57 protein-coding genes, 1 tRNA gene and 3 pseudogenes (1 of these 61 running past the window's edge) are annotated in these 55,184 nt (G+C 64.8%); 27 read left to right on the top strand and 34 right to left on the bottom strand.

Annotation, left to right across the window (positions count from 1 at the left end; all coding sequences use genetic code 11):
- Both ACLQI9_RS25135 and ACLQI9_RS25130 read right to left on the bottom strand, forming a co-directional pair.
- Window positions 1–245 carry the beginning of a glycosyltransferase gene (locus ACLQI9_RS25135; RefSeq protein ID WP_442377290.1) on the bottom strand. Its footprint begins 901 nt before the window's first position, so the window shows 245 of its 1,146 coding nt (coding positions 1–245); the start codon lies at window positions 243–245; its stop codon lies beyond the left edge, outside the window.
- 99 nt (window positions 246–344) lie between these two features.
- The gene (locus tag ACLQI9_RS25130; RefSeq protein WP_442392343.1) at window positions 345–857 is read right to left on the bottom strand and encodes a nitroreductase family deazaflavin-dependent oxidoreductase; all 513 of its coding nucleotides are present in this window, start codon (window positions 855–857) and stop codon (window positions 345–347) included.
- A gap of 223 nt (window positions 858–1,080) precedes the next feature.
- On the opposite strand from ACLQI9_RS25130, the gene ACLQI9_RS25125 reads away from it, so the two are divergent.
- The gene (locus ACLQI9_RS25125) at window positions 1,081–1,770 is read left to right on the top strand and encodes a sensor domain-containing protein (protein ID WP_442377294.1); all 690 of its coding nucleotides are present in this window, start codon (window positions 1,081–1,083) and stop codon (window positions 1,768–1,770) included.
- A 14-nt stretch (window positions 1,771–1,784) separates the two neighbouring features.
- Here the strand turns inward: ACLQI9_RS25125 and ACLQI9_RS25120 are convergent, their stop codons facing one another.
- Both ACLQI9_RS25120 and ACLQI9_RS25115 read right to left on the bottom strand, forming a co-directional pair.
- Complete coding sequence (locus ACLQI9_RS25120) at window positions 1,785–3,374, bottom strand: Na+/H+ antiporter (RefSeq protein ID WP_442377296.1); 1,590 nt, start codon at window positions 3,372–3,374, stop codon at window positions 1,785–1,787.
- A 57-nt stretch (window positions 3,375–3,431) separates the two neighbouring features.
- Window positions 3,432–4,013 carry an arsenate reductase ArsC gene (locus tag ACLQI9_RS25115; protein ID WP_442392342.1) on the bottom strand — a complete coding sequence of 194 codons (582 nt, stop codon included), beginning with the start codon at window positions 4,011–4,013 and terminating at the stop codon, window positions 3,432–3,434.
- Window positions 4,014–4,144: 131 nt separating this feature from the next.
- Here ACLQI9_RS25115 and ACLQI9_RS25110 point away from each other — a divergent pair, with 131 nt between their 5' ends.
- On the top strand, window positions 4,145–4,411 hold the full coding sequence (locus tag ACLQI9_RS25110) for an ANTAR domain-containing protein (RefSeq protein WP_442377298.1): 267 nt from the start codon (window positions 4,145–4,147) through the stop codon (window positions 4,409–4,411).
- Window positions 4,412–4,438: 27 nt separating this feature from the next.
- Here ACLQI9_RS25110 and ACLQI9_RS25105 read toward each other — a convergent pair whose 3' ends face one another.
- The 6 genes and pseudogenes from ACLQI9_RS25105 to ACLQI9_RS25080 form a co-directional block, all read right to left on the bottom strand.
- Complete coding sequence (locus ACLQI9_RS25105; RefSeq protein WP_442377300.1) at window positions 4,439–4,945, bottom strand: hypothetical protein; 507 nt, start codon at window positions 4,943–4,945, stop codon at window positions 4,439–4,441.
- A gap of 29 nt (window positions 4,946–4,974) precedes the next feature.
- Window positions 4,975–5,642, bottom strand: a pseudogene (locus ACLQI9_RS25100) (cutinase family protein).
- Between the two features lie 57 nt (window positions 5,643–5,699).
- Window positions 5,700–6,125 (bottom strand): hypothetical protein, encoded by a 426-nt coding sequence (locus ACLQI9_RS25095; RefSeq protein WP_442388886.1) that lies wholly within the window; start codon window positions 6,123–6,125, stop codon window positions 5,700–5,702.
- A gap of 100 nt (window positions 6,126–6,225) precedes the next feature.
- Window positions 6,226–7,509: a cytochrome P450 gene (locus tag ACLQI9_RS25090; RefSeq protein WP_442377304.1), complete on the bottom strand. Its 1,284-nt coding sequence runs from the start codon at window positions 7,507–7,509 to the stop codon at window positions 6,226–6,228.
- 40 nt (window positions 7,510–7,549) lie between these two features.
- Window positions 7,550–8,308, bottom strand: a complete 759-nt coding sequence (locus ACLQI9_RS25085; protein WP_442377306.1) for an SGNH/GDSL hydrolase family protein — start codon at window positions 8,306–8,308, stop codon at window positions 7,550–7,552.
- Window positions 8,305–9,927: an FAD-dependent monooxygenase gene (locus ACLQI9_RS25080; protein ID WP_442377308.1), complete on the bottom strand. Its 1,623-nt coding sequence runs from the start codon at window positions 9,925–9,927 to the stop codon at window positions 8,305–8,307. Before ACLQI9_RS25080 ends, ACLQI9_RS25085 begins: the two co-directional genes overlap by 4 nt.
- A 160-nt stretch (window positions 9,928–10,087) precedes the next feature.
- Here ACLQI9_RS25080 and ACLQI9_RS25075 point away from each other — a divergent pair, with 160 nt between their 5' ends.
- Both ACLQI9_RS25075 and ACLQI9_RS25070 read left to right on the top strand, forming a co-directional pair.
- Window positions 10,088–10,444: a PadR family transcriptional regulator gene (locus ACLQI9_RS25075; protein ID WP_442377310.1), complete on the top strand. Its 357-nt coding sequence runs from the start codon at window positions 10,088–10,090 to the stop codon at window positions 10,442–10,444.
- Window positions 10,441–10,830, top strand: a complete 390-nt coding sequence (locus ACLQI9_RS25070) for a hypothetical protein (RefSeq protein ID WP_442377312.1) — start codon at window positions 10,441–10,443, stop codon at window positions 10,828–10,830. Before ACLQI9_RS25075 ends, ACLQI9_RS25070 begins: the two co-directional genes overlap by 4 nt.
- 22 nt (window positions 10,831–10,852) lie before the next feature.
- On the opposite strand, the gene ACLQI9_RS25065 is transcribed toward ACLQI9_RS25070, so the two are convergent.
- A complete protein-coding gene (locus tag ACLQI9_RS25065; protein WP_442377314.1) occupies window positions 10,853–11,230 on the bottom strand; it encodes an MmpS family transport accessory protein in 378 nt (125 codons plus the stop codon).
- A gap of 130 nt (window positions 11,231–11,360) precedes the next feature.
- Between ACLQI9_RS25065 and ACLQI9_RS25060 the strand changes: the two genes are divergently transcribed.
- Together ACLQI9_RS25060 and ACLQI9_RS25055 are read left to right on the top strand one after the other, a co-directional pair.
- Window positions 11,361–12,449: a catalase family peroxidase gene (locus tag ACLQI9_RS25060; RefSeq protein ID WP_442377316.1), complete on the top strand. Its 1,089-nt coding sequence runs from the start codon at window positions 11,361–11,363 to the stop codon at window positions 12,447–12,449.
- A complete protein-coding gene (locus tag ACLQI9_RS25055; RefSeq protein WP_442377318.1) occupies window positions 12,446–12,997 on the top strand; it encodes a cytochrome b in 552 nt (183 codons plus the stop codon). The genes ACLQI9_RS25060 and ACLQI9_RS25055 overlap by 4 nt, the downstream gene beginning before the upstream one ends.
- A 26-nt stretch (window positions 12,998–13,023) precedes the next feature.
- Here ACLQI9_RS25055 and ACLQI9_RS25050 read toward each other — a convergent pair whose 3' ends face one another.
- Window positions 13,024–13,416: a hypothetical protein gene (locus ACLQI9_RS25050; RefSeq protein ID WP_442377320.1), complete on the bottom strand. Its 393-nt coding sequence runs from the start codon at window positions 13,414–13,416 to the stop codon at window positions 13,024–13,026.
- A 78-nt stretch (window positions 13,417–13,494) separates the two neighbouring features.
- The gene (locus ACLQI9_RS25045) at window positions 13,495–13,935 is read right to left on the bottom strand and encodes a hypothetical protein (protein WP_442392341.1); all 441 of its coding nucleotides are present in this window, start codon (window positions 13,933–13,935) and stop codon (window positions 13,495–13,497) included.
- A 163-nt stretch (window positions 13,936–14,098) separates the two neighbouring features.
- On the opposite strand from ACLQI9_RS25045, the gene ACLQI9_RS25040 reads away from it, so the two are divergent.
- From ACLQI9_RS25040 to ACLQI9_RS25030, 3 genes are all read left to right on the top strand, one after another.
- The gene (locus ACLQI9_RS25040; protein ID WP_442377323.1) at window positions 14,099–15,073 is read left to right on the top strand and encodes a nitrilase-related carbon-nitrogen hydrolase; all 975 of its coding nucleotides are present in this window, start codon (window positions 14,099–14,101) and stop codon (window positions 15,071–15,073) included.
- 81 nt (window positions 15,074–15,154) lie between these two features.
- The gene (locus ACLQI9_RS25035; protein WP_442377324.1) at window positions 15,155–16,228 is read left to right on the top strand and encodes an NAD(P)H-dependent amine dehydrogenase family protein; all 1,074 of its coding nucleotides are present in this window, start codon (window positions 15,155–15,157) and stop codon (window positions 16,226–16,228) included.
- Between the two features lie 189 nt (window positions 16,229–16,417).
- On the top strand, window positions 16,418–18,079 hold the full coding sequence (locus ACLQI9_RS25030) for an Hsp70 family protein (RefSeq protein ID WP_442377326.1): 1,662 nt from the start codon (window positions 16,418–16,420) through the stop codon (window positions 18,077–18,079).
- Here the strand turns inward: ACLQI9_RS25030 and ACLQI9_RS25025 are convergent.
- Window positions 18,076–18,294 (bottom strand): hypothetical protein, encoded by a 219-nt coding sequence (locus ACLQI9_RS25025; protein ID WP_442377327.1) that lies wholly within the window; start codon window positions 18,292–18,294, stop codon window positions 18,076–18,078. The genes ACLQI9_RS25030 and ACLQI9_RS25025 overlap by 4 nt on opposite strands.
- A gap of 117 nt (window positions 18,295–18,411) precedes the next feature.
- On the bottom strand, window positions 18,412–19,365 hold the full coding sequence (locus ACLQI9_RS25020) for an SDR family oxidoreductase (RefSeq protein ID WP_442377329.1): 954 nt from the start codon (window positions 19,363–19,365) through the stop codon (window positions 18,412–18,414).
- Between the two features lie 90 nt (window positions 19,366–19,455).
- On the opposite strand from ACLQI9_RS25020, the gene ACLQI9_RS25015 reads away from it, so the two are divergent.
- Window positions 19,456–20,229: an SHOCT domain-containing protein gene (locus tag ACLQI9_RS25015; RefSeq protein ID WP_442377331.1), complete on the top strand. Its 774-nt coding sequence runs from the start codon at window positions 19,456–19,458 to the stop codon at window positions 20,227–20,229.
- A 14-nt stretch (window positions 20,230–20,243) separates the two neighbouring features.
- On the opposite strand, the gene ACLQI9_RS25010 is transcribed toward ACLQI9_RS25015, so the two are convergent.
- Complete coding sequence (locus ACLQI9_RS25010; RefSeq protein ID WP_442377333.1) at window positions 20,244–20,867, bottom strand: MBL fold metallo-hydrolase; 624 nt, start codon at window positions 20,865–20,867, stop codon at window positions 20,244–20,246.
- Window positions 20,867–21,952: an S-(hydroxymethyl)mycothiol dehydrogenase gene (locus ACLQI9_RS25005; protein WP_442392340.1), complete on the bottom strand. Its 1,086-nt coding sequence runs from the start codon at window positions 21,950–21,952 to the stop codon at window positions 20,867–20,869. Before ACLQI9_RS25005 ends, ACLQI9_RS25010 begins: the two co-directional genes overlap by 1 nt.
- 39 nt (window positions 21,953–21,991) lie before the next feature.
- Here ACLQI9_RS25005 and ACLQI9_RS25000 point away from each other — a divergent pair, with 39 nt between their 5' ends.
- Together ACLQI9_RS25000 and ACLQI9_RS24995 are read left to right on the top strand one after the other, a co-directional pair.
- Complete coding sequence (locus tag ACLQI9_RS25000) at window positions 21,992–22,816, top strand: serine hydrolase domain-containing protein (RefSeq protein WP_442392339.1); 825 nt, start codon at window positions 21,992–21,994, stop codon at window positions 22,814–22,816.
- Between the two features lie 122 nt (window positions 22,817–22,938).
- A complete protein-coding gene (locus ACLQI9_RS24995) occupies window positions 22,939–23,451 on the top strand; it encodes a DUF3145 domain-containing protein (RefSeq protein WP_442377338.1) in 513 nt (170 codons plus the stop codon).
- 6 nt (window positions 23,452–23,457) lie between these two features.
- Here ACLQI9_RS24995 and ACLQI9_RS24990 read toward each other — a convergent pair whose 3' ends face one another.
- A complete protein-coding gene (locus ACLQI9_RS24990) occupies window positions 23,458–24,375 on the bottom strand; it encodes a diacylglycerol kinase (RefSeq protein ID WP_442377340.1) in 918 nt (305 codons plus the stop codon).
- On the bottom strand, window positions 24,375–25,964 hold the full coding sequence (locus ACLQI9_RS24985; protein WP_442377404.1) for an FAD-binding oxidoreductase: 1,590 nt from the start codon (window positions 25,962–25,964) through the stop codon (window positions 24,375–24,377). Before ACLQI9_RS24985 ends, ACLQI9_RS24990 begins: the two co-directional genes overlap by 1 nt.
- 41 nt (window positions 25,965–26,005) lie before the next feature.
- Here ACLQI9_RS24985 and ACLQI9_RS24980 point away from each other — a divergent pair, with 41 nt between their 5' ends.
- The 7 genes and pseudogenes from ACLQI9_RS24980 (at window position 26,006) to ACLQI9_RS24950 (ending at window position 33,247) form a co-directional block, all read left to right on the top strand.
- On the top strand, window positions 26,006–26,575 hold the full coding sequence (locus ACLQI9_RS24980) for a TetR/AcrR family transcriptional regulator (protein ID WP_442377342.1): 570 nt from the start codon (window positions 26,006–26,008) through the stop codon (window positions 26,573–26,575).
- Complete coding sequence (locus ACLQI9_RS24975; protein ID WP_442392338.1) at window positions 26,572–28,122, top strand: glycerol-3-phosphate dehydrogenase/oxidase; 1,551 nt, start codon at window positions 26,572–26,574, stop codon at window positions 28,120–28,122. The genes ACLQI9_RS24980 and ACLQI9_RS24975 overlap by 4 nt, the downstream gene beginning before the upstream one ends.
- 63 nt (window positions 28,123–28,185) lie before the next feature.
- The gene (locus ACLQI9_RS24970) at window positions 28,186–29,802 is read left to right on the top strand and encodes an FAD-dependent monooxygenase (protein WP_442377346.1); all 1,617 of its coding nucleotides are present in this window, start codon (window positions 28,186–28,188) and stop codon (window positions 29,800–29,802) included.
- A 103-nt stretch (window positions 29,803–29,905) separates the two neighbouring features.
- Window positions 29,906–30,622 carry a TetR/AcrR family transcriptional regulator gene (locus tag ACLQI9_RS24965; RefSeq protein WP_442377348.1) on the top strand — a complete coding sequence of 239 codons (717 nt, stop codon included), beginning with the start codon at window positions 29,906–29,908 and terminating at the stop codon, window positions 30,620–30,622.
- On the top strand, window positions 30,615–31,394 hold the full coding sequence (locus tag ACLQI9_RS24960; RefSeq protein WP_442377350.1) for a class I SAM-dependent methyltransferase: 780 nt from the start codon (window positions 30,615–30,617) through the stop codon (window positions 31,392–31,394). The genes ACLQI9_RS24965 and ACLQI9_RS24960 overlap by 8 nt, the downstream gene beginning before the upstream one ends.
- Window positions 31,391–32,422: an amidohydrolase family protein gene (locus ACLQI9_RS24955; RefSeq protein ID WP_442377352.1), complete on the top strand. Its 1,032-nt coding sequence runs from the start codon at window positions 31,391–31,393 to the stop codon at window positions 32,420–32,422. The genes ACLQI9_RS24960 and ACLQI9_RS24955 overlap by 4 nt, the downstream gene beginning before the upstream one ends.
- An 85-nt stretch (window positions 32,423–32,507) precedes the next feature.
- Window positions 32,508–33,247: pseudogene (locus ACLQI9_RS24950) on the top strand (SDR family oxidoreductase).
- A gap of 13 nt (window positions 33,248–33,260) precedes the next feature.
- On the opposite strand, the gene ACLQI9_RS24945 reads toward ACLQI9_RS24950, so the two are convergent.
- The 7 genes from ACLQI9_RS24945 to aceE form a co-directional block, all read right to left on the bottom strand.
- Window positions 33,261–34,682: an acyl-CoA carboxylase subunit beta gene (locus ACLQI9_RS24945; RefSeq protein ID WP_442392337.1), complete on the bottom strand. Its 1,422-nt coding sequence runs from the start codon at window positions 34,680–34,682 to the stop codon at window positions 33,261–33,263.
- A 30-nt stretch (window positions 34,683–34,712) separates the two neighbouring features.
- Window positions 34,713–35,981 carry a 3-oxoacyl-ACP synthase KasB gene (gene kasB, locus ACLQI9_RS24940; RefSeq protein WP_442377406.1) on the bottom strand — a complete coding sequence of 423 codons (1,269 nt, stop codon included), beginning with the start codon at window positions 35,979–35,981 and terminating at the stop codon, window positions 34,713–34,715.
- Between the two features lie 82 nt (window positions 35,982–36,063).
- Complete coding sequence (gene kasA, locus ACLQI9_RS24935) at window positions 36,064–37,314, bottom strand: 3-oxoacyl-ACP synthase KasA (protein ID WP_442377355.1); 1,251 nt, start codon at window positions 37,312–37,314, stop codon at window positions 36,064–36,066.
- A complete protein-coding gene (gene acpM / locus ACLQI9_RS24930) occupies window positions 37,311–37,658 on the bottom strand; it encodes a meromycolate extension acyl carrier protein AcpM (protein WP_442377357.1) in 348 nt (115 codons plus the stop codon). Before acpM ends, kasA begins: the two co-directional genes overlap by 4 nt.
- Before the next feature lie 111 nt (window positions 37,659–37,769).
- Complete coding sequence (locus tag ACLQI9_RS24925) at window positions 37,770–38,684, bottom strand: ACP S-malonyltransferase (RefSeq protein ID WP_442377359.1); 915 nt, start codon at window positions 38,682–38,684, stop codon at window positions 37,770–37,772.
- A gap of 128 nt (window positions 38,685–38,812) precedes the next feature.
- Window positions 38,813–40,111, bottom strand: a complete 1,299-nt coding sequence (locus ACLQI9_RS24920; RefSeq protein ID WP_442392336.1) for a PucR family transcriptional regulator — start codon at window positions 40,109–40,111, stop codon at window positions 38,813–38,815.
- A gap of 50 nt (window positions 40,112–40,161) precedes the next feature.
- The gene (aceE, locus tag ACLQI9_RS24915) at window positions 40,162–42,954 is read right to left on the bottom strand and encodes a pyruvate dehydrogenase (acetyl-transferring), homodimeric type (protein ID WP_442392335.1); all 2,793 of its coding nucleotides are present in this window, start codon (window positions 42,952–42,954) and stop codon (window positions 40,162–40,164) included.
- Window positions 42,955–43,184: 230 nt separating this feature from the next.
- On the opposite strand from aceE, the gene ACLQI9_RS24910 reads away from it, so the two are divergent.
- From ACLQI9_RS24910 to ACLQI9_RS24895, 4 genes are all read left to right on the top strand, one after another.
- Window positions 43,185–43,769, top strand: a complete 585-nt coding sequence (locus tag ACLQI9_RS24910; protein WP_442377364.1) for a hypothetical protein — start codon at window positions 43,185–43,187, stop codon at window positions 43,767–43,769.
- Between the two features lie 100 nt (window positions 43,770–43,869).
- On the top strand, window positions 43,870–44,292 hold the full coding sequence (locus ACLQI9_RS24905; RefSeq protein WP_442377366.1) for a DUF3052 domain-containing protein: 423 nt from the start codon (window positions 43,870–43,872) through the stop codon (window positions 44,290–44,292).
- A complete protein-coding gene (locus ACLQI9_RS24900; RefSeq protein WP_442377367.1) occupies window positions 44,292–44,753 on the top strand; it encodes a peroxiredoxin in 462 nt (153 codons plus the stop codon). The genes ACLQI9_RS24905 and ACLQI9_RS24900 overlap by 1 nt, the downstream gene beginning before the upstream one ends.
- 56 nt (window positions 44,754–44,809) lie before the next feature.
- Window positions 44,810–44,884 (top strand) — tRNA-Val (locus tag ACLQI9_RS24895).
- A 122-nt stretch (window positions 44,885–45,006) separates the two neighbouring features.
- Here ACLQI9_RS24895 and ACLQI9_RS24890 read toward each other — a convergent pair.
- The 6 genes and pseudogenes from ACLQI9_RS24890 to ACLQI9_RS24865 all read right to left on the bottom strand — a co-directional run bounded on the left by ACLQI9_RS24890 (window position 45,007) and on the right by ACLQI9_RS24865 (window position 47,970).
- Window positions 45,007–45,762: a tyrosine-type recombinase/integrase gene (locus ACLQI9_RS24890; protein ID WP_442377369.1), complete on the bottom strand. Its 756-nt coding sequence runs from the start codon at window positions 45,760–45,762 to the stop codon at window positions 45,007–45,009.
- A gap of 48 nt (window positions 45,763–45,810) precedes the next feature.
- On the bottom strand, window positions 45,811–46,425 hold the full coding sequence (locus ACLQI9_RS24885; RefSeq protein ID WP_442377371.1) for a hypothetical protein: 615 nt from the start codon (window positions 46,423–46,425) through the stop codon (window positions 45,811–45,813).
- Window positions 46,422–46,757, bottom strand: coding sequence for a hypothetical protein (locus tag ACLQI9_RS24880; protein ID WP_442377373.1), 336 nt, complete (start codon window positions 46,755–46,757; stop codon window positions 46,422–46,424). The genes ACLQI9_RS24885 and ACLQI9_RS24880 overlap by 4 nt, the downstream gene beginning before the upstream one ends.
- Window positions 46,758–47,153: 396 nt before the next feature.
- Window positions 47,154–47,333 (bottom strand): helix-turn-helix domain-containing protein, encoded by a 180-nt coding sequence (locus ACLQI9_RS24875; protein WP_442377375.1) that lies wholly within the window; start codon window positions 47,331–47,333, stop codon window positions 47,154–47,156.
- A gap of 181 nt (window positions 47,334–47,514) precedes the next feature.
- Window positions 47,515–47,709, bottom strand: a pseudogene (locus ACLQI9_RS24870) (Arm DNA-binding domain-containing protein); the annotation flags it as partial.
- 30 nt (window positions 47,710–47,739) lie between these two features.
- Window positions 47,740–47,970 carry a helix-turn-helix domain-containing protein gene (locus ACLQI9_RS24865; protein WP_442377376.1) on the bottom strand — a complete coding sequence of 77 codons (231 nt, stop codon included), beginning with the start codon at window positions 47,968–47,970 and terminating at the stop codon, window positions 47,740–47,742.
- Window positions 47,971–49,836: 1,866 nt separating this feature from the next.
- On the opposite strand from ACLQI9_RS24865, the gene ACLQI9_RS24860 reads away from it, so the two are divergent.
- Together ACLQI9_RS24860 and ACLQI9_RS24855 are read left to right on the top strand one after the other, a co-directional pair.
- Window positions 49,837–50,277, top strand: coding sequence for a hypothetical protein (locus ACLQI9_RS24860; protein WP_442377380.1), 441 nt, complete (start codon window positions 49,837–49,839; stop codon window positions 50,275–50,277).
- A 25-nt stretch (window positions 50,278–50,302) separates the two neighbouring features.
- A complete protein-coding gene (locus tag ACLQI9_RS24855) occupies window positions 50,303–50,884 on the top strand; it encodes a hypothetical protein (protein ID WP_442392334.1) in 582 nt (193 codons plus the stop codon).
- Window positions 50,885–51,211: 327 nt separating this feature from the next.
- On the opposite strand, the gene ACLQI9_RS24850 is transcribed toward ACLQI9_RS24855, so the two are convergent.
- Both ACLQI9_RS24850 and ACLQI9_RS24845 read right to left on the bottom strand, forming a co-directional pair.
- Window positions 51,212–51,424: a DUF932 domain-containing protein gene (locus tag ACLQI9_RS24850; protein WP_442391440.1), complete on the bottom strand. Its 213-nt coding sequence runs from the start codon at window positions 51,422–51,424 to the stop codon at window positions 51,212–51,214.
- On the bottom strand, window positions 51,358–51,726 hold the full coding sequence (locus ACLQI9_RS24845) for a DUF932 domain-containing protein (RefSeq protein ID WP_442392333.1): 369 nt from the start codon (window positions 51,724–51,726) through the stop codon (window positions 51,358–51,360). Before ACLQI9_RS24845 ends, ACLQI9_RS24850 begins: the two co-directional genes overlap by 67 nt.
- A 171-nt stretch (window positions 51,727–51,897) precedes the next feature.
- Here ACLQI9_RS24845 and ACLQI9_RS24840 point away from each other — a divergent pair, with 171 nt between their 5' ends.
- Together ACLQI9_RS24840 and ACLQI9_RS24835 are read left to right on the top strand one after the other, a co-directional pair.
- The gene (locus ACLQI9_RS24840) at window positions 51,898–52,263 is read left to right on the top strand and encodes a hypothetical protein (protein WP_442377386.1); all 366 of its coding nucleotides are present in this window, start codon (window positions 51,898–51,900) and stop codon (window positions 52,261–52,263) included.
- A 254-nt stretch (window positions 52,264–52,517) separates the two neighbouring features.
- Window positions 52,518–54,605, top strand: a complete 2,088-nt coding sequence (locus tag ACLQI9_RS24835; RefSeq protein ID WP_442392332.1) for an NACHT domain-containing protein — start codon at window positions 52,518–52,520, stop codon at window positions 54,603–54,605.
- Window positions 54,606–55,184 lie beyond the last annotated feature (579 nt).

The raw sequence follows: 55,184 nt of genomic DNA, 5'->3' as shown, positions 1-55,184 counted from the left end.
TCCAGGAGTGCCCGGACCGGTCCAGGCAACACCGCGCGGTAGCCGCCGGTGAAGGGAATCAACCTGGCGGGCACGGTAATTCGCACCACACCCGTGGACAGCCGGGTATGGGCGGTGTGCCGCCCGGGAACGATCAGAAACACTTGGTGGCCGGCGGCGCAGTATTCCGCGCCGAGCCGGTCCACCGCGGTGCGAAGGCCGCCGGAGCGAGGTCCGTAGAAGTTGGCGACCTGAACGACACGCATATAGCCAGCAGAACTGCTGCTCGTGTGCGGTCAACGATCTGACATCGACGGTTGGTTGAACAGGCCATGAACTCCAAGTACCGAAGAGGCTGACGCGTGTCAGCCGGCGATGGGCCGGAGGCGGAAGACCCTGATCTCGCGTGGCGCGCATTTTGTTCGGTAGCGCTCGTAACCGGCGTAAAAGTCGGTGGCCGTGGCCCATGCCGAGGCGCGGGCGTCGCCGGTTAGCAACTCGGCTCGGTATTGCGCGGGCGGAGCCAGGAACTCGACCGTGCATTCGGGGTGGGCCAGCAGGTTGCTGCTCCACGCCGGGTGTGGCGGGCGACCATAGTTGGACCCGATTGCAATTAGGCCGTCAGAGTCGTCAAGAAGTACCAGCGGATGGGTGCGCGGCAACCCGGACTTCGCACCGGTGGTGGTGACGAGGCCCACCCTGTCGATTCCGACCGAGCTCAGACGACCGTTTGTACGAGGAATCACCATCTTGTCGATGCGCGGTGCTACGTGGACGAGGAACCGGTAGCCGGCCGGACTCATGAGTGCGCGCTCCATCAGCGCCTCATCGAGCCGCAGCCGCCGGCCGCGAATTGGGCTTTCCCGCCTAAGGGACACGGGTTGACGGTACCCAATGCGCGGTTTGCCCATGAGCCGTTTGACGATCCGTCGCTGATCACGTTAACGCAGTCGTTACACACTGCGGCGCATGTGTATTCCGCAAGCCATCCGCGCCCTATTTGGAATCACTGAGTGGAGTCTAAAATTGGCTTAATTCCTTGGTATTACCCGCCGAAGCGCACGGTAGGCTTGGGGTTTCGGGGAATGGGGATGAAGAAGGATGCGCTTTTTCACGGCAGCGTTCGCCGTTGTCGGCATCTGCATTCTCAGCGCCGGTTGCGGTGCCGGTAGTAACCAAGCCAGTGTCAAGTCGACGACGACCGCCACATCGCTCATTCCGCGTCCTGTCGTCGAGCGTGAACTCGATGATTTGCTGCTCAGCCCTGAGCAGATCAGCCCCATGATCGGCGCGGCCCAAATGGCGGTCATCAGAAGGCACGACGCGATGTCTGACGACAGCGCCACGATGAAGCCCCGGGAATGCCTGGCCATCGACGGGTCCGCGCAGGCCGAGGTCTACGCCGACAGCGGCTTCACCGCCGTGCGGGATCGGGCGCTCAACGATGGCGATAACTTCACGCATTACGCCGAGCAGGCGGTGGTGTTGTTTCCCACCGCCAAACAAGCCGGTCTGTTTTTAATCGCGTCCGCCCTGCGCTGGCCGGTCTGCCACGGATATACCCACATCCAATCTGGGACGGAATGGATCGTCGGGCCGATATCCGATACCGACGGCGCGCTAAGCACGATTGCGACGCAGCAGAATGCCCGGGCCGGCGGTTGGGCCTGCGGTCGGGCGCTAGCGATCAAGAACAACGTCATCGTCGACGTCAACACCTGCAGCCCCGACCCGAAGAACTCAGCCGTCGACATCGCCAACCAAATTGCCGCCAAAGTCGGTGCGCGGTAGGGTCTTTCGCGTCGTCATTCGGTGTCGGCTGGCTCGAGCAATCGTACCTCCTCCAGGTCCATCACCGACTGCAACTCGCGCAGAATGATGTCGTCGATCTGATTCTGGTCTCGAAGCTCGGTGATGGCCCGGCGTTTGTGTTCAAGCACGCCAAGCCGCACCCGCCGAAGCAGATCATTGCGCTCGGTTACCTCATTAGACCCCTCACCGTCGCCGGCTTCAACGAGGGCCGCGTGTTCTTCGTATTCCTTCCGCAGGCGCCTCACCAGCTCCTCGCTGGCGCCGACTTCGGCGGCGACCACGGGCAGGGCTTCCAGGGCGGCCTGGGCGCCGCGACAACGGGCCAGTTGCAATTCGTCTGCGCGACTTACATCTTCGGGCAACCGGGCCCAGCGAACGACGTCGGGCAGCGTTCCGCCCTGGACGAGGACGGTTACCAGAATCACGACGCAGACGACGAAGATGATCCGGTTGCGGTCCGGAAATGGGGCGCCGCTGTGCGTGGTCAGCGGGACCGCCAGCGCCGCGGCCAGCGACACTGCGCCGCGGAAGCCCGCCCAGCGGGACACCATCCGCTGGCGCCAGCCGATGCGACGGGTGCGCTGCACCGCGCGCCTGTCAACAGCACGAAGGAAGAAAGTGAAAAGGTCCGAAAAGACAAACCGAGTCGCAACCAGCACGCCGGTGACGGCAAGAGCCAGCAATGCGGCGTGGCGAATTCCGCCGTCGACGCCCGCTATACCGCGCACCGCCTTGGGCATTTGCACGCCGACGAACACCCATAGCGAGCCGTTGATCAGAAACGTCGCGAGATCCCAGAATGCGTACATCTGAAGGCGGGAACGAGCCCGGATGACATGTGGCCCGGCGTAGGCCAGCACGAGGGCCGACACCAGAACCGCGACGACACCGCTGCAGTGAATCGATTGGGCGAGCAAGAACGCCGCGAATGGCGTCAGCAGGCTCAGCGCTCCCTCCTCCTGCGGTGCGTCGATACGGCGGCGCACCAGGGTCGCGGCCAGGCCGACCAGCAGCCCTGCGCAGATGCCACCGAGGTACGAGCCAACGAAACGGGCCGTCAGGGCGGCCGGGCTGACCGGGTTGCCGCCGACCGCGACGGACACGGCCACGGTGAAGAGGACGAGCGCGGTCCCGTCGTTGATGATGCTTTCCGCCTTCAACACGGTCACCGCGCGGCGCGGTAGCTGTTTCGCCAGGCCCGCCACGGCGGCGGCGTCCGTGGGAGAGAGCACGGCGCCCAGGACCGACGCCGCGTGTGACTCCATTCCAAGCGCCCGTGCCGTCCAGGTCACCGTTACCGCGGTGGCAATCACCAGGCCAACACTGAGGAAGGCGATCACCCGCAGGTTCTTGCGGATCTCGCGGAAGCTGGTGTTCAGGCCCTCCCAATAGAGAATCGCCGGCAAGAACAGCAGCAGCACGATCTCCCCGTCGAGTCGCACACTGCTGAACCGAGGGATCAAACCCAACAGCGCGCCGAGCAGGATGAGCAGAACCGGGGGGCCCACGCGATAGCGCCGGCCCACTACCGTACCCACGATCACCGTGGCGAACAGCGCGACGATTACGACGAGGCCAAACATCAGCACATCATCCTGTACCAACCGTCAACTTTCACATCTTCGGTTCGACGGCCTCGTTCAGGACCGGTAGGGAATCCGCAGGTCGTCGAGCAACTCGCGCGCGCGGCGTTCGATCTGGTCGCGGATCAGCCGCACCTCGGCCACGTCTTTGCCGGACGGGTCGTCAAGGTCCCAGTCTTCGTATCGACAGCCGGGCAGGGCGGGGACGCGGTCGCCGCAGCCCATGCTGACAATCACGTCTGCGGCTGCGATGATCTCACCGGTCCACGGCTTGTGATATTCACCAGAGATATCGATGCCACGCTCGGCCATGACCGCGACGGCAGCGGGATTGATCTTGCCCCTAGGCTCAGAACCACCGGACCACACCGCGGCGCCGCCACCGGCGAGATGGTTGAAAAGCCCCATGGCCATTGGGGATCGGCCCGCGTTGTGGTTGCACAAAAACAACACGACCAACTGATAATCACTTGACTTGCCGTTGATCTTCTCCACGGCGTGCAGTTGCTGCCGTGCTCGGTCGCGGCGTTGTAGCTCATCGTGGCTATCGTCAGTTCGACATAGCCGCAAGTCAATATGTACCAAGACGATCACAGGTGCGTACCGATCCAGACGGTGATCTGGCGCGTTCGGCTGCATGCGCAAATCATGGCACAGTGCTCCATTGCGGATCACGCCCGCGAAATATCCATATCGGCAACGATTCGCCTCGCTATTGGGGCTATATGGGCGACCGGATATTCGCATGCTCAACAGGAGGTAAGCACAGCATGACGCTGGAAGCGCACGGTGGTCGCATCCTCGACACGGCGAAGGGCATTCTCATCGGCCTTCGTCGGTGTCCCTCCGAGACAGCTTTCCACGAACTGCTCAGCGTGGCACAACGTCACAAGATGCCGGTGTTCGCAATGGCCTGGGCGCTAGTGCATCTCGCGAACGGCGGCGAAAACTCAGCCCACACCTCTGCCGACGCGCAGTTGGCGGCTCGTGACGAATGGGGTCAACTCTTCGCCGGCTCGGCGGTGTCGGTCGGTTGAGACTGACCGCGAAGATCGGCGTTTGATTCACCGCCGTGCGGACTCGGTCAGAGGTCGACCGTTGGCTGCATGCAGCAGACAGATGACCGTACTCGGGGCGGGATTGTCCGATGTCCGATCCTGATCGGAGTCGATGAGGTAGGTCAACGCGAATGAGCTGCCGTCGACGGATTGCCCGGTGTATCCGGGAAACCCTGAAGCGCACTCCCGGTTGGCGACGTCGGCGACGGCAGCATTGACCGCCAGCGGCCCGCGAAGATAAACCTCTGCCGCATGAGCGGTCGCACAGTCGACAACGGTGACAGTGACCACGCTGGGGTCGCTCGGTGGAAGCTCAGCCAGACAATCACCGACCTGCAAGTCAATCCACTTCTCGCTGCGAGGATTTCGTGTCGTGGGCGGGGCAGCCACGGCGGTTGTCGTGCTTATCGGTGTCGGGGCCGCCGTTGTCGATGCATGACCAGATTTAAGATCGTTCGGGTGGCAGGCTGGGAGCACGGTCAGCGCGACGAGCGAAGCGGCCAAGCCGCACATAGATTGTAAGAGAATAAGTTTCGGCCGCATTAAAGATGACTTGGAGCGAAATTCGCTGCGTGGTCTACCATCCCGTCGTCGGCGTAGGCCGCATGTCCGGCCCAGTCGCCCCCATCAGAACAGACCGGGTCGTCAGGGGTGCACAACTTGAGGGTCTTGGGCTGATACAGCGGGCCGATGACGACCTGCGGCGCCCCGACCGTATCCATGAACCGGTTTGACGGCGCTCCAAACAGGGTGACCGCGGCGACATGGTTGGCCACATCGGCTGGCATCGGCTTCGGTACGTCAGCGGCATCGACCCCGTCCGGTATCGCCGCCGAGGTGACGAAACCCATCACGGCCGCGCCCTGGGAATATCCGCCGAGCACCATCTTCGTTTTCGGACAGCTGGCCGCCATGGACTCGACATGATCGCCCGCGTCTTTAATACCGTCGAGCGCGGTGTGAAAGTCAGTGCTGGCCGGGTAATCGACCGCGTATACCCCGAACGACTTCGGGCCGACCTTCGACTGCAGTGAATCGACGAATGCCTGACCGATTCCTCCGACGCCTGGTGTCTCAGTGGTACCCCTGGCGAATATCGCTTCCACGTCGGGCAGCCCTCGGCGGATGCGGATGGAATGAAAACACCGAGAAATGCCCACGTCATAACGACAACAACGGCAAGGGATTTAGCGACCAAATGTACACGCACGGTACAATATTGCCATACCGTATCGGCAATGGTCGGGACCCTCGACCCGGTGTGGCTTTAGGTTCGCACCAGCGTGAAGGGGTAGGAAACCTTCCCGCCCGGTGCGCCGCCGCAACCGGCGTCGAAAGTGGAGTCCACCGAACCGACGAGCGTCACCATGTCCCATGAATAGGTGTCGTGCGACGGCAGGAAGTACACGATGCAGCGCACGCCGTCGGGCACGTCGACGACCATCGTGTAGCGACCATTGGCGAGGTGCGCATCTGCGATCCACGGTGTCGCTTGCCCGTTAGGTCTCGGCGTGGCATTCACATGGACACAGTCAGGGGTGTAGGTCACCTGGTCTAAGCCGCACTGCCTGACCTCCCACATCCAGGAGTGTCCCGGATCCCTCGGGGTATGCACTTCGTAGTTGCCGATCAGCATCCCGGCTCCGGCAGCAGGCGCGAGGGCTATCGCGGCTGAGGCGAGCGCGACGCCCAGTGCCGTTGTCTTCACGGTCCTCAAGGGGTTTCCTCCGTTCAATTACCACCCTTCGGCTTGCGCCGACTATACGGTTCTGACGTTGCGCGATGGGCTGGAATCAGCCGGGCGGAGTCCAGGCAATCGGCAGCGTCTTGATGCCGTGGATGAAGGGCGACAGCAGCCGTGCAGGCTCTTCGATCGCGACGACATCGGGTATTTCGCGGTGCAGTTCTTCGAACATGACGCGGATCTCGCGACGAGCCAGGTTGGCCCCCAAGCAGAAATGGGCGCCGCCGCCACCGAAGCCGACGTGCGGATTCGGGTTGCGGGTGACGTCGAACTTCCACGGGTCGACGAACTTCGACTCGTCGCGGTTGGCGGAGCAGTACCACAGCGTCGCCTTGTCCCCGGCGGCCATCGTCGTCCCACTCAGCTCGAAGTCGCGGGTGAGCGTGCGTCGCATGTAGATCACCGGCGACGCCCAGCGGACGATCTCCTCGACCGCCGAGTGCGATACGCCGTAGAAGTTGGCCCACCAGGCCTGCCGCTGCTCGGGGTAACGCGTCAGCGCGAGCAGACCGTGGCTGATCGCGTTGCGTGTCGTCTCGTTGCCGGCGACCGCCAGCAGGATGAAGAACGACGCGACCTCAGCCGAGGTCAACCGCTCGCCGTCTACCTCGGCTTCCACCAGGCTCGTCGTCAGATCGTCGTGGTGATTGACGCGACGATCCTCCGCCAACGCGCTGGCGTAGGCGCCGATCTCCATCGAAACCCGAACGAACTCATCGAATTCGGTAGTCAGATCGGGGTCGCCGAAGCCGAGGATCACGTTGGTCCAGTGGAATATCCGCTGATGGTCCTCCTCGGGGACCCCCATCATGTCGCAGATGACCTGCAACGGCAGGGGCCCGGCCAGCTCGCTGACCGCCTCGCCGTTGCCGTCGGGATGAGCGGCGATCATCGACGCGACCAGCCGGTGGGCCCGCTCGCGCACCGATGCCTCGATGCGGGCCACCACTTTCGGGGTGAAAGCCCTGCTGACGATCGATCGCAGCCGCTGATGCCGCGGGTCGTCGAGCACGATCATCGAGCCGAAGTACTCGGATACCTCTGGCGTCTGGTCGTTGATGGTGATGTTGGGACTGGAGCTGAAGATCTCGGGGTGGCGGCTGGCGTAGAACACGTCGTCGAGTCCGGTCAGCGCCCAATGTCCGCCGCCTGCTTGGAAGCCTTCTTGGACGGGCTCAGGCCAGAACGAGATCGGCGCTTCACGCCGTAGGGTGGCGAACGCCCCGTCGCGCAGATCGTCGTCGAGTGCCCAGAAGTCCCACGTGCCCAGGTCGACATCGGCGAGCGGCACCTCGGGCGGCGCCGTGCCGTTAGCTCGAGTCGCAATGCTCATGTCGACCGTCCTCGTCGTTGAGCGGGCTACAGGCGCGAGCCTAAACCGCCCCGGCCGATCTTGAAGGCGAGTCGAGGAACTGCTGAACGACGTCGGTGAGGATGCGGCCACCCTTGGTGTTGAGGTGAATGCCGTCGATGTGGAGTTCCCAGCCGTTTCTCTGCGAGATCTGATCGAAACTTCGTCGCAGAATCATTTCGCGGAATAGGTAGTCGCGGTAGAACGCAGCGAAGGAGAACCGGGTAAACGGTTTGGCGATCGTTGAGCGGGTGAGTTGATCACAGAAGCACTCGTAAAACGGAATGTAGTAGCAGGCGCTGCTGCGTGATACGTCGGCGATGGTGCCGTTGTAGGCGGCAACCAGATCGTTGAGCCGCAACTGAACGGCATCGCTTGATCGAAGAGCTTCTCCGACGGGCGCCACGGAACTCAGCGCGATTCTGGCGTGGGTGGCCTGCTGCAGGCGATGGGTGATCAGCTCGAGGTTGTCTTTGAAGTGTGCGGGCGAGGGATCTTGAGAGACCCGCTTCCAGGCGCGGGTGAATCGTCGGAAATTCGGAAAGACGCTCGCCAGGATGTCGTTGGTCCCGATCAGCACGATGACCCGGTCCGGTGCCATGCGTATTACCGGGTCGAGCCGCCTGGCGATGTTGAACGACAGGTCACCGCCCACGCCGAAGTTGACGAATCGAAACCGGCTGTTTTGCGGTCGCTTGACCAGTTCATCGATCCAGTTATAGGTGCCCTTTGCGGCGGTCGTGCTCGAGCCCAGACACGCGACGGTTTCGGGCTGCGTCATCGGCCCAGAATGCGGCACATTGCCTGGTTGAGCGCGTTTTCCGGGGATTTGGGGAGGTCGTCGGTGCGCCAGGCAACGAAATCATCGGGGCGCACGAGCAGCGCAGCATCCGGGCGGAGGCCCGTGAGCGCGGCCCATCGACCATCGACGTCTCGGAAGTCGGCGTCGGCGCCGATACTGCGGACGTCAACCGAGACACCGAGCGATCTGCACACCGCGTCGGCTGCTTTCGTCCATGGCGTTCCGGCTGAACCGACGAACAGCGTGAAGCCCCGCCCGAGCAGATCCAGTGTGGACACGCGGGGACCCTCGCCGCCCTGCACCCAGGCATGCGGCACCCTGGTGCCGGGTTCCCCCCGCAGTTCCTCGGTCTCGACCAGCTGCACCGCGTCGGGGTCCGCCGGCGTCGCCTGGTCGCTCACCACCGCAGACGAGCAGTACTTGTATCCGGCGATCATGTAAAACAAAGGCAGATCTTCTTCGGCGGGCAGCTTTGGCCGGTCGTCCTCCAACGGTAGAAACGACATGGCCGGCCCGGTCAGCGACTGCCGCGCCGCGAAACGTCCGACGGGATGCCGCTCGGCATGGTAGGTGTCAAGTAGCCCGGGACCCGCCGTCCCCTTCAGCACCGCTGCGAGTTTCCATGCCAGGTTGTGCGCGCTCTCGATCGCGCTGTTCGCCCCGCCGCCCTTCAACGGGGGCATGGTATGGGCCGAGTCGCCGACGAGAAAGATTCTGCCGCAACGGAATTGATCGGCGACTTGTTCGGAGGGTTGCCAAGGTCCGACGTCCACAATTTCCACGTCGATTGGCGACCCGATGGCTGCGAGCAGCATCTGGCGGCAGCGCTGCGGTGTGAACTGGTCAACGGTTTCACCCCGACTCGGAAAGTAGGTGGCCGCAAAAACACCGAGGTCGTCTTTGGCCACAATGAGTATTCCGTTGACGTCCGGATTGGCGATCTGGATACCGTCGCCGTCGCCCAAGTCGGGGACGAATTGACGCCACGGCGCGCGAAAATACATAAAGACAACGAAGATCGGCAGCCGGCCGAAGCCAGATGTGCTGATGCCCAGCTTCTCCCGAATCGGGCTGTGGGTGCCGTCGGCGGCCACTAGGTAGTCGGCGAACACGTCCGACGTCATACCGGTGTCAAGGTCTTTGATCGTCGCGACGATGCCCGTATCGTCCTGTTTGAACGACTTCAGTTCTGTGCGGTATCGCACCTCGCCGCCCAGCCGACGGCTTTCATCCAGCAAGATCGGTTCCAGTCTGCTTTGCGGACAATATCTTCCATGCGCTTCGGGGCTGAGCCCCTCGGCGCTGGAAAGCATCGACGCCGCATCGAATACCCCGCTCTGTTCGGGGCTGCTGAGCGTCTCTTTGCAGACCATCGTCGAAATGTGTTCGGCGACGGCGTCTACCGCATCTCCGACGCCCAGACGGCGCAATATCTCCAAGCTGCGGAAGTTGAGGTTGCGGGCCTTTGGGTATATGAAAGTCGCACGGCGCTTTTCGACCAAGAGGGACTCAACGCCTCGGCGGCCAAGCATGGCGGACATCGAAAGACCGCCGATCCCAGCGCCGGCTATCAGGACCGATGAGCGGTGTGTGGGCATGGTCACCTCACCCTGCGGTTGATGATAGCGATAGTTACTATCAAGTGATAGACGCTATCGACTAAGTCGAGAACAGTCCAGTGGCCATGGATATGGCCGCTGGGTCATCGGGTCGTACTACGCTTGCCGTAATACGTAGCACGTACTAATGTTAGCCGGTATGGCACGCGGTTCTCGACCGGCCCGGAAGCTCGGCAGGCGAAACGACCCGGGGGTGCTGATCATGACCAGCCTGGCTTCGGGCGCTAAGCACGGCTACGCGTTGGCACGCGATATCGAGAGATTCGCCGGCGTGACGCTCGGGCCGGGAACGCTCTATGGAGCGATCACCGCACTGGAGGAACACGGCCTGATCGAACCGGCGGGCCACGACGAGCGGAGGCGTCCGTATCGGTTGACCGCCGCGGGACGGGCCGAACTGACCACAGCGGTGCGGAGCCTGGGGGCAATTGCGGCCGAGGGTGCCCGCCGGCTCGGGATCTCATTGCATGCTCCTAACGCCGGGTGGGCGCAATGAATCCGCGCGACGTCAGCGGCGTCCTGCGCTGGTACCCCGCGGCCTGGCGCCGCCGATACGGCGAGGGGTTGATCGCCATGCTGGACGACACCTACGGCAACGACAAGCTTCCGCCGCGTGTCCGGATGTCACTATTCCGATCCGGCCTGACTGAGCGAATTCGCTTGTTGCGCAAATATTCTGGTACATACGTCGGCTACAGCATCGCTTGTGCCTTTGTCTGGGCCGTCATCCTGACGACGGTGTGGACTCACGCCGGCGACGCCACCCGGCACACTTTTGCGGTATTCGCCGGTGGGTGGGCGATCGGTTGGCTGTCGGCGAGCATCGCGCGCGTCGTCTACCCACCACCGAAACCACGCAGACCGGTCGACGCCAATCGGTGATTTCGCCCGCGCGGTCGAACCGTCAGTGCGAGCAGACGGTGCGGGCGGGTGCCCCGTTCGCAGTCGCTTGGCTGACCACCTTGCCGTCGATCAGGATCGTGCACGTGATCGAGCCGGGGCTCTGCGCGCTGAGCACGAAGACTTTGGAACCGGTAACGGTGAACTGCGTCTGCCATGGCAATGGCACGTGTGCTTGCTGAGTCTGGCCGGTCTGGCCGGTGTCGGTCTGATACGAGATGTAGTCAGCCACCGGAGCGCTGCCAGTCAACTGATAGGTCACCTGGGACTGCGGGCCCGTTGCGTTCGCCGCCCCGCAAATCCCTACCGTGGTCGCGGAAGCGGTCAGCACCGCAAGCAGGATCGATGAACCTGTGCGGGCCTTGATCGGACGTGTGCTCATGGTCATCCTCCCGCGACATAGTGTCACTCTGGCCAAATGCGTGGGGATGTTTTCGGGTCTTTTCACCCCGAGCCGACCATTCGGCGGCCATGCTTGAACCGATGTCAGCTGACCGTCGTAAAGGCTAGTGATGACTGAACAGCCGGAGGACGCCGGACGATGGGGCACCGCGCGTCCTGCCAGACGTGATGTACTGCTCGGTGCCGCGGTGGTCGGAGCCTTCCTGGCGGCGGACCTGGGTGCACTGCTCTACGCGAACAAATGGATCGGTCCCGCGCGGCTGACGCAGGGGGTTTTCCTCAACGGCTTTGCCAAGGTGTTCGGTCGACAACCTGGGTTTCGCAAGAACCACGCCAAGGGAGTCGCCGTCACCGGTTACTTCGACAGCAACGGCAACGGCAGCACGCTGTCGAAGGCGGTGGTGTTCGCGTCCGGTCGCACCCCGGTGACCGGACGGTTTTCGTTGGCCGGCGGCAATCCGCACGCCACTGATGCGTCGTCGACCGCGCGCGGGCTGGGACTGGTGTTCGGCTTCCCCGGCGGAGAGCAGTGGCGGATGGCCACACTGAATCTTCCAGTCTTCCTGGACAATTCACCGCAAGGCTTCTACGACCGGCTGATCGCTTCAGCCGCCGTTCCCGGAACTGGCGAGCCCGATCCGACGGCAATGGCGCAATTCCTGGCCGCACATCCGGAAACGGCGCGGGCCATGGCCATCGTCAAGCAGCATCCGCCGACAACCGGCTTCGCCGATAGTGTGTACAGCGGGTTGAACGCCTTCTACTTCGTCAACGCATCCGGCGCGCGGGCGCCGGTGCGGTGGTCGCTGACTCCGCTGCAACAGGCGCTGCCACCCGCGTCGGGGCCGAATGCGCTGTTCGATGCGCTGGTCCGGCAGTTGCGGGCCAGCCCACTGCGCTGGCGTTTCGTGCTCACCGTCGGCGCGGCGTCCGATCCGACGCACGATGCGACGCTGCCCTGGCCTGCCGGTCGCCGCAGCGTCGACGCCGGGGTGCTCACGCTCGACTCTGTCCAAACCGAAGCGCCGGGCAATGCGCGGGACATCAACTTCGATCCGCTAGTGCTGCCCGCCGGCATCGAGCCGTCAGACGATCCGCTGCTGAGCGCGCGATCGGCCGTGTACGCCGCGTCGTACCGGCGTCGCACCGGCGAGACCGGAAGCCCGCCCGCGGTACAGGTCGACAAGGTCGCGTTGTGACCGCAGCGCCCGAACCCGGCCAATACACGGCGTTGACCAGGGTCCTGCACTGGTTGACGGCCGCGCTGGTGTTCTGCGGCCTGTTCATCGGTTTCGTGATGGTGAACTCGGTCGGCGACTACTCCGCGCTGATCATGATCCACCGGACGCTGGGCGTGACCATCCTCGTGGTGGTGCTGGTGCGTCTCGTCAACCGGTTGGCCCATCGCGCTCCGCCGTTACCGTCCACGGTCGGCGCGCTGGAACGCAAGATCGTCGTGCTGTCGGAAGTGTCGCTGTATGCGCTGCTGTTGCTCCAGCCGCTGATCGGCTGGGCGATGGTTTCGGCCGCGGGGGGACCGGCCGTCGTGTTCGGCTCATTGCGGCTCCCGCGCATCGCACCGTTCGACGCGCAGTTGTTTTGGCTGCTGCGGCAAGCTCATTCGGTCGTCGCGTATGCGTTGATGGCCGCAATCGCCGCGCACATTTCCGCGGTTTTGCTGCACACATTGACCTTGCGCGACCGGATGATCGAGAGGATGACATTCCGGTTGGCCCGCCGCCGTTGATCCGGTCGAGTACCAGCGCTCGCTTCTTAAGGTGTGCCTTCCCAGTGCTTGGCCAGAGGTGTTCCGGCAAACCTCTCGAGCATCACTCTGGACAGCAGTAGCACGGAGCTGCGCGGACGGTGGTTTACCACCAGGCGTTGTGCCTTCCCGGCGGTGTTGAAAACGACCAGGACGATGACGAAGAGGGGCATGCTACGCACTGCTGAGGTGTAGTCCTCCAGGAAACTGTTCTCCCCGCACGGACCCGCGTACCGGAACTCTTGAAACTCGTATATTTCGCGGGCGGCCACCACGACTTCATGGACCGCCTCCGCACCCTGGATGGCGCCGTCCCACGCCGGACCTTCCCCGGTTACATCGTCAGCAAGGTTGTCCAGCCACGCCGGGTAGTACGGCTTTCCCAAATATGTCGACGCCATGCCGTGCCTCCGATGACTCATGAGCCGCAGGAATCGTTCGCTTCGACGTCGTCGAGTCCTGCTGCCGTTGTTGATCCTTTACGGCGTATCTTCCCAATGCCTCGCATGGGGTGTGCCGGCGAACTTCTCAAGCATCAAGCGGGAAAACTGCAGCATCGCGCTGCGTGGCCGGTGGTTCACCACTACGCGCTCGGTCTGCCCGGCTGCGTTGAAGGTGACTCGGACGACAACGTAGGTGGGTATGCCGCGGACCGAACTCGAATAGTCCTCGAGGAAACCGTCCTCGCCGCAGGGGCCGGCGTAATTGAACTCCTGGTGGTCATAGAGTTGCCGGGCACTGGTCAGGATGGAACGAACATCGTCGGCGCCGTGCGCGGTGCCGTCCATTGCCGCGGCCTCCAAGGTGACGTCTTCGGCCAGGTTGTCTAACCACGACGGGTAATAGGGCTTTCCCATGTACGTCATACGGCGCCTCTCGTGGAATCCGTCGGTGGGCTTGCTGGGTTGGCGCACGCTCATGATTCGTGACTGAGACGGTGCAAGTATCCGTCTGCGCCGCCGTCAAGGCAGCCTTTTGGAAGGTTTCAAACCGAGTGAAGGATTGGCGCACAACTGGCCCGAACGGCTGGCTTGAGGCACACACTGTTCTTATCGCAGGACACACCACGAGAGGGCGGGCGCTGTGACCACTGTTCGAGCTGCGGCCGTTCAACTGAGCCCCGTGCTCTACAGCCGTGAAGGCACCGTGGAGCGCGTTGTCACCAAGATCGACGAATTGGCAAAGCGGGAAGTGCAATTCGCGGTTTTTCCGGAAACCGTTGTTCCGTATTACCCGTATTTTTCGTTTGTGCAACGCCCTTACGAAATGATGGCCGAACAAATGCGGCTGTTGGGACAGGCCGTCACGGTGCCATCGTCGGCCACGGAGGCGATCGGCGACGCCGCACGACACGCTGAAATGGTGGTCTCCATCGGAGTGAACGAACGTGACGGCGGGTCACTGTTCAACAGTCAGCTGCTTTTCGATGTCGACGGAACGCTGATCCAGCGTCGCCGCAAGATCACGCCCACCTATCACGAACGCATGGTGTGGGGCCAAGGCGACGGCAGCGGGCTTCGAGCCGTCGACAGCGCGGTGGGCCGCGTCGGCCAGTTGGCCTGTTGGGAGCACTACAACCCGCTAGCCCGGTACGCGCTGATCGCGGACGGCGAGCAGATCCATTCGGCGATGTTCCCGGGTTCGATCTTCGGCGACTTGTTCTCTCAGCAGACCGAGATACAGGTGCGGAACCACGCACTCGAGTCCGGTGTCTTCGTGGTTGCTGCGACGGCCTGGCTGGATCCCGACCAGCAACAGCAGATCATGGCCGACACTGGCTGCCCGGCGGACCCGATATCGGGTGGCTGCTTCACCGCAATCATCACCCCGCAAGGCGAACTGCTCGGCAAGCCGTTGCGGTCCGGTGAAGGCGAGGTGATCGCCGATCTGGACTTTGGGCTGATTGACAAACGCAAGGCGTTCATGGACTCCAGCGGTCACTACAGTCGTCCCGAATTGCTCAGCTTGCTTGTCGATCACACGCCCAGCGCCCATGTCCATCGGCGTTTTCCCGGCTCGTCGGCGGCGGCCGATGTCGAGACAAACTCGCCGCATTAGCGACCGAGATCGCAGCGAGGAAAGACCGTACGGTTCTAGGATCGCCGCGATGAGAAAAACTCGTCGATCGAAAGGTGGCGCATGGCTAAGCGGGTCGTGATCTGGGGTACCGGTTTCGTCGGCAGGATGGTGATCGCCGAAATCGTCAAGCATCCGCTGTTCGAGTTGGTCGGCGTCGGCGTGAGCAATCCGAAGAAAGTCGGTCGCGACGTCGGCGAGATCTGTGGGCTGGCCGAACCGGTCGGCATCACCGCCACCGACGATGTCGATGCGCTGATCGCGCTGAAACCCGATGCGCTGGTGCATTACGGCCCGACCGCGGCGCACGCCGACGACAACATCGCGCTGATCACGCGGTTCCTGCGGGCCGGGATCGACGTCTGCTCGACGGCGATGACGCCGTGGGTCTGGCCGACCATGCATCTGAATCCGCCCAACTGGATCCAGCCGATCACCGAGGCCTGCGAGTTGGGCGAGGCGTCGTGTTTCACCACCGGCATCGACCCGGGCTTCGCCAACGACCTGTTTCCGATGACGCTGATGGGAGTGTGCTCGGAGGTGCGCACGGTACGGGCCTCCGAGCTGCTGGACTACACCAATTACGAGGGTGACTACGAGAACGAGATGGGCATCGGGCGCGAGCCCGAATTCCGCCCGATCCTGGAGAACCGCGATGTGCTGATCTTCGCGTGGGGCGCCACCGTGCCGATGATCGCGCATGCGGCCGGCATCATGCTCGACGAGATCACCACCACGTGGGACAAGTGGGTGACGCCCAACGAGCGCAAGACGGCGAAGGGCGTCATCCCGCCGGGACACGTGGCCGCGGTCCGGTTCACCATCAACGGCGTCTACAACGGCGAGACCCGCATCCAGCTCGAGCACGTGAACCGGATCGGCCTTGACGCCGCCCCGGACTGGCCGGCGGGCGTCAAAGACGACGTCTACCGGGTCGACATCGAGGGCACGCCGAGCATCTACCAGGAGACCGCATTTCGATTCACCGACGGCTCCGGACGCGACGCAGCCGCAGCCGGTTGCCTGGCGACCGGGATGCGTGCGCTCAACGCGGTGCCGGCCGTCAACGAACTCTCGCCGGGCTGGGTCACCCCGCTGGATCTGCCGCTGATCACGGGGGTCGGCACGATCCGATGAAGGCCGAGCCGCGGACCGCTGCCTGCGGCAGAATCGACACGGCTTATAAATTGGTGGCCGATGCGCGGGAGTCGGGGGACGCCCCCGCGGGGGAGACCGGCACTGTGACCCCAACGCGGATTGGACGATATGGCTGACGGAGGACGGTCGGCGTTAGGCCTCTCGATTGGGGCCACTAACTTGGCGGCGGTGACCGCCGACCGGGCGGTGACCCGCAGGCCGGTGTTGACGCTGTATCAGCAGCGCCCACCCGAAGTCGGCGTGCCATCGGAGAACCCGAAGCTCAACGAACCCGGGCTGGTGATCACCGACTTCGTCGACCGGGTGGGCGACCCGGCCGGCATCGTGGCAGCCGACGGTACGACCCACCGCAGCGAGACCCTGGTCGCCGATGCGCTGCGGGCACTGTCCTACGCGGTGACAGATGGACGAGCACCGCCGGATGCGGTCACGGTCACCCATCCCGCGCATTGGGGGCCGGGGGCAGTCGACGCGGTGCGGGTCGCGTTGAGCAGAGTCTCCGAATGGTCGGATGGGCGACTGGCGCTGCTACCGGACTCCGTGGCAGCGCTGATCGCGCTGCAGGCGAACCCGGGGGTGCCTAGCCGCGGAATCATCGCCGTGTGCGATTTCGGAGGCACCGGAACCACCCTGGCGCTGATCGACGCCGCCAACGGATACCAGGCGGTCGTTCCTGCCGTGCGGCATGGTGAATTCTCCGGCGATCTGATCGACCAGGCGTTGCTGACCCACGTCGTCGCCGATCTGTCCTCGGCCGGCTCGTTCGACACGTCGGCGACCTCGGCGATCGGCTCGCTGACTCCGCTGCGGGGCGCCTGCCGACGCGCCAAAGAAGAACTCTCGTCGACCATCGCGACCACGCTGGCCGCTGACGTGCCCGGCTATCGTGGCGATATCCGGGTCACCCGCGACGAACTCGGCGACGCGATCCGCCAGCCACTGGACGGGTTCATCACAGTCGTCCACGAAACGTTGCAGCGCAATGGAATTCGCACGGAAGATCTGGCAGCGATCGCATTGGTGGGCGGGGGTGCGAGCATCCCAGCGGTCACTACGACCCTGTCGCAACAGTTGGGCGTACCTATCATCACGGCACCGCGGCCGCACCTGACGCCCGCTATTGGTGCGGCGTTACGGGCCGCACGCGGCCCCGCTGATAGCGAGACAGCGATCGCGCCGACAGCGGCCGGAACGGTCGCCGATACCACGACGATCTCGAATATTCCGGTAGAACCCAGGCCAGTTCCCGCGCTGGCCTGGTCGGAGGCCGGCGACGACTCCGACATCATGCCGATCCGGCCCGGCGAGTACCCCGAACAAGGCAGCACCACCGGGCTGACGGCCGCGCGGTCGCAGGTCGGTGTCGATCGCGACTCCCAACCCGTCGTGACCCGCGCGGTTGCCGACGCCTGGTATCGCCGGCCGGCGGTGGTCATGGTCGGCACCGCGCTTGTGGTGCTGGCGGTCGCCGCCGCGGTCATGATCACCCTGCGTCACACCTCCGGCAGCGCACCGACCACACCGGCACCGAGCGTGAGCACCGCACCTGCGCCGTCTAACCAAGGGCCGGCTCCGTCGGGTGCGACGAACACTCAGGCCCCGGCGACCAGTCCGCCGTCATCGACCGAGTCGGACACCGGGACACCCCCGTCCACCACCACCGAGGCGCCGACGACAACGACCACCACCGAAGCGCCCACCACAACAACCACTTCGGCACCGACAACCACGGGGGCGCCCACCACGACTCAGGGGTCGGAGCCGCCGCGTTTTCCGAGATTTCCCCGCGGGCCGCGGGGCTTCCCTGAACCGGAACCGGGTTTCCGTTAGTCTTGCGGCTTGTCCTTGCCGAACTTCGGGTTGGCCTCGTCGTCCAGCCATTCGTTGATCGCGACGCCTGTGATCGTTCCCCCGGTGCCGGGCAGCACTACCGTCGGCCGATCATCGTCGTAGGCTTCCTGCATCTGGCGGACTTTTTCTTTACCTTCCTCGCTTAGTTCGGGCGTTTCCGAGGAGGTCTTTTGCTTGTTGTCGTGTGCGCTCATAAACCTTTCCGTCCTGACGAGACTTATGGCCTGCCGACGGCGCTCCTCGACGACTACCCGCTGTGGTGATGGGTCCAAACTGTGCTGCCGGGGTATGGCCGGCAGCGCAAACGGCAGTCAGTTCGGTTTTGGGTAACTGACGCCGGTTAGTTTCTCGGAGATATCCCATAGGCGCCGGCAATCGGCCTCGTTACGAGCCCGCGCGGGTACTTTGGCGGCTGCCACGCCACCGCCGGCGGCCTCGTAGATGCCGTGGGGCCCATAGAAGGCACCGCCTTCGGCCTGCGGGGACGTTGCCGCGTAGAGCGCGGGGAGGATCCCTTCCTCGATTTCCTGCCACAGGAACGGTGTCAGGCGCCACGACAGCTTGTAGAGCTGCTCCATCGTCGATGGTTTCGACCGCCCGTGGGACGGCCCGCTGATCTGAAGGTTGGTCTTGGTCAAGCCGGGGTGCGCGGCATCGGAGAGGATGCCCCAGCCCGCCTCTTTGCTGCGGCGATCCAACTCACGGGCGAACATCAGCACCGCCAGTTTCGATTGTCCGTAGGCCTGCATCGGGGTGTACGACTTCTCGAATTGCGGATCGTCGAAATGGATGCGGCCTTGGCGCGCAGCCAGGCTGCTCAGTGATACGACCCGCGGGCTGTCCGCGGCACGCAAAAGCGGCATCAGGTGCGCTGTGAGTGCGAAATGGCCGAGATGATTGCTGCCGAACTGCAATTCGAATCCATCGGTCGTGGTATCGCGTTTCGGCGGAGTCATCACACCGGCGTTGTTGATCAGGATGTCAATCGGGCGGCCGTCGGCGTTGAGTTGCTCGCCCAGGGCGGCCACCCCGGCCAGTGACGACAGGTCGAGCGGTTTGATGGTCAGCTTCGCGTCCGGAACCGTCGCGCGAATCTCGTCGATCGCTGCCTCACCCTTGGCGCGGTTGCGGATCGCCATGACGACGTCGGCGCCGGCCGCGGACAGCCGACGGGCTAATCCGAATCCTAGGCCGCTGTTGGATCCGGTGATGACGGCGAGTTTTCCGGACAGATCGGGGACGGTGGCGACGAGGTTGGGGGCCATGAGTCGTAGTCTCCTCTTCGCCTCGCCTCAGCGAAACCGGGCGGCGCGGTTTCGTTGGCGCCGCCCAGCTCCCAGTGACACACTGCGTGAATGAATAGCAGACGGCTCGCCAAGATTTCGCTGGCACTGGCCATCCTGGCGATGATTGTCGGGGGAATCGGCTTCATCGTCTTGCCGATGCTCAACGCGTTCGTGATGGACAAGTACAACGCCTACGGTGAGGTGCCCATCCCCGGATCAGCCAGCCGGCACCTGCCGGCCGGCAAAGTCACCGTTAGCTTTCACACCCAGGTCATCTCCGGACCTAACGGCGGTGGATTGCCGGTGCCGCAACTTGGGATGGATATCGACGCACCTCAGGGTGTTGCAGATCCGGCGGTCACCGAAAGCTATGGTGGCACAACGACAATCAACAACGACGCGCACCGGCGGGTCTGGGTCGTTCAGGTTCCGGCCGACGGCACGTACACGATCAAGACCGACGGTCAGGTCAACGGATTCATTAGCCCAAGCCTGGCGTTCGGTAAGGAGAGTCCCTACGGCTGGTCGGTATGGCCGTCTGTCGGGCTGTTCACCATCGGTACCCTTGGGCTGGTCGGCTCGACGTTGTGGTTGGCGCGAACCCGGCGGGTCACGCGACCGTTCGCAACCACGGAGCAACCCTTCCCGTTGTACAGCCCCACCGACCCCATCGACGCGGATTTGTCGGTGAGCGCGCCGGAGCCAGCACTCTCGTCGCATGCTCCGACCGGTGAGGCGATAAAGCTGGAGCAGCTGAAAACACTTGCATCGCTGCGGGATTCCGGGGCGTTGACCGAAGCGGAGTTCGAGACCGAGAAACGCAGGATCCTCGACGGCCGCTAGCCTGCGGTCGGCCCCTAATGGCCTCGGGCCACCCATTCGTCGTAGTGCACGATCTCGTCGCCGATGCTGGTGGTGTCGCCATGGCCGGTGTAGACGACGGTGTCCGCGGGAAGCTTGCCGAGACGACTCGAGATCGACTGCAGGATCGTCGGGAAGTCCGAAAACGACCGCCCGGTGGCGCCGGGTCCACCGGAAAACAGGGTGTCTCCGCTGAACACGGCGCCCAGGTCCGGGGCGTACCAGCAGACCGACCCGGGGGAGTGTCCGGGGGTGTGCAGCGCTCGCAGCTCGGTGCCCGCGACAGTCAGCGTGTCGGCGTCGGACACCGCGCGAAAGTTCCTGTCCGGGTGGGTCATCCGCCATAACACGTCATCGCCGGAGTGGAGCAGTACCGGCGCGTCGAGCGTATCGCCGAGCTCCGGCGCCACCGTCACGTGGTCGTTGTGGCCGTGGGTGCACACCACCGCCACCACATTGCGCCCGCCGACGGCGGCCACGATCGGCTCCGCGCTGTGGGCGGCGTCGAACACCACGACGTCGGAATCGTCGCCGACCAGCCAGATGTTGTTGTCGACTTCCCAACTGCCGCCGTCGAGTTCGAAGGTGCCATGCGTAACGATGCGCTGGATGGGGGCCATCACAGCATCACCACCGAGCGCAGCACTTTGCCGTCATGCATTTTGTGGAATGCCTCCTCGATGCCGTCGAGACCGATGCGTTCGGAGACGAACTTCTCCAGCGGTAACCGGCCCTGCAGATAGAGGTCGATCAGGGTGGGGAAGTCGCGTTCGGGCAGGCAGTCGCCGTACCACGACGACTTGAGCGCGCCGCCGCGGGAGAAGAAGTCCACCAGCGGCATGTCGATACGCATATCCGGCGTCGGAACACCCACCAGCACAACGGTTCCGGCTAGATCGCGGGCATAGAAGGCCTGCTCCCATGTTTCCGGTCGGCCGACGGCGTCGATCACCACGTTGGCGCCGAACCCGTCGGTGAGGTCCTGGATGGTTTTGACGACGTCGAATTCGCGCGCGTTGACGGTGTGGGTGGCGCCGAACTTGCGGGCCCAATCCAGTTTGGTGTTGTCGGTGTCCACGGCGATGATCCGCTTGGCGCCGACCAGCGCGGCCCCGGCGATCGCGGCGTCGCCCACGCCGCCGCAACCGATCACCGCGACCGTGTCGTCGCGGGTGACCGCACCGGTGTTGATGGCAGCACCCAGACCGGCCATCACCCCGCAGCCCAGCAGACCGGCCACCGCCGGGTCGGCCTCGGCATCGACCTTGGTGCACTGCCCGGCAGCCACCAGTGTCTTGTCGGCAAATGCCCCGATGCCCAGCGCCGGTGTGAGCTCGGCGCCGTCGGTGAGCGTCATCTTCTGCTCAGCGTTGAAGGTGTCGAAGCAATACTGCGGCCTGCCGCGTTTGCAGGCGCGGCACTGACCGCAGACCGCACGCCAATTCAGAATCACGAAGTCGCCAGGCCGCACCGCGGTCACCCCGTTTCCAACCGACTCGACGGTGCCGGCCGCTTCATGACCGAGCAGGAATGGGTACTCGTCGTTGATGCCGCCCTCTCGGTAGGTGAGGTCGGTGTGGCACACCCCGCAGGCCGTCACGTCCACCACCACCTCACCGGGGCCGGGATCGGGGAGGACGATGTCGACCACCTCGACCGGCTCGGCCTTCTTTCGTGAAACCACGCCGCGCACTAACTGACTCATGCCCACCAACCTAGTGCTTGGTCGGTAGGCTCCTCCGCGATGGCCGCACTTGACGTACTCGACGACTGGCCGGTTGCCGCGGCGGCTGCCGCGGTGGTCGGACCCTCGGGGATGCTGGCCAGCCACGGCGACACCGGACGGCAGTTCGCGCTGGCGTCGGTGACCAAGCTCCTGGTGGCGCGGGCCGCGCAGATCGCGATGGAAGAGGGCGCCATGGAATTGGATACCGCCGCTGGACCACCCGGATCGACGGTCCGGCACTTGTTGGCCCATGCCTCGGGGTTGGCGATGCAGTCCGCTGACACGCTTGCCTGGCCCGGCACCCGCCGGGTGTATTCCAATTATGGCTTCGCGGTGCTGGCCGAAACCGTCCAGCAGGCGTCCGGGATCGAATTCGGCCGCTACCTGACCGAGGCGGTTTTCGAACCGCTGGGAATGACAGCCACCCGGCTCGACGGGGGCGCGCAGGCGGCCGGCTTCGGGGCGACGTCGACGGTCGCAGACCTGGCAACGTTCGCCGGTGACCTGTTGTGTCCGGCGACGGTGTCGCCGGAGATGCACGCCGAGGCGACCGCCGTGCAGTTTCCCGGCCTGGAAGGGGTGTTACCCGGATACGGTGTGCAGCGCCCCAACGACTGGGGGCTGGGATTCGAGATCAGGGACGCCAAAACACCGCACTGGACCGGCGCGAAGAATTCGGCGCGGACCTTCGGCCATTTCGGTCAAACGGGCACGTTCATCTGGGCAGATCCGGAAGCGACGCTCGCGCTGGTGGTGCTCACAGATCGCGATTTCGGCCAGTGGGCACTGCCGATCTGGCCGGCGCTCGCCGATGCCGTGATATCGGAGTGCCTCGCGGACTAGCGCAACAGGGGTCTCACGAGGCACAATAGACACGCACGACACAAATTATTCGTTACATCCTGCTCGTCGGGTTCACCAGGTCGTTGGGGAAGACGTCCCTCGTGGAGCCGAAGGAGCAACAGATGCGCGCGTCGAACCAGTTCGCCGACGTGACGACCGGCGTGGTGTACATCCACGCCTCGCCCGCCGCGGTGTGTCCGCATGTTGAGTGGGCGTTGTCGTCGACGCTGGCAGCCAAGCCCAACCTCAAGTGGACCCCGCAACCGGCGATGCCCGGACAGCTGCGTGCGGTGACCAATTGGGTCGGTCCGGTGGGCACCGGCGCCCGGTTGGCCAATGCCTTGCGTTCCTGGTCGGTGCTGCGGTTCGAAGTCACCGAGGACCCCAGTGCCGGCGTCGACGGGCAGCGGTTCAGCCACACGCCCCAGCTGGGATTGTGGAGCGCAGCGATGAGCGCCAACGGCGACGTGATGATCGGCGAGATGCGGTTGCGGGCGATGATGGCCGATGGCGCCGACGCCTTGGCCGCCGAGCTGGATTCGGCGCTGGGTACCGCCTGGGATGAGGCGCTCGAGCTGTATCGCGATGGCGGTGACGGCGCCGAGGTGTCCTGGCTCAGCCGTGGGGTCGGATAAGCCCGGTCAGGGTGTTGCTCTGCGCGGGCGCAGGATCTGCAGCGCGCCAGGCACCGCCGAGATTTCAGCGGGCAGCGCGCAGACGTATTCGCCGTCGGCGTAGGCGTTGATGCCCGCTGATTCCACGTCGACGGATGTCGCCCGCGCCGTCGTCACCTCGTCGAGATCGACATGGCGGCCTTTGTAGACGGTCGGGAACAGGCGGATCAGCCGGGTGCGTGACGCCGAGTGCACCATGGTGATGTCGAGTTGGCCGTCGGCATGATCGGCGTTGGGGCAGATCAGCATTCCGCCGCCGTAGCTGCGGGTGTTGCCGAACGCCGCAAGGGTCAGATCGGTGACGATCTCGTCGCGTCCGTCGAGCACCAGCCGGAACGGCAGTAGCCTCAGCGCCGACAGTTCGGCGAGCATCGCCAGGTTGTAGCGCATCCGACCGCGCGGCCAGCGCATCCGGTTGGCCCGATCGGTTACCAGCGAATCGAATCCTGCGGCAGCAACGGTGCCGAACCACTTGGTAATTCCTTTGCGGTCCCGAATCCTGCCCAGGTCGACGGTTTCGGTCCAGCCGTCGGCGACAACATCGGCGGCGGCGGCGGGATCCTTGGTGGGCAAGCCGAATTCGCGTGCGTGATCGTTGCCAGTACCGGCGGGAATGATTCCCAGCGGAATATCCGTGCAAGCCAGCGCTGGCAGCGCATCGGAGATCACTCCGTCACCGCCGGTGACCACCAGGGCATCGGTGCCCTTTTCGACCGCAGCATGCAGCAGCCGACGTGCATGCTCGGCGTCGCTGCCGACGATCGCCACCACGTCGATGCCTCGCTTTTGCAGTCGCTGGATCGCCTTTTCGGCGGCGTGTGGTGCGTTTCCGTGTCCCGATGCCGGATTGGTCAGCACGGTCACCCGGCCGACTTCGCGCTTCATCACGGGATGAGCTTGCCGGGATTGAGAATTCCCGCGGGATCCAGTGTTGATTTGACCGCCCGCAACACCTGTACGCCCAAATCACCCACCTCGTCACGCATCCAGGGCCGGTGATCGGCTCCGACCGCGTGGTGATGAGTGATCGTCCCGCCGGTGGCCACGATCGCATTGCAAGCAGCGGTCTTGGCGGCGCGCCATTGGTCAATCGGATTCCCGCGTTGCCCGGCGACGACGGTGAAGTACAGCGAGGCGCCGGTGGCATACACATGCGAAATGTGGCACAGCACCAGCGCTGGCGTACCGGATTCGGCCAGCGCGGTGGTCAGCGCGTCGGTGACGGCGGTCTTCAGCGCGGGGATATTGGACCAGTCGGTGGCCGTCTCGAGCGTCTCGCAGAGCGCGTCGGCGGCCAGCAACGAGTCGCGCAGGTACGGCGCGCCGAACCGGCCGTGCTCCCAAGCCCGAGCCGGGGCTTCGCCCAGCGACGTGCCGCCCAAAGCTGTGATGAGCTCCCGGGTTTCGGCGTGCCTGCTTTCGGCATGCGCCGCGGTGCCCTCGAACACGGTGATCGCTAGACAGCCGCCGGTGATCTGGGTCTCGCCGATGGTCTCGGTGGTGGCCAGGTTGACGCCGGTCTCGGCTTCGTCGGAGAGTCGGATCACCGTCGGGCCGGTGCCGGTCTGGGTGACGGCGCGCAATGCGGCTGTCCCGGTGGCGAAGTCGGGGAACGACCACGCCTCGTAGCGCGTGACGTCCGGCGACGGATGCACCCGAACCCGCACCCGGGTAATGATGCCGAAGACGCCTTCCGACCCGATCAGCAGTTGCCGCAGATCCGGACCGGCCGCAGATTGCGGCGCGCGGCCCAGATCCAGCACGCCTGCGGGCGTAACGACGTGCAGCCCGCGAATCATGTCGTCGAACCGGCCGTATCCCACGGAGTCCTGGCCCGACGATCGAGTTGCGGCGAAACCGCCCAGGCTGGCGAATTCAAAGCTCTGCGGAAAATGCCCAAGCGAAAACCGGTGCTCAGCGAGCAGTTGCTCGGCCCGCGGCCCGGTGACGCCGGCGCCGAACTCGGCTTCTCCGGACACCGCGTCGAAAGCCAGCAGTTGGTCGAAGCGCCGCAGGTCCAGCGATACCACAGCGTCGAACTCGCCGCGGATGGGATCGAGGCCACCGACCACGCTGGTGCCGCCGCCGAACGGGACGACGGCGATGCCATGCCGCGAGCAGTACCGCAGAATCGCCGCAATGTCGTCCTCGCCACTGGGGCCGCCGGGCAACAACACCGCGTCGGGCGCCTCCTGCACGCCGGATTCTTTGCGCCGCAGCAGATCCAGGGTGGACTTGCCGCCGGCATGCAGCAGTCGGTCGCGGTCGCCGACGCGGCAGTAGTCCGATCCGAGGATGGCGGCCAACGCTTCGCGGTGATCGTTGGCCAGCTGCGACGGACGCAGCTTCACCTGATCCGCGTCGAGTTCGGCCGAGGTCGAGTCCGTCACCCCCAGCGCTTGCTTCAACAGCGAGCGGATGCCCTCCGAGAGCGGTTTGGCTTGGCGCGCGTCACCCCACGCGTTCCATTTCATCGGAGGCAGCAACTGTTCAGACATCCGTTACAGTATTACATATGCTGTCAATCAGTAACGCACCGGTGGAGATCGCGGATCGGATTTTGGCGGCCGCCGCGAGCTGTGTGATCGATTTCGGGGTCGAGCGCGTGACGCTGGCCGAGATCGCGCGGCGGGCCGGCGTGAGCCGGCCGACCGTCTATCGGCGCTGGCCAGACACCCGTTCAGTGCTGGCAGCGCTGCTGACCAGGCACATCACCGCCGCGTTGGGTGAGGTTCCGGCGGGCGGAAGCGGCCGCGAGGCGTTGGTCAACCGGGTCGTGGCGGTGGCCGAACGGCTGCGCCGCGACGAGCTGGTGATGGCGGTTTTGCGATCGGAGATCGCGCTCGTCTACATCGCCCAACGCCTCGGCAGCAGCCAGCAGATGCTGATCGACGCGCTCGCCGATGATCTGCGTGCGGCCCAAGGCGATGGCAGCGTGCGACCCGGCGACCCGCGCCGGCTCGCCGCGATGGTGCTGCTGATCACCCAATCGACCATTCAATCCGCCCAGATCGTCCGCCCGATCCTGGACGCTGATGCGCTGGCCGCCGAACTCGCTTACTCGCTGAACGGATACCTCTCATGATGTCGACTGCCCTCGACGCAGCACGCCGCACCGCTGACCTCACTGCGTTGGCCGATGGCGAGCCGACCGACGTCGTCGTGATCGGTGGCGGCATTACCGGCGCCGGCATCGCACTGGACGCCGCGTCCCGTGGTCTGCGAGTGACGTTGGTGGAAAAGCACGATCTCGCATTCGGCACCAGCCGGTGGAGCTCCAAATTGGTACACGGCGGGCTGCGCTATCTGGCGAGCGGCAATATCGGCATCGCCAGACGCAGTGCCGTCGAGCGTGGAATCCTGATGACGCGCAACGCTCCTCATCTGGTCCGGGCCATGCCGCAACTGGTCCCGCTGTTGCCGTCGATGGGTCGAATGGAACGGGCATTGGTGCGGGCCGGGTTCCTTGCCGGCGACGTGTTGCGTAAGACGGCAGGCACACCGGCGGCCATTCTGCCCGGCTCTTGCCGCATTCCCGCACAGCGTGTCAGCGACATGGCTCCGGCCGTTCGGCGCAACGGTCTCGACGGTGGCCTTCTGGCCTACGACGGACAACTGATCGACGACGCCCGACTGGTCGCCGCCGTCGCGCGTACTGCGGCACAGCAGGGTGCCCGAATCCTGACCTATACCGCCGCATCCGAGGTCACCGGCACGTCGCTGCGGTTGAGCGACCAGCGCACCGGCGAATCATTCGATATGTCGGCGCGCGCCGTCATCAACGCCACCGGAGTATGGGCAGGTGAGATCGACCCATCGTTGAAGCTGCGTCCCAGCCGCGGCACCCACCTGGTCTTCGATGCCGCAACGCTCGGCAATCCCACAGCGGCGCTGACGATTCCGATACCCGGCGAGCTGAACCGCTTCGTTTTCGCCATGCCCGAACAGCTGGGACGCGTCTACCTTGGACTGACCGACGAGGAAGCACCCGGCCCGATTCCTGATGTGCCACAACCGACCTCGACTGAGGTGAGCTTCCTGCTGGACGTGGTGAACACTGCGCTGGGTATCGCGCTGGAAAGTGCCGATGTGATCGGCGCCTATGCTGGGCTACGGCCGCTGATCGACACCGGGGCCGGCCGCACCGCGGACGTCTCGCGCAACCATGCCGTTGTCGAGTCGCCCTCCGGCGTCATCAGCGTGGTCGGCGGCAAGCTGACCGAGTACCGCCATATGGCCCAGGACGTCCTCGACCGGGCCATCGAAATGCGGGGTCTGACAGCCGGAGAGTGCCGGACCCGAAACCTGCCGTTGGTCGGCGCGCCGGCAAATCCAGGGTGGACGGTGGCAGCGCAGGAGAGGCTGGCCGGCTTGCCGGAATCGCTGGTCCTGCGCTACGGGGCGGAGGCCGCCCACGTCATCGCTGCTGCCACGTGTGAGCGTCCGGTCGACCCGGTGGCTGACGGGATCGACCTGATCCGGGCGGAGTTCGAATACGCCATCACCCATGAGGGCGCGCTGACCGTCGACGACATCGTGGATCGTCGCACCCGGATCGGTCTGGTGGCCGCCGATCGGCAGCGAGTGGTCGAAGTGGCCCAGGAGATTCTAGAGATGCTGAGCCAAAAGTGACAGTCACTACTATATAGTAGTTACTGTTGTTTTTGTATATCCGCGGGGAAGGCGGTGACCAGCATGAACGTCTTACGTGTTCCGGTTCTGATCGTCGGGGCGGGCGCCGGTGGGCTTGCCACATCGGCTCTGCTGGCCAAGCACGGGGTTGGTTCTCTATTGGTCGAAAAGCGACGCGAGATCTTCATCTATCCGAAGGCCCGCAACCTGAGTTGTCGCAGCTTGGAGATCCTCCGCGGTCTAGGCCTAGACGACGAGGTCCATGCGGTCGCGGATCGTGTTTCAGACATGGTCGTCAAGCCGACGCTGAACAGCGCAGAAGAAAAACTGGCCATTGACATCGACACGTTCTTCGCCGGTTTGGATCAGCTGAGCCCGGAACCGGCCGTGCAGTACTGCCCGCAGAGCAGCCTCGAGCCGATGCTGCTCGCCGAAACCCGGCGACGGGGCAATGAAGTGCGCTACGGGACGGAATTGTGCTCTCTCGATCAAGATGACACTGGCGTCACGGCGGTGCTGCGTGACCTACATTCCGGCGAGTCCGAGACGATCCGCGCCGACTATGTCGTGGCGGCCGACGGGGTGCACAGCCCGGTCCGTAACAGGCTTGGCGTCGCCACCTCTGGATACGGTGCGCTGCCGATTTATGTCGTGTTCATCTACTTTCGCGGACCCTGGCGGAAGTTCGTCTCGCACCTGAACGATGGCGATGGCATCCAGGTGAAAAACCCGGACGTGGACGGCATATTCCTGGTGGCCAAGGACGACCTCGGCATGTTCATCACCACCTACCTCCCCGGCAAGGGAGAGACGGCAGCACAATTCACGCCGCCATATTGCCGCGAACTGTTGACCAAGGCCGTCGGCGAGCCGATCGACCTCGAGATCATCGAAACCGCGGCGTGGCAACCCTACGAGCAGGTGGCCGATCAATTACGTTGCGGGCGTGTCTTTTTCGTCGGAGACTCTGGACACACCATGCCGCCGTTCAAGGCTGGGGGAGCCAACACTGCCATCCAAAGCGCACACAACCTGGCGTGGAAGCTGGCCGCGGTCCTGGGTGGGACGGCGCATCCGGCGTTGCTGAACACATTCCACGCCGAGCGGCACCCCGTCGGGCGGTTTGCCGCTCACCAGTCGCTGACCGGGCCGACAGTGGGCTTGCTCCGGTTGGAAGACGAGGGTCCGGGTTTGCCGCCCGAAGAAGTGGCGTCGATGTTCTCCTTGCTGGTCGGATACCAGTACCGCTCGGCCGCGGTAGTGACCGACCAGCCCGCTCCGGCCGACCCAGACGTCGTATCTTTGGTGGACGAATTGCATGCGCAACCCGGCACCCGCGTCCCGCATGCCTGGGTGCACGACGGGGGCCGGCGGGTGTCGACGCTCGACCTGATTGGCCGCGGCTTCGCCCTGCTCACCGGAGAAGACGGTGCCCCGTGGACCGAGGCCGGCGCGGCGGCATCGGCTGCCCTGGGCGTCCCGATCACGGTCCGCCGCATCGGGCCTGCGGGCGATGCCCGCGACCCCGACGGCGCATGGGCGCAGGCCACCGGACTCGCGGCCGACGGGGCTCTGCTGGTGCGGCCAGACGATTTCGTCGGCTGGCGCGCAGCGCGGCTTCCGGCCGACCCCGAACGTGAGCTTCGCCAAGCGCTTTCGGCCATCCTCGCCCGAAGCTGACCCCGGGCGCTGAATCGCCCTCGGAATCGCCCTCAGATGACTGTTGACCAAAATAGTATTTTGGTCATAGAGTGACTCCGGTGCGACTTCGAAGGGGTCGGTGATGGCGGAACGTTCTGGAGTCGATCGGCGAGACAGGGCCGATCGGATCCTCGATACCGCCCGGGAGTTGCTGCTGCTGTGGGGCTATCGGCGGGTGACCATCGATGAATTGGCCCGGCGCGCCGGTGTGGGTAAGGGCACGATCTACCTGCACTGGCGGTCTCGCGAGGAAGTGTTCCTCGCGGTCAGCGCGCGCGAGGCGGCGGCGATGGCGGAGGCGATTGTTGACGCGATCCGCACCGATCCGGCCGAGGTTGCGCTGCACCGCTACCTGCGGCGGTTGTTCGTCGAGGCGATGAACCGTCCCGTGCTGCGTGCGCTCTACACTCGCGACGCCGAGACCCTTGGCACTTTTCTCGCCGCGACGCATCATCATCGGCTGGAAGAAAGCAAGCTCGATGTCAACCGCGACTATCTGGGTGTGCTCGCCGCGGAGTCCATGCTGCGGCCGGACCTGCACCTGAAGGATCTCGACTACACCTTGCCCACCATCGTGTTCGGATTCTTCGCGGCGGAACCGTTTCATTCGCCGGCTATCGGGCTGACCTTGGAACAGAAGGCCGACCAGCTGGCTCAGACGGTCCGACGGGCTTTCGAGCCAACCGATCCGCCGAGCAGCGACACGATGAAACGCGCTGCGGCGAAAGCTCTTCCGATTCTTGAGCGACTCGCCCGAGACCACCGGGCAGGAACCTACGGAGGCGATCACGATGATTGAACTGGCAACTGATCTCGTCCGCCCGTGGGGGCGGTATGGGGTAGACGGGAACTACGGGTTGATTCCGGCGCCGGTCGTCTTCGCCGGCTATCTGCTGTTATGCTTTGCCGCAGCGGTTTTGGCCGGCCTGTGGTTGGTAACCGACCGAACGCTGTCGGGACTCGGGGCCGCCGTGGTCGCCGTCCTGTTGATCGCCGCCGGCGTCAGCGTCCGGCGGTTCAGTCGGCGAGGAAAGTTCGAAGTCTGGGCGCGCCTGCTCACGGGGATAGGCTTGCGAGGCGACGAACGGGTGCTCGACCTCGGCTGCGGGCGTGGCGCGGTGTTGTTGACCGCGGCCAAGTTGGTGCCGCGTGGAACCGCAGTGGGAGTGGATATCTGGCGGGCCGACCAGACCGGCAACTCCATGCAGGCGACACTGGCGAACGCCGATGCCGAGGGTGTCGCCGACCGGGTCGAACTGCACACCCAGGATATGACCGATCTTCGGTTTCCTTCAGCGTCCTTCGACCTCGTCGTGAGTAACCTCGCGATTCACAATCTGCCGGACGACGACGCGCGACAGTCGGCGATTGACGAAGCCGTGCGTGTGCTGCGCCCCGGCGGTCATGTCGTGATCGCTGACCTCGCCTTCACTCGCCTGTATGCCAACAGGTTTCGGCAGTCCGGCATGGCCGACGTCAGGCGCCAAGATCTTCGCTGGCGCGCCTGGTGGGGACTGCCGTTCTTCCGTACGCACGCCGTCACCGCGACCAAGCCCGGGCCAATGCGGTGAGCACAAAGTCAGTCTCCCGAGTGGTGGCGTTGGAAGAAGCGTTCGTCCACCCACGAGTGTGGGACTTGTTTCCCGAGTCGCTGCAACGGAAATACCAGCCCGTACGGGCCCGGCTCAGCGACGTCGGAGCGGAGCGCATCCGTCTCATGGACGCCGCGGGGGTCGACGTGCAGGTGCTCTCTCACGTCCAGCCCGGTGTCCAAACGCTCGCCGATGAGCAGGCCGAGTTGGCGGTTGCGGTCAGCCGCGAAGTCAACAACTGGTTGGCGGCGGCGGTCGCCGCGCACCCGGCCCGGTTCGCAGGCTTTGCCATGCTGCCGACCCAGTCACCGGCTGACGCCGCTGAGGAGCTGGAGCGCTCCGTTCGCGACCTCGGCTTCAAAGGCGCGCTGATCAACGGGCATTACCTGGACCATTCGTCGTTCGATGTGCTGCTCGGCCGGGCCGAATCATTGGGCGTGCCCATCTACATCCATCCCACCGACCCCCCGCGGGCGGTGGTGGATTGCTACTACGCGCCTTTCGACCCGGCGCTGGTACCCACCTGGGGCTGGCCGGTGGAAACCGGAACGCATTTGCTCAGGTTGATCTGCGCTGGCGTGTTCGATCGTCATCCGAATTTAAAGGTGATCGTCGGACACATGGGAGAACTGCTTCCGTTCTGTTTCAGCAGGCTCAACGTCGGGCTGACGATGGCCGGGTGGTTGCTTGCGCCCGAGGCGGACGACCCACCGATGCGCAACAGCGTCGGCTACTACCTGCGCGAGAACGTTTTCATCACCAGCAGCGGGGTGTTCGACGTGCCGGTGTTCGACTGTGCCCGAGCGATGTTGGGCCTCGATAACTTGATGTTCTCCGTCGACTACCCGTTCCAGGACAACTTCGCCGCGATGGAGTTCCTGCAACGGTGCGACCTTTCGGTCGAGGACAAGGAGCGCTTCGCGCACCGTACCGCGGCGAAACTGCTGAAGCTTGACGCCCAGCCCGGCGACGATAGCCACCCGCGGGCCGACGTCGGCGATACCTAGTACCGGTTAACCAGCCGCGCCAAATCGCAAATCGGCAGGGCATTGATTTCCGCCCTGGTCAAATAGGAAGGACCGTCATACCAGCCTGGTCGGCAAGTCAGCGGTGGTGGCTGCCGGGGCTAAGAACCTCGGCGGACTGATCAGCACGTCGTTGGCCGAAAAGGGGTCAACGTCGCGGTGCACTACAACAGCCCGGCCACCGAGCCCGATGCCGACAAAACCGTCGCCGCCGTGCAAGATGCCGGAGTCAAAGCGATCAAGGTGCAGGGCGATCTCACCAAGCCGGGCATCGTCAGCGCATTGTTCGACGCGGCGGTGGACGCCTTCGGTGGTGTCGACATCGCGATCAACACCGTCGGCAAGGTCTTGCGTAAGCCCATCGTCGAAACCAGCGAGGAGGAGTATGACTCGATGTTCGACATCAACGCCAAGGCCGCGTACTTCTTCCTACAGCAGGCGGGAAAGCGGTTGAACGACGGTGGCTCGGTGATCACCATCGTCACCGCGCTGCTGGCCGCCTTCACCGACGGCTACTCCACCTATGCCGGCGCCAAAAGCCCGGTTGAGCACTTCACCCGCGCTGCGGCGAAAGAGTTTGCTGCACGCGGTATTTCAGTGAATAACGTGGCACCCGGGCCGATGGACACGCCGTTCTTCTACGGCGAGGAGACACCGGAGCGGGTCGCGTTCCACAAGTCGCAGGCCATGGGCAACCGGCTGACGCAGATCGAGGACATCGCACCGCTAGTGGTGTTCCTGGCCGACGAAGGTCACTGGGTGACCAGTCAGACCATCTTCGCCAACGGCGGCTACACCACGCGGTAGGCCGCCCGAAGCATTACAGCGGGATGTTCCTGTGGCGTCCGCGGCGGGCCGGCGCCTCGGCCAGCGCCGCGGTGAGTTTGCTGCGGGTGTGGGCCGGGTCGATCTTCTCGTCCACCACGCCGATGTCGATGGCGTTGTCCACGCCGCCGGCGATCCGCTCGTGTTCGGCGGCAAGCTCGTCGTGCAGCGCCTCGCGCTCGTGGTCGGGCACGGCGGCCAGCTTCTTCTTGTGCAAAATGCCGACGGCCGCCTTGGCGCCCATCACCGCGACCTCGGCGTCCGGCCAGGCGAACACCTTGGTGGCGTTCAAAGACCGTGAGTTCATCGCGATGTAGGCCCCGCCGTAGATCTTTCGGGTAACCAGGGTGACTCGAGGAACGGTGGCCTCGCCGAACGCGTGCAGCAGCTTTGCCCCGCGGCGCACCACGCCGCCCCATTCCTGGTCGACGCCGGGCAGGTAACCGGGAACGTCGACGATCACCACCAGCGGGATGCCGAACGCATCGCAGAGCCGCACGAAACGCGCTGCCTTCTCGGCGCTTTCGGAGTTCAGGCAACCGCCGAGCCGGAGCGGGTTGTTGGCCAGCACGCCGACCGTACGGCCCGACAACCGGCCCAGGCCGACCACCATTGACGGTGCCCACTTGGCCTGGAACTCCTCGAACGGCGCGTCGTCGTCGAGCAATGCGACGACAAGTGGGTGCACGTCATAGGCGCGGCGTGGCGATTCCGGCAACAGCGCATGCAGGTCGGTGTCATGCGCCTCGGCTTTGCTGCGGTCGAAATGCCCTTGCTGGCAGAACAATCCGACCAGACGGCGACCACGCTCGTACGCGTCGGACTCGTCGTCGGCGACGATGTGGCACACCCCGGACTTCTTGTGGTGGGTGTCCGGTCCGCCCAGCGAGGCCATGTCCACGTCTTCGCCGGTGACGCTGCGCACCACGTCGGGCCCGGTGACGAACACCCGGCTGTCCGGTGCCATCACGACGACGTCGGTCAGCGCCGGCCCGTAGGCCGCGCCCCCGGCGGCGAAGCCGACCACCACTGAGATCTGCGGGATGTATCCGGACGCCCGGATCATCGCCTCGAACACCAGCCCCACCGCGTGCAGCGCCCGCACGCCTTCGGCCAGCCGCGCGCCGCCGGAGTGCCAGATGCCCACGATCGGGCTCTGCTCTTCGATGGCGGTGTCGTAGGCGTCGACGATGTGCGTGCAGCCCTCGAGACCCATGGCACCGCCCATCACGGTGCCGTCGGTGCAGAACGCGACGGTGCGCAGGCCATTCACCGTTCCGGCGGCGGCCAGCACCCCGGAGCGGTCACGCTCATGCAGCAGCTCCACGCTGCCGTCGTCGAAAAACCTACTGAGGCGCAGCAGCGGATCGCGCGGATCGAGCGACTCGTCAACCGCCTCCGGGGCCAAGGTCGTCATCGCAGTTCTCCTAGATCAGTCGTGCTTCGGTTAGTACCGGCCAAAGGTGATCGCCACGTTGTGACCGCCAAATCCGAACGAATTATTGATGGCGTAGCGGTAGTCACCCGCCCGCGGCTTGCCCGCCACCACATCGAGGTCGATCTCCGGGTCCAGGTTCACCAGGTTCAGGGTCGCCGGAACGACCTGGTCCCGCAATGCGAACACGGTCAAGATCGACTCTACCGCGCCAACCGCGCCGACCGAGTGGCCCAGCGCGCCCTTGGGCGCGTACACCGCCGCGTTTCCGCCATGCGCGCCGAGGGCATTGTTGATGGCCTTGCCCTCGGCCAGGTCGCCGACCGAGGTGCCGGTGGCGTGGGCGTTGACGTGGTCGATGTCCCCCGGCGTGAGACCGGCAAGCTGGATCGCCCGCGTCATGGCATGGCCGGCCCGCTCGCCGTTGGGATCCGGCGCCACCATGTGGAAGCCGTCCGAGGTGATGCTGGCTCCCATGATCCTGGCCAGGATGTTGGCGCCACGCGCCTTGGCGTGCTCCTCGGTCTCGATCACCATCAACGCGCCGGCCTCGCCGAACACAAACCCGTTGCGGTCTTTGTCGAACGGCCGGCAGGCACCGGCCGGGTCGTCGTTGGTGGTCGACATCACAATGCGCATCTGGGCGAACCCGGCGATGGGCACCGCCTCGATCTTGGTCTCGACGCCACCGCAGATCGCGATGTCGGCCTCGCCGAGCGCGATCTGTTGCCAGGCACGGGCGATGGCCTCCGAACCCGACGCGCACGCCGACACCGCGGTCATCACCCCGGCCTTGGCGTGCCGTTCCAGCCCGACCGCGGCGGCCGCGCCATTGGGCATGTACATCTGCACGACCAGCGGAGAGACCGCCTTCAAACCACGTGCGCGCATGCCGTCGTAGGCGAAAATCAGCTCCTCACTGGAGCCCATGCCGGTGCCGACGGACACCACCAGCCGGTTGGTATCCACCTCCGGCGACCCGGCGTTCTCCCACACCCGCCGGCCCACCACCGTGGACATCTTCTGCAGATAACCCATCCGGCGGTTCTCGACGCGGTCCAACTGGCTGTCGAACTCCTCGAGCAGATGCCCACCGATGCGGACCGGCAGGTTGTACTCCTCGACGAACGGGTCGTCGAGCGTACGGATCCCACTTTGCCCGTCCAGCAGCAACTTCCAGGTGGTCTCCGCGTCAGTTGCGAGGGCGGTCGTCAAGGCAATGCCGGTGACGACGATGTTGGGGAAACCGTTCCCCGTAGCCAACGATGACGATGTTGACATGGGTCTCACTAACGTTCCTTTCTTACTTGTCCGGCTCCTCCTCGGGCCCTTCGCGGCCCGCATCGTCGCCGGACGTCTTTGCTCAGTACCGCCCAAAGACCAGCGCGACGTTGTGTCCGCCAAAGCCGAACGAGTTGTTGATGGCGTACTGGTAGTCGCCATAACGTGGCTCGCACGCGACGACGTCGAGGTCGATCTCGGGATCGGGCGTGTGATAGTTAAGTGTCGGCGGTATGACGCCATCTCGCAGCGTGAGCACCGTCAGCACCGATTCCAGGGAACCCACCGCGCCGATGGAGTGGCCCAGCGCCGACTTTGGCGCATAGACCGGGGCCTGCTCACAACCGGCCACCCGCAGCGCATTAGCTTCCGCCGTGTCACCGATCGGTGTGGCGGTCGCGTGCGCGTTGACATGGTTGATGTCTTTGGCAGACAAGCCCGCCAGCTCCAGCCCGCGCGTCATCGCCCGTCCGGCACGCAGGCCGTCCGGTGCCGGCGCCACCATGTGGAAGGCATCCGACGTGATGCCGGCACCCATCAACCGGGCCAGCGGCTCGGCTCCGCGTGCTTTGGCGTGCTCCTCGGTCTCAATGAGCATCAGCGCACCCGCTTCGCCGAACACGAAGCCGTCACGGTCCTTATCGAACGGACGGGACGCGCCTTCGGGGTCGTCGTTGCGGGTCGACATGGCCCGCATCATCGAGAACGCCGCGATGGGCAGGGCCTCAATGGGACCCTCGACACCGCCGCACACGGCGACGTCGGCATCGCCCATGACGATTTGCCGCCACGCGTGGGCGATGGCCTCCGAGCCCGACGAACAAGCCGATACCGGGGTCATCACCCCGGCGCGGGCTCCAAGCTGCAGGCCCACGACCGCCGCGGCGCCGTTGGGCATGATCTGCTGCACGGCCAGGGGCGACACCTTGCGGGGGCCGCCCTCGTTCATCAGGTCGTAGCTTTCGACGATCCGCTCGGCGCCGCCAAGACCCGTGCCGACAACGACCGCGAAACGGTCGGGGTCGACTTCGGGGCTACCCGCGTTCTCCCAGAGCTGACCGCTGAGCCACTTGGCCAGCCGCTGGACGTAGGACATGCGGCGCAACTCCAGTCGACTCATGTGGTCGTCGACGGATTCCTTGAGGTGCCCACCGATCTTGACGGGCAGGTCCCACTTCGTCACGAACTCGTCTTCGAGCACGCGGATGCCGCTCTCCCCGGCCAGCAAACCCTTCCACGTGCTCTCGATGTCCGGCGCGATCGAGGTCGTCGCCGCGACGGCGGTTACCACAACATTGGGGAAACCGCCGTTAGCAGTGGAAGGTTTGGTCACTGGTGGTCGGCTTCCAGCCTGGCCTTCACGTTGGCGACGGCCTCGGGGTTGTCGGACTCGAGTTTCGCGCGCAGCGCCTGGGCGGCCTCGGGGTTCTCTTCCTCGAGCTTCTGGATGTAGTTGACGACGTCACCCACGGTGCGAAGACCCGCCAGGTCCTCATCAGGGATCTTGACGCCGTACTTGTCCTCGGTCTGCACCGCGATCTCGACCATCGACAGCGAGTCGATGTCGAGGTCGTCGACGAACGACTTCTCCGGGGTGATCTCCGAGGGCTCGATACCGGTGACCTCTTCGATGATCTCGGCGATACCGGCGATGATTTCTTCCTGACTGACAGTCACGTTCAGTTCCCTTCGTAATGTGTTGTGTTACTGCTGATTTGACGTGCGGTATGCGGTTGTAGGGGCGGGCAGGTTCGGCTTTGCCTTTTGGGTGGCAACGCACCCGGGGCTTTACAGTTCTGCCAAACCATCCAGGTCTGCGGGAGCCTTGACGGCATGCGTCGGTACCCCGCGAAGTTCACGCTTGGCGATGCCGCTCAGAGCGCCCGCAGGCGGGAACTCGACAATCGCCTTGACATTTCGCTGACGCAAACTCTCGCTGCACAAGTCCCACCGCACCGGGCGGGTCAACTGCGCGACAAGTTTTTCTATGGCGTCGGCAGCCGACGATACTGGCTGGCCGTCGCGGTTAGACAACAGAACAGCGGTCGTTTCCGCGGTCGCGACGTTCTCTACCGCCGCGGCATACCCGTCGAGAGCGGACGCCATGAATTCGGTGTGAAAGGCTCCGGCGACGCCCAGCGCACGCACCCGGGCCTTCGCCGGTGGGTCTTCGGCAAGCTTGTCCAACGCGGTGAGGCGACCGGCGGCCACAATCTGACCGGCGGCGTTGCGGTTGGCGGGGACCAGGTCAAGCTGCTCGAGGCGTGCCAGCACCTCGGCTTCGTCACCACCGAGCACGGCGGACATACCAGTGGGCTCATTGGCGCACGCTTTGGCCATCTCCGCGCCGCGGGTGGCGGCCAGAGCGACGGCGTCGTCAGCGGAGATCACACCTGCGATCGCATAGGCGGCGATCTCACCGACCGAGTGGCCGGCCACGATCAGGTCGTCGCCGGCGCCTGCGAGCACACCGCGCCTGGTCAGCTCCTGGTGAGCCAGCAGCGTGGCCGCGACGACCAGTGGCTGGGTGACCGCGGTGTCGGTGATCTCTTCGGTCGACGCGGTGCTGCCCAGGCGAGCGAGGTCCAGACCGCTGACCGTCGACCACGACGCAATCTTCTCCGCGGCGCCGGGTAGTTCCAGCCACGGCGACAGCATGCCGGGGGTCTGCGATCCCTGTCCGGGCGCAAGCAACGCAATCACGTCTTTAAGAGAACACTGTGAAGACGGTTTTGCGCGGTGTAACAGATTATGAACCTTGTCTTAGGTTTTTGTGGAAACTCCACAAAAAGGCACGCGATGCGACGTATTCGATACCCTGCCGCGATCTATCAGCCGGTCGCCGTTGCCTGCGATGGCACGATCAGGTCCTTTTCCACCGTCGGCGTGACAGGCGTCACAACGTCGCTGGCCACGCTGGCGTGCTGGGCCTGGTACGCGAGGTGGCCCACGGTCGCGGCCACCCGAAGGACATAGGCGTCGCGCGGCTGCGTGGGATCGCGGCCCGTGAAGTCTGCGATACGCCGCAGTCGGTAGCGCACGGTGTTTGGATGAACGAACAACTTGCGGGCGCAGGCCTCGATCGCACCGCCGCAGTCGAGGTAGGCATCCAGGGTCTCGGTGAGGGTCGGACCGGCGTCGGCCAGTGGCCGCATTACGTCGGTGTGCAACGCCGCGATGGCCGACGCGTCGCCCATCAGGGCCCGCTCGGGCAGCAGTTCGCGCGCCAACACGGGCCGTGGCGCCCCCCGCCAGCCGGCCACGGCGTTCATCCCGGAGATGGCCTCGCTGGCGCTGTGCCAGGCAGCGGTCAGCATCGGCGCGGTCGGGCCGATCACCACCGGGCCGTCGGAGAAGGCATCCAGCAGATCGCCGAAGACCTTCTCGGTCGGTGTCAACTGACCGGACACGATCGCCACCAGCCAGGTGCCGTGCACGTCGGTGAGCGCGGCGCGGCCATGGTTTATCGCGATATCCCGAACATCCTGGCTGGCGTGGCTTTCCCGGCCCGGCGCCGGAGTTCCCACCACCACCGTCGCCGGAGCGGTGGTGTCCCAGTTCAATGCGGCCGCGCGGGACAACAGCTCGGGGCCGGTGTCGCCGCGCACCACCGCGTCCACGACGCTGGCCTCCATGCGGCTGTCCCAGCTTCCGCGCGCCTCGGCCGCGTCGGCGTAGGCCGTGGCGGCGCTGAAGGCGAGATCGCGGCTGTACTTGAGAATTCCGACCGTCAGCGCGGTCAACTGTTCGTCGGAGCGGGTCAGCGCCGGAGCGACCTCTTCGAAGTACTCCATGGTGACCCGGACCATGTCCACCGAGTGGCGCAACGCGATCCGTCGGGTCAGATCCTGCGGCATCAGTTCGAACGCCCGGGCGGTGTAGTTGACGTTGCTGCTCGGGTCGGTCATCCATTCCACGAAGTTCGCGACGGCGGTCTGCACCACCAGCGCCACGCTGGCCCGCTGGGAGGCTTCCAGCTCGGCGAAGAACGGCAGCCTTTCCTGCATTGCCGACACCGCCTGGGTGGAAAACCGACCGGAATACTGCTTCAACCGCCGCAGCAGCGCCTCCGGAACGCTGTCCAGCAGCTCGAGCGTCGACCGCGGCGTCGCAAACTGCTTGTCAGTCACTCGTAAAATCTACGCCAGTTTTGTGGATGATTCCGCCAAAGACGCGCGTGTCAGGCGCCTGGACCGGGATCGGAGGTCTGCACCGGCGCGGCCTGGACGTCGTCGATCCGATATTGGCGCGCAGCCGCGACCGGTACCGACGGGTCGATATGGCCGTCGCGTGCCAGCGCTTCCAGCACCGCGACTGCCTGAGATTCCGCGTCGGTGTTGAAGTAGCGGCGGGCGGCCGGCCGGGTGTCGGAGAAGCCGAACCCGTCGGTGCCCAGCGTGACGTAGGTGCCCGGAACCCAGGGCCGGATCTGTTCGGGCACCGCCCGCATCCAGTCCGACACCGCGATGATCGGCCCCGAGCAGCCTGAAAGAGCCTTTGTGACGTAAGCCTGACCGGCCGGGCGGTCAGAGTGACGCAGCTTCTCCTTCTCGACGGCAATGCCGTCTCGGTTCAGCTCGCCCCAACTGGTCACCGACCAGACATCGGCGGCGACATCCCATTCGGCGGCCAGCATCTCGGCGGCTCGCAACGCCGAGGGCATCGCCACCCCGGAAGCCAGGATGTGGGCCGTGTTGGCGCGACTCTCCTTGGCGGCTTGGTACCGGTAGATGCCCCGCAGCAGGCTTTCGGGGTCGAAGTTCTCCGGCTCCGGCGGTTGCACATACGGCTCGTTGTAGATGGTGAGGTAGAAGAAGACGTTCTCCGGGTTTTCCCCGAACATGCGGGCCAGCCCGCTTTCGACGATGTAGGCGATCTCGTAGGCGAAGGCGGGATCGTAGGCGACCACCGCCGGATTGGTGGCCGCCAGCAGTAGCGACTGGCCGTCGGCGTGCTGCAGGCCTTCGCCGGTCAGCGTGGTGCGCCCGGCGGTGGCCCCGAGCAGGAAGCCGCGCGTCATCTGGTCGGCCGCGGCCCACAGGCCATCGCCGGTGCGTTGGAACCCGAACATGGAATAGAAGATGTAAATCGGGATCATCGGCTCGTTGTGCGTCGCATAGGACGTGCCGGCCGCGGTGAACGAAGCGACGGATCCGGCCTCATTGATGCCCTCGTGCAGGATCTGGCCGATTTCGCTCTCCTTGTACGCCAGCATCAGGTCGGCGTCGACGGCGGTGTAGAGCTGGCCGTTGCGGTTGTAGATCTTCAACGAGGGGAACCACGAGTCCATGCCGAACGTGCGCGCCTCGTCGGGGATGATCGGCACGATCCGCGGCCCAATCTCCTTGTCGCGCAACAGTTCCTTGAAGGTGCGCACCGTGGCCATGGTGGTGGCCACCTCCTGGTGGCCCGACCCGTGCTTCAGCGCCTTGTAAGCGTCTCGGCCCGGCATGGCCAGCGCCCTGGCCTTGGTGCGCCGCTCGGGCAGGAAGCCGCCCAACGCGCGGCGCCGATCAAGCAGATAGCGGATCTCCGGGGCCTCTGGACCGGGATGGTAGTACGGGGGCAGATAGGGGTCCTGCTCTAGCTGGGCATCGCTGATCGGGATCCGGATGGCGTCGCGGAAGTCCTTGAGGTCTTGCAGCGCAAGCTTTTTCATCTGGTGCGTCGCGTTGCGGCCCTGGAAGTGGGCGCCCAGCGAGTAGCCCTTGATGGTCTTGGCCAGGATCACCGTCGGCTGTCCTTTGTGGTCGACGGCGGCGCGGTAGGCGGCGTAGACCTTGCGGTAGTCGTGGCCACCGCGCTTGAGGTTCCAGATCTCCGAATCGGTCATCTGCTCGACGAGCGCCTTGGTGCGCGGGTCGCGTCCGAAGAAGTGGTCCCGTACGTAGGCCCCGTCGTTGGCCTTATAAGTCTGGTAGTCGCCGTCAGGGGTGGTGTTCATCAGGTTCACCAGTGCGCCGTCACGGTCGGCGTGCAGCAGGGCGTCCCACTCGCGCCCCCAGACCACTTTGATGACGTTCCAGCCGGCTCCGCGGAAGAACGACTCCAACTCCTGGATGATCTTGCCGTTACCGCGCACCGGGCCGTCCAGGCGCTGCAGGTTGCAGTTGATGACAAAGGTCAAGTTGTCCAGCGCCTCCAGCGCGGCGACGTGGGCCAGACCGCGGCTCTCCGGCTCGTCCGTCTCGCCGTCGCCGAGGAATGCCCACACGTGCTGGTCGGAGGTGTCCTTGATGCCCCGGTCATGCAAATAGTGGTTGAACCGGGCCTGATAGATCGCGTTCATCGGCCCGAGGCCCATCGACACCGTCGGGAACTCCCAGAAGTCGGGCATCAGCCGCGGGTGCGGGTAGGACGGCAGGCCACCACCGGGATGGCTGTGCTCCTGACGGAAACCGTCCAGTTGGTCGGCGGTGAGCCGGCCTTCCAGGAAGGCGCGCGCGTAAATGCCGGGCGAGGCGTGGCCCTGGATGAAGACGTGGTCTCCGCCACCCGGATGCGATTTGCCACGGAAGAAGTGGTTGAAGCCGACTTCGTAGAGCGCCGCGGACGAGGCGTAGGTCGAAATGTGGCCGCCCACGCCGACTCCCGGACGCTGGGCGCGGTGGACCATGATGGCCGCGTTCCATCTGATCCACGCCCGGTAGCGGCGCTCGACGTCCTCGTCACCGGGGAACCACGGCTCCAGCTCGGTCGGGATGGTGTTGACGTAGTCAGTGGACGTCAGCGCCGGGATCGCCACCCGCTGCTCGCCGGCGCGTTCCAGCAGGCGCAACATCAGGTAGCGCGCACGCGACGGCCCCGAGCGCTCCAGCAGCTCGTCGAAGGACTCCAGCCACTCGGCGGTCTCCTCCGGGTCGATGTCGGGCAGGTAGGACGCCACACCTTCGCGGATTACCCGCACCCGATCGGGTTCGCTTGCACCGGTTGGGTTTTGCGCCAGATCGTGGCGTACGAACTCGGTAGTCAACTCACCACTCCTTGCTTGACGGGTCGTCTGCTTTTGGCTGATCTCGACGTCGCCGATTGACGTCCTCGGTCCTGGGTCGGTGCTCTATCGGTCTTGTGGCCCGGTCGGGCCACCTCCTATCGTGCCGCACCTTCGATCGCGCCGCGTAGTCGCGGTCGAAGCCGGCCCACGGCGCTATCAGGTCGGCGGGCGAGGGCGCCGCAAATCGTGACCCGGTAACGTCACAAACTGTGCTGATCGGATGGGCGTCTGCCACGCCGGCCTCGCGGCGACTGCGGGTCGGAGCGCGGGCGATCGGCTGCGTGGCGACAATCCTGATGGGCATCGTCGCGTGTACCAGCGTCACGGATGGCGCGCCGACCGTCGACACCGCAATTGCCCCGGCATACCGGGCGTCGGTATCCGCGTCGGTATCCGCGTCGGCCGCCACGTCAAGTCTGCGGGAATCGCAACGTCAGCAGTCGCTGACAACCCAGGCCGTGGTCCGCGCCTGCGAGTCGTTCGCCGCCACCAGCAAAGACGCCGTCGATAAGGTGAATGACTTTGTCGCCGCGTACAACCAGGGCCGAGACACCACATCCAGCGAAGGTCCCGCCATCGAGGCCCTCAACCACAGCGCCGAACTGGTCGAAGGCAACTCCGGTGGCCCGCTGTCGCAGGATCTGCACCAGGCGCTCAACGCGTATGCCGACGCGGCGCGCGACCTGGCGAGCGCCATCCGTGCGCATGGGGCGATGGCAGAGTTCAATCAGCGCGTGAATCAGTTAAACGACACCAAGACCGAAGCCATCAAGCTCTGCCGGGCGTCCCTATGAGATCGCCGGATGTGCAACGCTACGTGCTATGCGACGATAAATGCCATCGCGCGGCGTGCTGACGCTCGAGAGGCTCTGGAACTGACAAGGAGGTCGCACGGTGGTGGCGGCGGATGACGCCCCGAGCTATGCCCGCAAACTGGGCATCCAACGAGGGCAGGTTGTCCAAGAGTGGGGTTGGGACGAAGACACCGACGACGATATCCGCGGCGACGTGGAGGATACGTGCGGTGGCGAGTTGCTCGACGAAGACACCGATGAAGTCATAGACGTCGTGATGCTGTGGTGGCGTGACGGCGACGGCGACCTGGTGGACACCTTGATGGATGCGATCGCGGCGCTGGCCGACGACGGAGTGATCTGGGTGCTCACCCCCAAGACCGGCCGGCCCGGTCACGTGTTACCCGCTGAGATCGCGGAGTCAGCGCCCACTGCCGGACTGATGCCGACGTCCTCGGTCAACCTGGGGGACTGGAGCGCGAGCCGGTTGGTGCAACCGAAGTCGCGCGCCGGCCGCCGCTGATGCTGACGGTCGGTTCTACCGCACCGGACTTTACGCTGCGCGATCAGAACCGACAGCCGGTCACCCTCAGCGGTTACCGCGGCGCCAAAAATGTGCTGCTGGTGTTCTTCCCGTTGGCCTTCACTGGCATCTGCCAAAGCGAGCTAGACCAGTTGCGTGATCATCTGCCTGACTTCGAGAACGACGACAGTGCGGCACTGGCCATCTCGGTGGGGCCGCCGCCCACCCACAAAGTGTGGGCCGCCGAGAGCGGTTTCCTGTTCCCGGTGCTCTCCGACTTCTGGCCGCACGGCGCGGTCAGCCAGGCCTACGGTGTGTTCAACGATGACGCCGGCATCTCCAACCGCGGCACTTTCGTCGTCGATCGATCTGGGGTGATTCGGTTCGCGGAAATGAAGCAGCCCGGTGAAGTCCGCGATCAGCGGCTTTGGACCGAGGCGCTGGCCGCGTGCAAGGGCTGAACGGCCGGTCGGCGTTTTGGGCGCCGCGTGGTCGGGGCGGTATCTTTGCGCCGCACGGGCGCGTAGCTCAGTGGTAGAGCTCTGGTTTTACACACCAGCGGTCGGCGGTTCGATACCGTCCGCGCCCACCATGTTCATGCAGGTCAGCGTCATACCGCGATCCAATTGGGCTTGACGGGCGAACCCCCATTGTGCCAAGAGTGTGCCAGCTGGGTTCGCACACCCGGTCGATTGCGAAGATTGCGGGCTTGAATCAACGCTCACCGTTGGGGGAGGACATCCCGCCGAATAGCACGTCACCCGCCGACGCCAGCGCGTCGTCGTACACATGGCCGTAAACCCGCAGCGTCATCGCCGGATCGTGGCCCAGCCACTTCGCCGTCGCAGACACCGTGGTGCCGCTGTCGAGCATCCGCGTTGCGGCGGTGTGCCTGGTGTCGTGCAACCGGATCACCGGTACGCCCGCGGCGGTGCAGTGGTGCCGGAATGCCTTCGAGTAGGTCTCGGGCCGAATCGGAGAGCCGTCCTCGTTGACCGCGATGAGCCCCGTATCTATCCATGTCGGGCCGAGCGCCAGCCTTTCGCGCTCCTGGTGTGCGTTCAGCGTTCGCAACGCGGCCATGACGTCGGCGGGCATCGGCAGTGTGCGCCGCGAGCGTTCGGACTTCGGTGCGCCGGTCGTGGTGCCCGCACCGCGCACGACAACGCGGCCCTGGGCGACGCTGACGGTCCCGGCGTCGAAGTCCACCGCTGACCACGCCAGGCCGAGCACTTCTGAGCGTCGCCAGCCGGCCAGCGTTAGCAGCCAGCACGCATACAGGCGGTCGCCGCGCACATACTCGCGGAACCGTTCGACCTGCTGCGGCGTCCACGTGGACATCTCGCGGTGCTCGATGGCCGGGCGGTCGGCAAGTTGGGCGACGTTGCGGGCGACGAGACCGCGTTTCATGGCGGTGGTGAGCGCCATCGACAAGACCGTCAGCATGGCGCAGACGGTCCGGTTACTCACGCCGCCAGGTACTTTCGGGCGCTCGGGTTCGGTCGGCAGTGCGGCGACTTATCGCGCCCGCTGCGGCCGCAGCACATCACCGGATGACACCAGAGGGTCGAGTGCTTTGATGCCGGGCTCGCCGAATGTGGTCAGCAGCTCGGAATAAGCTGCACCTTCAGGGCGCACTCGCAGGTAGGCCAGCACCTCAGCGGAACGGCGTCCGCGCTTGGCGCGCTGGGGAATTGGTTCGCCGGTCAGGCGCAGCGTCACCAGCTCGTCGAGGTGTGGGGTGTCGAGGTGCTGTAACGGCACTGTGCCGAGGTGGTCGATAACCGGTTTGAGGGCTGCGCGGTAGCCGTCGAGCGTGTTGGGTCGCACGCGGCGGCTGTCGAGCCACTCGGTCAAAAAGGCGCCCAAGGTCACCTTGTCGCGCCGGACCAGCGTGCCCGCGGCCGCCTCGGTCATAATACGGGCGTATTCACGCTTGGCCTCGGCCAGCGTTGGGTAGGTGTAGCGCCGCCGGTCGCGCGAGCCATCCGGCTTTGCGCCCGCGTCGATCTGGAATGTGTAGCTGACTTTCCCGTTGCGAGCGACGCGCTTGGTGATCGGCAGTGCGCGACGGGTGCGCTTGGTCTCTTCGCGATCGGCGGGTGTTGGGTCGGCCGCGTTTTCGGTCCTCATCGGTCGGTCTCCTCGGTTGTGGTGCACCAGTCACGTGGCAATACCTGGCGGCGTTTTGCCTCGGCGATCCACCGGTCGACGGTGGGTAGCGAGCCGCGGAGGCGTTTAGCGACGTACTCGTGTGGGGCAAAGCCGTTTTCGCGTGCGGTGATGAGCAGGTTGCTGACCTGTCGATAGTGCAGGTCATCGAGCTTGCGGCGCAGGCCGCCGTCTGGTGGCTGCTCGGGCCGGAGCAGAAATGTCGGGTCGTCGAGCTCATCGGGTATGACAATCGCACCGTCAACACGGGAGATGAACCGGGCCGCGGCCTTCGCCAGGCGGCGCACGGGCACCTGCCGGATCGTGGCGGGTTCATCCCGATATTGTTGTCGGAGATCAGATGGAGCTCCACCAGACGCGGTGCCCCGCTGCCCCTTTCGATCCGCACGCGATAGCGGTGGGCGTGACCGACGAGAGCGATTTCTATCAGTCCGTCGTCCTGACCGTGCCTGCCCTTCACGTGTCGGATGCTTTCGGGGATGACGTCGCCCTTGATTGGGCGGGAGCTATCAGAAGTCACGAGAAAACGATAGCTAACCGAATTGCCCAGACAGCTATCACTCAACAGGCGTCGCGTTGGATGTCGTAGCCGCCCATGGTGATCCATGGGTACCTGCCAAGTCGGCGGATCACGCTGGGAACGCGGAATTTGTAGTAGCACTTGGAACCCCGCTGGTAAACAGAGCGTTTCACGAGGCCAGCTCACGAAGGCCGGCGGTCACCACGTAGACGCGGCCGCCGAGCCGGCGAACCGGCAGCTCTCCAGAGGCCGCCAATCGGTATGCCGCGGCCCGGCTGATTCCCAGCAGCTGCGCGGCTCGGGGCACCGCGAGCAGAAGGGGCAGATCGTTGAACAGGTTGTCTTCCAATTTTATTCACCACCCTCCGAAGAGTCGTGTCGGATAAGGGGCTATCGGACGCGCTGCACGCGCTGAGCATATATTCATAGCCGGCTGCGCTCGTCGGTTTGATTCTGTGGCGCGACGCGAGCCACTGAGCCCAGGCCTGTTCAACGGTCAGCTTTGTCGGCTGAACATAAGTCCCGGAAGCAACCTTGCCCTGCACTTCTGCGAGAGCTTTGCGCGCCTCTTGCTCCGTCTCGTAGCGGCGACGGAGCTGCTTGCGTTTCCCATCGACGTACCCCGTGTCGACGGTCAACTGATAGCAGATCACCGGCTTCGCGCTGCCGCGTTGTTTGATTTCGACGCGGCGGATTTGAGGAGGAAGTTGACGACGTTCAGCCATCGTCCGATTCTGACTGCTGAAGGTTTGGAACTAGGACGCGAGGCGCTTGTGCTGTTCGACGAACTGCGCGAGGTCTTCGGGTCTAACTCTGCGGCTACTCCCGATCTGGATCCACGGTAGTTCGCCGCTGTCGAATAGCCGGTACACAGACGACCGGCTGATTCGTAGTGCATTGATGACGTCCTTGACAGTCAACAGTTGCGTGCGCGTGGTCGGGGTGACCGGGTCAACCAGGTCGTGCCGACTAATAGAGGTGCTCATTGACCTACTGTACGAAGACTGAAGAGCTGAGGCGACGGTCGCACGAAACTTTTTCCGCAGGATATCGATGCGCGAAGCACGGGCTAAATTTGGTGCGCTGCAGTAATTCCCGCTGATTCCCGGTTGAGCGTTACCTTGAAAGAAATCCGCCACGCGAGGCTGATCGCTTGCCAAACCGACACGTCTCGACCGTCGCGTGGCCGCGGCCGGAGTCGTTAAGGTCGGAAGATGGTGAGAGAATCGGAGGCTCTGGATCCGCGCCGGCGGCCATACCCGGTTGCACCATCACCGAATGTCGTGGAGACGGCACGCAAGCGGGCCGTGCTGCTCACCAACGTAGCCTCTCACCTCGCCAGGTACCGAATCGCGCTCAAGGCGTTAGCAGACTTTGAACGTCGCCAGCAAAACGCCGCACGGGCTGCCGCTTTGAAAGGCATTTACCTCTCGCTTGATGACACAAATCAGCGATTCGGGATCGACGCCGACGATGCTCATGCGCGGTGGGTCAACCTTCGCCAGCTGAGTGAATCGCGGTAGTGCAAATCCTCTGAGGCCCTATCTCGACAGGCACGCCGCGAAGGTCCGAAACCCTGCCGAGCATGATGTTCGAGAGGTCCGCTACAGCGGCCGCTATGGCGACTTAGCGGGTCATCTAACGACGGTGTTCGGGGTTAGATTGGAAGAAGCTGAACCTCTTCCAGGAGGTCGCATCGATGGTCTGTTCCGAAGCGGATTAGTGGGCGCATGGCCACCTCTGCTGCGTTGCGACATCGGCTGTGCTAGTGCCGTATTAGTGGATGTTGGTCATCATTGCGACGCCGCGCGTCGCGAAGCTCAGCTCGTCGTTTGCGCTGACTGCACGTGGCGCCAAGAGCTGATTTCTTGAGTCCGTCAACCAGTGCATGGAAGCACTCGCTGGCGATGCGGTGGCGGTCGCGTTCGGGCATATCGGCCCCGTGCTTGAGGTCTGCGGCGTGTGCGGTAATCACCACTTTCGTTGGGGTATTCGCTTCGCTTCCCGCCTGCCGGGCCTGCTCAAGAGTGTCGTCAAACTAAGCCGCGGCTTGTACCGTGTTGCGGATCGCCGACTAGGGCGCGCGTCGAGCAATCCGCTCGTTAGCGGTGCTGAAACTTCCACGCAGATAGATCCAAATTCGTTCCGGTGGTGTCCGGTTCCGCATGGGTTGTCAGTACCGTGCGGCGTTCGGCAGTAGTACGTGCGCAAGCTTCCTGGCCGCTCGTAACACTCGCTTATCGAGCTCTTTTTTGCGGGCGCGGGCAGTGATCCGAGCAAGTACCCAAACGCAGTGGTCGGGGTTGTTGAGTACGTGTATTTCGATGTCTTCAGTCGTCGGCGGGCGAGGGATCAGCACCGGGCGAATAACCGCAGGGGAGTGTCGGGGAACCTCGACGACGCGAACCGCGGTTCCGGCGCGTTCGGCGGCAGCCCGCTCGGCGTGTGCCGCTCGTCGGCAGGCAGTTGAGCACCAGATTCTGCGTCGACCTCGGCGCGGTCTGTCGCCGGGTAGTGGCGCGTCAATCGGCAGTCCGCAGCGGGGACACGAAGGGCCTCTGTCATGGGCTTCCATACCCGGCATCTTAAACCGTCCAGACGAAAAGTTACTGTCCCGAGACCTGAGTGCAAGAGGTGTGATGTTCGGTGAGGCGGTGAAGTTAGGGTGGCCTAAGTGCCGGTGGGCTGGTGTGGCGAGTGGTCGGGTGCAGGGCTGGTGAGTGGGGGGGGGGCATCGGGGAAAGTTTTTGGGTTCGGCCGCGGCGTAAGGGGTTTGAGGGCTTTAGCGTGTAATTGATGGGAAATAAGGCGATACGAAGGAAGCGCGGCGGGCGGCGCGCGAGGCCGCGGCGGTGGCCCAGGAGGAGTTGCTGCGGCGGACCCGGGCGAATGTTGAGGATTTGGCTGCGTTCTTTTCGGCGCGGGAACGCGAAGATGCGGTAGAGGCATGGCTGACTGAGCGGGTAAACGGGGTGCTTGCGCAGGCCGCGCGACGGCGCAGCAAGGCGCGCGTGTCGGCGGGTGGGGCTTTGCGGGCGATGCGTGATCGCGGGGAGAGCTTGCGGGAGATCGCAAGGATGGCCGGTGTGGCGGAAAAGACTGCGCGCGAGCTGATTCGGGAGGCCGATGCGGCACCGGATGCCGCGGCGATGCCGGAAGCGGCGGCTGGGGGTGCTGAACTGGCTGGCCCGACCGACGTCGATTCGGGGCCGGGAATCGCGGATGTTGGCGCGTCGATGTCACCGGTGAGCGTCGCCGCGAACGACGGATTGGCAGCGCGGCCGCCGGCGTGACGGGCCGGTGTCGGTGGGCGCGGCGATGATGAACGCGGATCGCGGCGAACGAGGCCGCACGGTACTGGAAAGCGTCGGGGAGATTGGGGCGTTCGCAACCGCACGGCTCGTGGTGGATCGGCGTATCCACGGTGAGGAGTTGGACCGGTTTGAGGCGAACGTGGTACGAGGCCCGGAGACAAATGACTGCGCGATCTGGCGGGCGTCCCTCGGGGGCGATGGGTACGGCCGGTGGTGGGTGCGCCGCGGCGGTATGCGGATCATGGTGCGCGCCAACCGGTATGCGTTGGCGTCCGCAGTGGATGGCGCGCCTTTAGAGCCGTGGGTGCGGGCGCTGGACGGCTGCAACAACACAGTGTGCGTCTGCGTGAGTTCAGCGGGCGAAACGGGTTTGCTTCATGTCGTGCCCGGGTCGCAGCGTGACATCATGGTGATGATGGCCCGGGCGGGCCGCGGCGGCGGGTGCGTGGCGGTGCGCCGCGGAGACAACGTTGTGAAGGCACGTCGGGCTAGGGCGGTGGCATTGCGCGATGCGGTGCGCAATGGTTGGGATGCCGATGCGGTGGCCGCCGCATTGCTGGGCTCGAAGGAACCAACGCTGTGGTGAGCGCGGCGTGGCGGATCGCGGCGCGCCCACTGCAATTCCGGTTAGCGCGGCCGGGGCGGGGAATCGCGTAGTGCGGCGTCGGCGGGTCGCGCCGCGGGAGCGGGGCGGGCCGTGTCGCCGGGGCGTAACTGCGGCCTTACAAGCGGGACGGGCGCACCGCATGGCGGCGCGCCGTCGAGGCGGAGCTGATGGTGGCCGGTTGGCGGCCTGGTGGCGGACGGTGGCGGCGGGCGATTGGTGATGTCGATGTACCCGAAGAAAAAAGGGGGCCCGACCAGCCCCCGGTGGGTGGGGAGCTGGCCGGGCCCCGGTGGCCGGTGGGGCCGGTTACAGGGTTTGCAGCATCCGGAACGCTTGGGCTTTCAGGGATTGGCTGCTGCCGGCGGTGGTGATGTTGCGCAGTGCGCGTGCTGCGCTGGCGTCGCCGGCGGTGCGTGCTCCGCGGATGGGAACGACGTGGTCGAGGTATTCGGTCACGGCGTTGTAGGCGGCCCATCGGGTTCCCGCGATCGGAGCGATGGTGGGAAACGAGGTCCACAGCTTGACGATGCCGGTGGCCCGCTCGCGGCGGTGGCGGGCGGTGGCTCGGTGCCGGCGGCGTCGACCTCGAGCAGGGTGTCGGCGAAGCGGCGCACCTGCTCGGTATTCATCGGTTGCGCGTAGAGCTCGGCGGCTTCGGCTTCGAAGGCCTCCACGTAGCGCCAGCTGAGCTTGAGGGCGTTGCGGGCCTCCTGGATGGAGGCGCGTGCCCCGCCGGTGTGGCGGATCGCGAAACTGGCTTTGGCGGAACCGATCGCGGCGCTTTGGGTGTTTGCGCAGACGATGCGGATGGGCGTGACCAAGAACCGGAATGCCGACGATCCGTCGTTATCTGCCCTTCTGAGCCACGATGCGCACAATAAAGCCGCGGTGAGCAGCGTGTCGTGGCGTCAATATGTCGGTCCCCAGGCTTAAGTTATGTATGGCACGTTGCATGCCGCGTGGTGGTTGTTGCCGACAGATGGGTGTGGCAGATGGCTGGTCAGGGTCTGGTCCGGCGGTACTGGATGCCGTCTTCGCTGATCGCGGGGTCGGGGATCCTCACTACGTACGCGTTGGCGGAGGTAGGCAAGGCCGGCCACCACTGGTGGTGGGTGGTTGTCGCGGCCGGGTTTATCGGTGCGGTCGTGGGCGCGATCTGGTCGTTCCGCCTCCAGCAAAGCACCAGCGGGCCGAGCGCCGGCACGGTAAGTCAGCAGTCCGCGGTTCAGCAATCAGCCAAATCGACCGGTGGCACTTACTTGTCGTCCGATCGCGGTGGCGTCTCGGCGATCAACATCGAGGGTGGCGTGCGCACGTCGCAGCCGCCGCCCGACCCGGAGGACACGTCGAAGCCGTGAGTGTCTTCGGTCGTAAGAATCGCCGAGCCGTGGAGCCGGCCGGCACCCAGGTCAACGTCTCTGATCGCGGCGGCGTCTCTGCCACCAACATCGATACGGTCATTCAAGCACCGCGTACTCCGTACGAGATCATGGGGCGCGCAACATATCTTGAGCGCAGCACCGCGACAGCGATTGAACGAACTCGAGCCCGCCGGCGCGGCGCGGGATTGTCTGACGAGCAACTCAGCCGCAGTTTGTCGCTTCGGTCACCCGTGCCAGGTGAGCTTAGCGGCGACGAGTTTCCCCCGGGTTCATTCCGCGTTCTCACCGGGCCTCTGGGCGCTGGAAAATCAGACGTCGCTGAGGAGTGGTTCGGGGAACTCGTGTCGCAGGCGAGCGCCGATGCTGCTGCCCGGGTGCCCGTGTGGCTGAAGATGAAAGAACTGGATGGCCCGCTCGAAGCCGCGCTCGCAGGCGAAATTGGCCACGAGGTGCTCAGCACATCAGGATGTGACGTCGTAGTAGATGGGCTCGACGAGCGCACCGAAGACGCGGCGACAATGCTCAGTCAGGCTTCGGATTTCGTTGGCCGATGGCCGCAATGCCGGGTGCTGCTGACGTCCCGGGAAATGCCCGTTGAGATGCTGAAAAGTGCCTTCGACACCCGGCTGCAGATTCGCGTGGACGATCTGCCCAAGTCCCAGGCCGAACAAATCATCACGACAGTGGCCGGCTCGGATGTTGGTGATCTCGGTGCACAGCTCGAGCAGGCCATAACCCGCCCGTTGTTCGCGGTGCTCGTCGGCCGACATGCCGGAGCACTACACGGCGCGACCAGCATTTCGGAATTGATCGACTTAGTCGTCGCTGATGTCGTCGAGGCTGAAGGCTACGAGCTTTACAGCGAATTACGCACGCTGGCAGTGCAATCCGTTCGAACTGGCCGTGCAGTCGATCCGACGTCGTTCACGACAGCAGACACCGCAGCCAAGATCCGGCGTTCGCCGCTAGTGTCCTCGGATGGCCGGCACTGTTCTTTTGCGTTGGCCACATTCGAACAGTGGTTCGCCGCCAAAGCCCTCCTGGAAGGTGAGGTGCTGCCCGCGGAGATCCTGACGTCGTTGCAATCGTTCGACCGGTGGAAATATGTCCTCGCCATCGTTCTCGCCGCCGGGGAGCCCAGCCACGCCGACGAAATCATAGCCGCGGTCGCGCGCTGGAATCCAGGCGCTGCCTCCTGGATCGTGATGGAGACCCAACGCGGCGGACTGACCCGTCCGCGACCCAACCTCTCGCGTGAGGACTGGGAACACGTCGGCAACCGCATCCGGCTGGCGACGCACGCATGGCTGGACGGCGTCGGGCCCGTTGTTGCCCAAGCATTTTTCCCGTTCCGCCAACGCGGTTGCACACAATTCGATGAGACCACCGTCGCGGTGTCGGTCGATGGACCAAGCCAGGTGAGCATCGCCTGGATGCCCTCCCACGCCGGTCGCTTAGAACCTCTGCCACGGGTGGTGCAGCAGTCACGTGTCAAGGATGTGAAGCCACGAGTCCTTCGGCACGGGCCGGTGTCCGGCGGGATTAACTGGGTCTGGAACCGCACGCTAGAAGAGCTGGCCAACGACATCAGCGGCGAATTTCTGAACATCTTCCTCCATACAGGCCAACAGCTCCCGGGAGTCGCGCAGGAAGAAAAGCGCGACCTCGATGCAGCTTGGCAGGCACATCGGGCCGCCGCCGCAGACCCCACGGGTCAGCAATCTTGGAAGATTGAGAATCCCCGGTACCCCTACCCTGACATCGATCCCACTCCCGGAAACCCCTGGGGTTCGTTCAACGTCGACACCATGGCGCAGCGCGTCAAGGTTGTTGTGGGAGCCGCGATGACCTGTTATCTCGAGCTGTCCAATGCGGTTCTACCCAACTTCGGTATCACCCTGGCCCGCCGGGGCCTGATGCCGGTGGAATTCTTTGGCGTGATGCATTATTCAGCAAGCCAGCCACGCAGCCCATATGAGTTCTTCGGCCCCCGCGAGCCAACCGTCAGCTATCTGCTCAAGCCGCTGCACCGCGGCTCAGGTCACGACGACCCACCCACGGCGAACCGAGTGTCCTTGACGATCAATGACGACCGTCACAAACAGATCATGGACGACAAGGACGCCCTCTACGCCGAATTCCGGTCATATCTCGAAAGTAAACCGGAATACGCACCATTCGCCGGCGCCTTCACGATCACCATCGGCAAGATCGACGTGCTCAGCACAACACCGGCAACCCGATTGGCAATAGCTTGGCTGTGGGACGACCTCAAGCGACTCCGATTCGTTGAAGGCATGCTCCCCAACTGGAACTGAGCACAAATCGTCGATCAGGTTCACCAGATAAACGTCCACTCAGCATTTCAACAAGTAAGAAAACCAACGCTTTTAGGGCCACGGCAATCATGAACCAGTGCGGACCGGCACAGTTCAAAGGGTGGTTCCACCTACCTCTATCTCCGCACCACCGCACACCCGACATCCTCACCTGGGAGCCCACCGGCGAGGCGACGCTCGAGCTTGTTAAGCCCTCCTTCGCGGTGCCGCTCGCCGAAACTTCGTAACGCCTATGTTCTGGAGCATCCCGGGTTCGATGCACACCTCATTTCGTGAGACCGGTGTGCTTCCCGATCTGGTCCTGAGCGTAGTCCGTGATGGCAACGTTCAGAACCGGTTCAGTCGGACATATCGGGGCGCTCGGCGCGGGTCAGCGGACCGCGACAATGGCGGCGAGGTGGTGCCCGTAAGGGGATCCTCAAGCGGCTAGAGCTAGACTCGGTAGATTCGTTCGGCATTGGCCGCGAAGAATTTCTCCAGCTGGTCTGGCTTGTCGGGCTTCAGCACTTGGTCGAAGGCGCGCAGTAGGTCCTGGTAGGACCCCGCGATCCCGTCGAC

Origin of the sequence: Mycobacterium sp. (assembly GCF_052143115.1) — a bacterium.
Taxonomy (GTDB): Bacteria; Actinomycetota; Actinomycetes; order Mycobacteriales; family Mycobacteriaceae; genus Mycobacterium.
This window is presented reverse-complemented; position numbering and strand designations above follow the sequence as displayed.

Coding starts and splice junctions, on each gene's coding strand:
- kasB (WP_442377406.1), bottom strand. CDS start 35,981: ATGTCAACATCGTCATCGTTGGCTACGGGGAACGGTTTCCCCAACATC.
- ACLQI9_RS24945 (WP_442392337.1), bottom strand. CDS start 34,682: ATGACGACCTTGGCCCCGGAGGCGGTTGACGAGTCGCTCGATCCGCGC.
- ACLQI9_RS24975 (WP_442392338.1), top strand. CDS start 26,572: ATGATGTCGACTGCCCTCGACGCAGCACGCCGCACCGCTGACCTCACT.
- ACLQI9_RS25025 (WP_442377327.1), bottom strand. CDS start 18,294: ATGAGCGCACACGACAACAAGCAAAAGACCTCCTCGGAAACGCCCGAA.
- ACLQI9_RS25035 (WP_442377324.1), top strand. CDS start 15,155: ATGGCTAAGCGGGTCGTGATCTGGGGTACCGGTTTCGTCGGCAGGATG.
- ACLQI9_RS25060 (WP_442377316.1), top strand. CDS start 11,361: ATGACTGAACAGCCGGAGGACGCCGGACGATGGGGCACCGCGCGTCCT.
- ACLQI9_RS25080 (WP_442377308.1), bottom strand. CDS start 9,927: ATGCCCACACACCGCTCATCGGTCCTGATAGCCGGCGCTGGGATCGGC.
- ACLQI9_RS24995 (WP_442377338.1), top strand. CDS start 22,939: ATGCGCGCGTCGAACCAGTTCGCCGACGTGACGACCGGCGTGGTGTAC.
- ACLQI9_RS25010 (WP_442377333.1), bottom strand. CDS start 20,867: ATGGCCCCCATCCAGCGCATCGTTACGCATGGCACCTTCGAACTCGAC.
- ACLQI9_RS25090 (WP_442377304.1), bottom strand. CDS start 7,509: ATGAGCATTGCGACTCGAGCTAACGGCACGGCGCCGCCCGAGGTGCCG.
- ACLQI9_RS24865 (WP_442377376.1), bottom strand. CDS start 47,970: ATGAGCACCTCTATTAGTCGGCACGACCTGGTTGACCCGGTCACCCCG.
- ACLQI9_RS24970 (WP_442377346.1), top strand. CDS start 28,186: ATGAACGTCTTACGTGTTCCGGTTCTGATCGTCGGGGCGGGCGCCGGT.
- ACLQI9_RS25000 (WP_442392339.1), top strand. CDS start 21,992: ATGGCCGCACTTGACGTACTCGACGACTGGCCGGTTGCCGCGGCGGCT.
- ACLQI9_RS24960 (WP_442377350.1), top strand. CDS start 30,615: ATGATTGAACTGGCAACTGATCTCGTCCGCCCGTGGGGGCGGTATGGG.
- ACLQI9_RS25075 (WP_442377310.1), top strand. CDS start 10,088: ATGGCACGCGGTTCTCGACCGGCCCGGAAGCTCGGCAGGCGAAACGAC.
- ACLQI9_RS25005 (WP_442392340.1), bottom strand. CDS start 21,952: ATGAGTCAGTTAGTGCGCGGCGTGGTTTCACGAAAGAAGGCCGAGCCG.
- ACLQI9_RS25120 (WP_442377296.1), bottom strand. CDS start 3,374: ATGTTTGGCCTCGTCGTAATCGTCGCGCTGTTCGCCACGGTGATCGTG.
- ACLQI9_RS25020 (WP_442377329.1), bottom strand. CDS start 19,365: ATGGCCCCCAACCTCGTCGCCACCGTCCCCGATCTGTCCGGAAAACTC.
- ACLQI9_RS25115 (WP_442392342.1), bottom strand. CDS start 4,013: ATGCAGCCGAACGCGCCAGATCACCGTCTGGATCGGTACGCACCTGTG.
- ACLQI9_RS24840 (WP_442377386.1), top strand. CDS start 51,898: ATGGCTGGTCAGGGTCTGGTCCGGCGGTACTGGATGCCGTCTTCGCTG.
- ACLQI9_RS25070 (WP_442377312.1), top strand. CDS start 10,441: ATGAATCCGCGCGACGTCAGCGGCGTCCTGCGCTGGTACCCCGCGGCC.
- ACLQI9_RS24990 (WP_442377340.1), bottom strand. CDS start 24,375: ATGAAGCGCGAAGTCGGCCGGGTGACCGTGCTGACCAATCCGGCATCG.
- ACLQI9_RS25125 (WP_442377294.1), top strand. CDS start 1,081: ATGCGCTTTTTCACGGCAGCGTTCGCCGTTGTCGGCATCTGCATTCTC.
- ACLQI9_RS24965 (WP_442377348.1), top strand. CDS start 29,906: ATGGCGGAACGTTCTGGAGTCGATCGGCGAGACAGGGCCGATCGGATC.
- ACLQI9_RS25045 (WP_442392341.1), bottom strand. CDS start 13,935: ATGAGCGTGCGCCAACCCAGCAAGCCCACCGACGGATTCCACGAGAGG.
- ACLQI9_RS25085 (WP_442377306.1), bottom strand. CDS start 8,308: ATGACGCAGCCCGAAACCGTCGCGTGTCTGGGCTCGAGCACGACCGCC.
- ACLQI9_RS24885 (WP_442377371.1), bottom strand. CDS start 46,425: ATGAGGACCGAAAACGCGGCCGACCCAACACCCGCCGATCGCGAAGAG.
- ACLQI9_RS24985 (WP_442377404.1), bottom strand. CDS start 25,964: ATGAAATGGAACGCGTGGGGTGACGCGCGCCAAGCCAAACCGCTCTCG.
- ACLQI9_RS25065 (WP_442377314.1), bottom strand. CDS start 11,230: ATGAGCACACGTCCGATCAAGGCCCGCACAGGTTCATCGATCCTGCTT.
- ACLQI9_RS24900 (WP_442377367.1), top strand. CDS start 44,292: ATGCTGACGGTCGGTTCTACCGCACCGGACTTTACGCTGCGCGATCAG.
- ACLQI9_RS25110 (WP_442377298.1), top strand. CDS start 4,145: ATGACGCTGGAAGCGCACGGTGGTCGCATCCTCGACACGGCGAAGGGC.
- ACLQI9_RS24855 (WP_442392334.1), top strand. CDS start 50,303: ATGATGAACGCGGATCGCGGCGAACGAGGCCGCACGGTACTGGAAAGC.
- ACLQI9_RS25015 (WP_442377331.1), top strand. CDS start 19,456: ATGAATAGCAGACGGCTCGCCAAGATTTCGCTGGCACTGGCCATCCTG.
- ACLQI9_RS24980 (WP_442377342.1), top strand. CDS start 26,006: ATGCTGTCAATCAGTAACGCACCGGTGGAGATCGCGGATCGGATTTTG.
- ACLQI9_RS25105 (WP_442377300.1), bottom strand. CDS start 4,945: ATGTGCGGCTTGGCCGCTTCGCTCGTCGCGCTGACCGTGCTCCCAGCC.
- ACLQI9_RS25050 (WP_442377320.1), bottom strand. CDS start 13,416: ATGGCGTCGACATATTTGGGAAAGCCGTACTACCCGGCGTGGCTGGAC.